The sequence below is a fragment of the Brevibacillus sp. AG genome (assembly GCF_028369215.1).
In the GTDB taxonomy this organism is placed as follows: Bacteria; Bacillota; Bacilli; order Brevibacillales; family Brevibacillaceae; genus Brevibacillus; species Brevibacillus porteri.
In genome coordinates, this window is the sequence record NZ_JAQMYO010000013.1 from 55,892 (window position 1) to 113,562 (window position 57,671).

The following is a 57,671-nucleotide window of genomic DNA, read 5'->3' on the forward strand; positions in this document are numbered from 1 at the left end:
TCCTTGCTGCGACTGATTGAACCGACCTCCGGTGAAATCACCTTTGACGGGACCAATGTCATGTCGCTTTCCACAGATGCGATGAGAAAGATGAGACGTGACATGCAAATTGTCTTTCAGGACCCGTTTGCTTCACTCAACCCTAGACATAATATTGAGAAAATTTTGGAAGAGCCCTTGATTGTACATGGTTTGGGTTCTTCGGCAGAGCGAAAAAAGCGCGTGCAGGAAATGCTGGAGATCGTTGGTCTGAGCAGCTATCATGCGAGCCGTTATCCGCATCAATTCAGCGGAGGACAGAGGCAGCGGATCGGTATTGCGAGAGCACTGATGCTCAAGCCCAAATTGATCGTTGCGGATGAGCCCGTGTCTGCACTGGACGTGTCCATTCAGTCGCAGGTGCTCAATCTCATGCAGGATTTGCAACGCGAATTCGGCCTTACATACTTGTTCATTGCCCATGATTTGAGTGTAGTGCGTCACATCAGTGATCGGGTAGGCGTGATGTACCTTGGCAGAATTGTCGAACTGACGACGAGCAGCCAATTGTATTCCAATCCGCTTCATCCCTATACGAAAGCATTGCTGTCGGCGGTACCTTCGCCAGACCCTGATGCTGTACGAGAAAGAGTCATCCTCCAGGGAGATGTGCCGAGCCCTGCAAAACCTCCAAGTGGCTGTACATTCCATACGAGGTGTCCCCATGTAACAGAGGAGTGCCGTACTGTGCGACCAGAATTTATGGACGCAGGCGACGGACACTTTGTTGCTTGTCACTTATACAAGTCCTAATCGACAAAAGGGAGTCTGCCTGCCGAATAGGAAGTCTTGTAAAGGGGGGATGCAAAGCAATAGGTATTGTATCGACCATCTACCAAAAAGGAACATGCGAACATTATTTAGAAAAAGGGGGATGTTTTCATGAAGAAGAGAGTTCTCTCCGCAACCATGACCAGCCTAGTGGCGCTGGCCATGCTGATTGCTGGATGCGCTAGCACTCCAACGACACAAGCGCCGGCAGAAAAACCAAAGACAGAAACTCCGGCACCTGCAACTGAGCCTGCAAAAACTGGACCGAAGCAATTAATCGTCGGTCGCGGTGCAGACACAAAGGGGCTTGACCCAATCACCCAAACAGATGGTGAGACCTTCAAAGTAACAGAGAACATCATGGATACTTTGATCGGTTTCGCTGACGGCTCAACAGAGCTCGCTCCATCGTTGGCTGACAAATGGGAAGTATCTCCTGATGGTCTTGTTTATACGCTGACACTGAAATCTGGCGTGAAGTTCCACGACGGTACTGATTTTAATGCAGAGGCGGTCAAATACAACTTTGAGCGCTGGAGCGACAAGAGCCATCCACAGCATTCGCCAGAGGGCTTCGAGTATTACATTAGCCAGTTTGGTGGCTACAAAGGCGATGCGAATCACATAATCAAATCCGTGGAAGCAGTAGATCCAACGACTGTAAAATTCACACTGACTCGTCCACTCGCTCCATTCCTTGCTAACCTGGCTATGTCTCCTTTTGCAATCGGTTCGCCTGAAGCATTGAAAAAAGATGTTAAAAAGTTCAATGAGCACCCAATTGGTACAGGACCATTCAAATTCGTTGAGTGGAAACGTAACGACACCATCACGCTCGAGAAAAACCCTGATTACTGGAACAAAGGGTTCCCGAAATTGGATAAATTGGTATTCAAGGTCATTCCAGAAAATACGGCGCGTCTGACTGCTTTGGCATCAGGTGAGATCGATTTGATGGATGGTCTGAACACAGATGATATCCCAGCAGTAAAAGACAACAAAGACCTGCAACTATTCCTCCGTCCTACTAATAACATTGGTTACATTGGCTTTAACGTAGAGAAGAAGCCACTCGACAATCCAAAAGTTCGTGAAGCCATTGCTTATGCAATTAACAAACCTGAAATCGTAACGGCCTTCTTCGATGGCGTTGGAGAACCAGCAGTCAACCCAATGCCAAAGACCATGTGGGGACATAACAACGATATTAAAGATCGTGAGTTCAACCTCGATAAAGCAAAACAATTGCTTGCAGAAGCAGGACATCCAAACGGTTTCAAAATCAAGTTCTGGGCAATGCCAGTACCGCGTCCATACATGCCTGAAGGTGTGAAGATTGCAGAGGCAATCCAGCAAGACCTGAAGAAAATCGGGATTGATGCTGAGATCGTGACGATGGAATGGGCAACGTATTTGGAAAAAACTCGCTTGGGTGAGCAAGAAATGTTCATGCTTGGTTGGACAGGTGACAATGGCGACCCTGACAACTTCCTGGCTGTGTTGCTCGACAAAAACAGCATCGGTAGCAACAACTATACACGCTGGGCAAACAACGAAGCTTCTGAATTGATGATGAAAGCTCAATCTACTCCAGTGCAAGCTGAGCGCGAAAAACTGTACAAACAAGTACAAGAGATCATCTTCAAGGACGTACCAATGGTTCCACTTGCACACTCTACACCAGCATTGGCAGGAAAAGCGAATATCATAGACTACAGCCCGCATCCAAAAGGGACTGAAAGTTTGGAAAAAGTAGACTTCAAGTAAGCTGATTCATCGTAAAAGGGTAAGAGGAGTGCATACCTCTTCTTACCCTTCTTTCATTATTTGGCGATTATTTTATGCAGGAAGGCGAGGAGATGGCATTGCTAGCTTACAGCATTCGAAGAATTTTAATGCTCATTCCTGTCTTAGTGGGCATGTCAATCATCGTTTTTTCCATTATTCGTGCCATCCCTGGTGATCCGGCTTTGACGATTTTGGGAGAAAAGGCAACACCACAAGCGATTGCAGACATACGAGAGGCATTGGGTTTAAATAATCCGTGGTACATACAGTATTTCGATTATATGAAAGATATTTTGAGCGGAAATCTTGGGGAATCGTTACAAACGAATGCGCCGATTTCAGATGAAATCTTGCCTTATTTGGCGGCGACGACTGAACTTACGATTGTGAGTATGCTGATTGCGGTATTTATCGGTGTAAATGCAGGAATTCTTTCTGCGTGGAAGCAAAACTCCTGGTTTGACTACTGTGCGATGTTGATCGCCTTGGTTGGTGTATCCATGCCAATTTTTTGGCTAGGTTTGATGGAGCAGTGGGTGTTTGCCCAAGAACTGAAATGGCTGCCATCAGTTGGTCGCGACGATTCGCGTAATCCCGTAGAGGCCATTACGCACTTTTATATACTGGATACGATGATCGCTGGTAGTTGGGATCAGCTGTGGGAAGTCATCAAGCATTTGATCCTGCCAGGAATCGCGTTAGGTACGATCCCGATGGCGATCATTGCGCGTATTACTCGATCGAGCATGTTGGAAGTCATGCGAGCCGACTATGTCAGAACCGCTCGTGCAAAAGGGCTGGCACAGTTTTGGGTGGTGTACAAGCATGCACTGAAAAATGCGATGATCCCTGTCTTGACGGTAATTGGTTTACAAACAGGGTTGCTGTTGGGTGGAGCTGTTTTGACAGAAACGATCTTCGGATGGCCAGGTGTCGGTCGTTATATTGTGACCGCCATTGGAAACCGTGACTATCCGGTTATCCAATCCGGTATCCTTGTGATCGCGACGATTTTTGTCCTGATCAACCTCTTAGTTGACCTTCTGTACGCCTATATCGATCCACGCATCAAATATCGCTAAGGAGGGACGAAGAGACATGGCACAACCACAATTACAACCACGAGATCAGGTAGTACCTTTAAAAGTGAAGCAAGAAGAAGTCGTCTCTCCTTGGAAGGATGCATGGAGGACGCTACGAAAAAATAAGCTGGCGTTGGTGGGCTTCGGGATTATTTTGTTTTTCATTGTTGTGGCGGTTTTAGCTCCATGGATTGCTCCGTATCCGTACGACGAGGGCAAGCTCGTGATGAAAAACAAGCCACCTTCCGAAGAGCATTGGTTTGGAACGGATTACAATGGTCGCGATGTATTTAGTCGCGTTATTTATGGGGCACAAATCTCCTTGTGGGTAGGGACGTTCTCTGTCATTGGCTCCGTTCTCGCGGGAACCTTGCTCGGTCTTTTGGCAGGATACTATGGCAGATGGATCGATACGATCATTTCGCGTCTCTTTGATATTATGCTTGCCTTTCCAAGTATTTTGTTGGCAATCGCTGTCGTTGCCATCTTGGGTCCTTCCTTGCAAAACGCCTTGATTGCGATTGCGATTATTAACATTCCGACATTTGGACGGTTAGTACGCGCCCGCGTATTGAGCTTGAAGGAAGAAGAATTCGTTATGGCCGCACGGGCAATTGGGATGAAAAATTCCCGGATTATCATGCAGCATATTTTGCCAAACAGCCTCGCACCAATCATTGTGACCGGGACGATGGGGATCGCAACAGCGATTATCGAAGCAGCTGCACTTGGCTTTCTTGGACTGGGAGCACAAGCGCCAGAACCGGAGTGGGGAAAAATGCTTGCTGATTCACGTCAGTACATTCAGAAAGCACCATGGACTGTTATTTTTCCGGGGCTCTCTATCATGCTGACAGTTCTCGGCTTTAACTTAATCGGGGACGGCTTGCGCGATGCACTCGACCCGCGTATGAAGAGCTAGTCAAAACGCAAAAAGACAGAAGGGGCTGGAGGTACCCGTCCTTCTGTCTTTTCTTTTTTTATCCTTCTTCCATGAAGGTGCGGCACAACTGATTGAAAGCAGGAGCAGCTTTCGTGATGACTTGATGCTTCACGTTAGGGATCATTTCGAGTTTTGCTTTTGGCAATTTCATGGTAAGCATCTGCGCATAATGGTGCATCCGTTGATCTTGTTTGCCATAAGCAAGTAAAATCGGAAGCTGGATGTTGCCCAGACGCTCCGTACAGTGATAACGATGTCCGGCAGCGTAAAGGTATTTCAGGCTAGTGGGATCTGTTTTGGAGGCCTGTACCGTCCATTTTTCACGCATTTCTAGGTCAGCGACATGTGAGGAAGCAATCGAACGGGCAAGAAGAGGGACTCCGTGAAGCATCGACATTGCCTGTGCCATCCAAAATCGTCCATGTAAATACAGGTCATTCACTTCGGAAAAGCCGCTCACGAGTATGGCGCCTTTTACAGCATCCGAATAGCGAAGACAATATTCAAGGGCGATAGAAACACCTTGGGAGTACCCCAAAATAAAGGGACGTTCAATGCCGAGTGACCGGACAAGCTTATGGAGCTGTTCTGCCAGTTCTCCAATGGAAAAAGGCGTCTCCGTCGGTGAACTGTCGCCATGTCCGGGCAAATCAGGGACAATGATCTGATATGTATCTGCGAGCGTTTGCTGATAAACAAAATTGATAGAGCCGATGCATGGCGCATGGATACACAATAACGGCTGGCCTTTTCCCGATATGTGAAAAGCAAACTGCTTGCCATCCTGATGGACGAGTATTTGTTCCATTTTCATTTTCACCCCACCCTTAGGTTGTCCGATATGAAGTAGATTTTTCATTTGAACTCTTCTTTTTTTGATGGGGAAGTGGTATTCTCGCAATAGAATAATTGGTGAAAGCAGGGTGAAGAAGTTGTTTCAAGAGCGCATTTCGAAGCTCCACACGTTTTTGACAGAGCAAGAGCTGAACGCGGTGTTGATTACCTCCCCTAAGCACGTTTACTATTTGACCGGATTTTTTACAGACCCGCATGAACGTTTTATGGGTCTCGTTATTCCTGCTGAGGGAAAACCTTCTTTGATTGTACCTGCTCTTGATCGTGAGGCAGCCGCAGAGGCTTCGTTCGTTCAAGATATCCATACACATACGGATATCCAAAACCCCTATGAAATCCTCAAGCAAGTGTTGCCAGCGAACTTGACGAAGCTCGGTATTGAAAAAAGTCATATGACTGTCGAGCGTTATGAAGCACTTGGACAGGTTGTTCTGGCGTCGAGCTATGTGGATGTAGAAGAGCCACTGCGTGAAATGCGTTTGATCAAATCGGCGGATGAAGTGGAGCGTTTGAAGCACGCTGTTCAGTTGGTCGAGGATTCCTTGCGGGAGACCCTGAAAAAAGTCAAGACAGGCATGACCGAGACAGAAATCGTAGCTGAGCTGGAATTCCAGATGAAGCGCTTGGGTGCCGAAGGTCCGTCCTTTACGTCCATGGTATTGGCAGGGGAGAAGTCGGCACTGCCACACGGGAAACCAGGAACGCGCCAGGTGCAAGAAGGCGACTTGCTTTTGTTTGATATCGGGGTAGCAGCCAACGGATATGTATCCGATATTACTCGTACCTTTGCTGTAGGCGAGATCAGTGCTCAGCTTCAAGAAATTTACGAGACAGTATTGGCTGCCAACGAAGCGGCCATTGCTGAGATTCGTCCGGGTGTGACTTTTGCGCATTTGGATAAAACCGCTCGCGATGTCATCACCGCAAAAGGCTACGGAGAATACTTCATGCACCGTCTTGGGCATGGACTTGGGATGGATGTACATGAATATCCATCTGTTCACAGCCAGAACCAAGAAGTGCTTCGTCCAGGGATGGTCTTTACGATCGAGCCAGGCATCTATCTGCCAGGTGTAGGCGGAGTGCGGATTGAAGACGATGTATTGGTTACGGAAACGGGCGTTGAAATTCTCACGCAGTTCCCGAAAAAACTGACTTCTATCAATGAATGAATAAATCGTAAAAATTGAATACGTATCGAATGGTGCTAGATGGCATATGCCGTCAGCTTAAAAGGGAAGTCCGGTGAGAAACCGGCGCGGTCCCGCCACTGTAACGAGGAGCAACTAGCGAATAGCCACTGTTTTTTGCGAGACAAAAAATGGGAAGGTAGCTGGGTGTGTTGATTCGTAAGCCAGGAGACCTGCCATGCGATCATATACAATCGACCCACGAGGATGGGGCAGATGTGGAAACAGTCTATGAAATGGCGCCTTTGTGCCTGCTTATAGCTATATCTACGTTTGTCATGCACCTCCCGATTGAAATGGGGGGTGCTTTTTTTGTGGAGGATTTCGTTCAACTCATCATATACATACAGAAAAGGGGATTACAGATGTTTAAGACAAACAAACCACATACAGTAATGAAAGGACTAGCTTTCGGTATCATGACAGCTGCCATGCTTTTGGTTTCGGCATGCGGCTCCACTTCGACAACACAGGCTCCAGCCAAAACCGAACAAACGGCTGCACCAGCAGCAGAGAGCAAGCCTGTAACACTAACCAATAATGGCATCGAAATGACCTATCCAACAGCACCTGAGCGTGCAGTGACTTTGAACCAACACGTTACCGAAATCATGCTGGCATTGGGCCTGGCTGATAAAATGGTCGGAACTGCATACCTAGACGATGAAATCCTTCCAGAGTTAAAAGCAGATTACGACAAGATTCCGGTACTGTCTGACAAGTATCCTACGAAAGAAGTGCTGCTGGCAGCGAACCCAGACTTCGTGTACGCCGGATGGAAAAGCGGCTTCGGCGAAAAGGGTGTAGGATCGATGCAGGATTTGGAAAAGGTCGGCATCAAATCGTATCTGCAAGCGTCTTCTAGCATGCCTGGCCCGACAATCGACGATGTGTTTGCAGACATTACGAATATTGGACGCATTTTCCGTGTGGAAGACAAAGCCAATGATTTGATTAATAAAATGAAGAGTGAATTGGATCAAACGATTAGTAAAATTGGCAAGGTGGACGAGCCACTTAAAGTGTTCGTGTACGACAACGGAGAAGATAAACCATTCACAGCAGCCAACAACTACATGACTTCCTTAATCAAGACTGCTGGCGGTAAGAACATTTTTGATGACATTCAAAAGGGTTGGGCAGAGGTCAGTTGGGAACAAGTAGTGAGTCGCAATCCTGACGTGATTATTATCGTAGACTACGGTGATAGAACCGTTGAGCAAAAACGCAATTTCCTTTTGACCAAAAAAGAACTGGCGGATATCCCGGCGATTAAAAATCAGCGACTAATGGTACTGCCATTGTCTGCGGCTTCTGAAGGCGTTCGAGCACCGATTGCGCTAAAAATTTTGGCGGAAGGACTCTACCCGGATAAATTCAAATAGAGTATACCCCTTTTAAGGGAGGGAATGGCACTGCAACAGATCAAGTTACCTTATATCATCATTACTCTACTGGTCGGACTCTTCCTCTCGATTACGTTCGCAGTTACCTTGGGATCAGTGGAAATTAAGCCGACAACAGTATGGAAAATCGCCTTATCAAAAATTCCGATGTTGACCCAATGGATTGAGGTGGATTGGTCCAAAGGGGAGCAAACGATTATTTGGGATATTCGCTTTCCACGTGTACTTTTGGGGGCGATCGTCGGAGCAGGTCTGTCTGTAGTGGGAGTAGCGATCCAGTCGTTGGTTCGCAACTCCCTGGCTGACCCGTATGTGTTAGGTGTATCTTCAGGTGCTTCGGTTGGAGCTACCTCGGTCATTATATTCGGAGCATTCAGCATGTATGGGCAGTATGCGCTATCCTTTGGCGCTTTTACAGGCTCCCTTGTGTCAATCATTCTCATTTTTACGCTATCCCGTATCGGAGGACAAAACTCGACGGTACGCCTGCTCATGGCTGGAATTGCGATATCTGCAATCTTGTCTGCCATTACCAGTCTCCTTGTCTTTTCAGCGCCGAATGAGCATGGAATTGGGACGGTCCTGTTTTGGTTAAGTGGAAGTCTGGCTGGCGGGAAATGGGAGTACCTGACGATCCCTACATTGATTGTCGTCATCTGTCTCATCGTCTTAATGGCCCAATACCGCTCGTTGAATGCGATGCTGATGGGCGAGGAGTCAGCGGGGACATTGGGGGTTAATACGGTACAATTCCGCAAGCTTCTCCTGGTGATCACGGCACTTCTCACGGGGGTAATCGTGTCCATCGCGGGATCAATCGGTTTTGTCGGATTAATGATGCCCCACATCGTCCGTGTGATGGTCGGATCAGATCACAGACGTGTTCTTCCTGTCAGCGCTTTATTTGGCGCGATATTTCTAATCTGGGTTGATGTAGTCGCCAGGCTCGCATTTGCACCGGAAGAGCTGCCAATTGGTATTTTGACAGCGCTGTGTGGAGGTCCATTCTTTATCTGGTTGATGTTGCGGAGTTCTTATTCCTTTGGAGGTAGCGGACGATGAATTTGTTGGTGGAGAATATATCGGTCGAACTGGAGAAAAAGGGAATCCTTCGCAACGTCAGTCTGGAGGTGCGCTCTGGAGAGTTTGTGGGGTTGATCGGGCCGAATGGTAGTGGGAAGTCCACATTGCTAAAAAGCATTTATCGCGTATTGAAGCCGCGTTCGGGATGGATCTCGCTTGATGGCGACGACGTGTATAAGTTAACCTCACGTCAAAACGCTCAGCGAATGGCGGCAGTACGGCAGGAGTCCTCTGTTGAATTCGATTTTTCGGTAACCGAAATCGTGAATATGGGACGTGCTCCGCATAAACGGCTGTTTCAGTCCGATAACGCAGAAGACGCTCGAATTTGTGAAGATGCGCTACAGCGGGTAGGGATGCATACATATGCCGATCGCAGCTTTTTCAGTTTATCGGGTGGGGAGAAGCAGCGGGTGCTGATTGCCAGAGCGTTGGTGCAGCAAGCTGAGTTTCTTGTCCTTGATGAACCGACGAATCATTTGGATGTTCGATACCAATTGCAGGTCATGGATCTGGTCAAAACGCTGGGAATTACGGTCTTGTCTTCATTGCATGATCTCAATATCGCAGCGATGTACTGTGATCGTCTGTACGTGATCTGTGAGGGGGAAATCGTTACATCAGGGACGCCAGAGGAAGTCTTGACACCCCAGCTGATTCGGGATGTTTTCGGCGTAGAGACAGAAGTGACGACCCATCCCATTACAGGCAAAAAACATGTGTATTTCTACTCGGAAGCGATCTGTGTGAAACCATCTATCCAGAAGGTAATGAGTGGAGCCAACGGATAGGGGCGGAGTTGAGTTTCTGTGATTTTCATAAGGGGATGCCTAGTCGGCGTCCTTTTTTGTTAAGGCTACAGTATATGGATTTGAAATAATTTTTTTATCATACAAAAAATTGTTGAAGAAGAATTTACAGAATAGTATGGTTAAAGAAAGGGATGAAATTGATGACGAGGTGATGTCCTTATGTCCAAAGTAGAGGAGCGTTTAAAAGAGTTAGGGTATGAGTTGCCTACAGTTCCTCCAACCATGGCGAACTATGTGTCATGTGTACAGACTGGCAATGTCATTTATACATCCGGTGCTGGGTGCTATGTAAATGGAAACCCGATGTATCTAGGCAGGCTCGGATTGGATGTGACGATCGAGCAGGGCTACGAGGCTGCAAAGGTCACGGTTCTTAATCTGCTAGCCATTTTGAAAAGCGAGATTGGTGATTTGGATCGAATCACACGGATTGTCAAGCTGTTCGCACTCGTCAGCAGCGCCCTTGATTTCTACGAGCAGCCGCGGGTAGTTAATGGAGCTTCTGATTTCCTCATCGAAATTTTTGGTGAAGCGGGTAAGCATGCGAGAGCGGCAGCTGGGACATCTGTTCTTCCGTTTAACAATCCGATCGAAATTGAGATGATTGTGGAAGTGAACGAGGGGTAATATGAAAAACGTACATCCGATATTAGCAAGCTACATTCCGGTAGTAGAGGGACTGGCTCGGACATTTGGCGAGCATTGTGAAGTGGTGTTACATGATCTGACAGGCGATATTTCCTCATCGATCATTGCCATTTCCAACGGCCATGTCAGTGGCAGACAGATCGGTTCGCCGGTAACGAATTTGGCACTGCAAGCTTTACGTACGGCGAAGGTCAGTGAAGAAGCTTTTGACCTCAATTACCGCAACGACACCATCAAAGGCAAACAGATCAAATCGAGCTCCATTTACATCAAGGATGAGCAAGGAGAAGTCATTGGCAGTCTGTGCATCAATCTTGATATCACTCATCTCGCAATGGCACAATCATTCATCGAATCGATGATGGTAATCCAAGACAAGCGTGAGGCAGAAAAAGCGGAAGAGAACTTCGCCCCGACTGTCGGGACTTTAATGGAGCAAATGATAGACGATTGCCTGAAACGAACAGGCAAACCAATCACCCTGATGCAAAAAGAAGAGAAGATTCAATTTATCCACCAGTTGGATGAAATGGGACTCTTTTTGATCAAAGGAGCCGTGCAATACGTCGCGGATTTGTTGGATATATCCAAATTCACGGTTTACAACTATCTCGATAAGAAAAATCCATAGAACAAGAGGGGAGATGACCCGTATGACGGAAGTAACGAGAGAACAGGCGCGCAAGTTTCATGACGGTGTTCACGTTCTAGATGGGCATTTTGATCTGCTGATGGATGTGGAGATTCAGCGTGGATACGGTCGAACCAAAATGATCGAGACAGAGTATTTGCCACGGTTCCAGCAGGGTGGCGTGCATTCCATCGTAGCAGCAGTGTTCGTAGAGGATGCTTTTGTACCGGAGATGAGTCTGCGCAAGGCGCTCAACCAGATCAGCGCTATGCATGCAGAAGCGGCAGAGTCTCCCGAGCACATCGTAATCGCCAAAAATCTGGATGATTTGCAACGGGCAAGAGCGGAGCAAAAAGTATCGTTCATTCTGTCGTTGGAAGGGGCAGAGCCACTGCATAACGACCTGAGTCTCTTGCGTGTCTTTTATGAGCTCGGAGTACGGATGATGGGGCTGGTCTGGAGTCGGCGCAACTTCGTTGGGGACGGCAGCTTTTTTGCACCGGTTCGCGAAGGGAAAAAAGGGGGCATCACCGATTTCGGTGTGCGTCTCATCGAGGAAGCGGAAAAGCTGGGCATCGTCATCGATGTGAGCCATTTGAATGACGAAGGGTTCTGGGACGTGATGGAAATCGCTGAAAAGCCCGTGATTGCATCTCATTCCAACAGCCGAACAGTCGTGCCGACGATGCGCAATCTGACAGATGAGCAAATCAAAGCGATTGCGGAAAAGGACGGACTTGTCGGGCTGAATGCGTTTAGCATGTTTGCAGCGGCTAACAGCGCTGACGCAACTATTGAGAGACTGATTGATCATGTTGACTATATGAAAAAGCTTGTTGGAGCAAGGTACATCGGTATAGGCCTAGACCTGTGCGATGATTTGACGAAATATTTGCCCTTGGACAAGATTGCCAAAACCAAAGAGATGCCATTTGATGTAGTGAAAGGCCATGCGTCACTTCCGGAAATTACGCGTGAGCTAATGAAGCGCGGGTACACGGATGCAGAAATCGAAGGAATCTTGGGTGGTAATTTCCTCAGAGTGTATCAGGAAGTGTGGAAGTAGATCAGATAACAGGAGGAATGGCGGATGGCACTGACAGAGCATAAACTAGCTTCTTTTGGCTATTATCAATCTGGCATCAAGGTAGCTGATATACGCTTTGAGGATGGGGAAGTTCGGCATCGGAGTACAGGATGGGATACGGGCAGAGCGGCGGACGGTCTATTTGCACAACTGGCTGAAGGGGAAGCAGTCTACGAATTGCCTCTCCTCACCCTGGCACAAAAGCTACCGGAATGGGAGCAAATCGACTGGGAGAGCGAACAAGTCGTGTTTCCGGAAAGCGGAGGGCACTACCAACGCCACCTATCCATCGAAGGAACAGGTCCCACAGGGCAAAAGCAAGCGTGGATCTGGGCGGTGCGCGAAGCAGCGCAGCCAATTGACTTGATCATTTGTGAGAACGAAGTCATCGCTTTTGTGCTGACAGGTCGTGGCGATAGCGTTGTATTGGCGAAAACAGGGTGGGAGGATTTGACCCCGCTTACGATGTGGCAGGACCCTCTGCTGTCTGAAGTAAACTACGGCGTACACCACTTGGGTAGGCATGATGTCGTGATGAGAGATGGCGTTCGTCTGGCGACCGAGATCTGGCTACCTGCGGGTTTGGCGGAAGACCAGCGAGTTCCAACGATTTTCATGCGCACTCCCTATGGACGAATAGATGCCATCTTTCGCCGATTACCCTTTGTAGCTCGCGGATATGCACTGGTAGTTCAGGATACGCGAGGACGTGAAGATTCCGAGGGAGAGTGGATTCCGCTCGTTCACGAGCGCAATGATGGAGACGATAGCCTCAACTGGATCGCGAGTCAGGAGTGGTCGGATGGCAACATCGGGATGCTCGGCGGCTCGTATGTGGGCTATGTGCAGTGGGCTGCGGCCGCTAGCGGCAATCCGCATCTGAAGGCGATTTTTAGCTACGTGACAGTAGGGACGCCTTACGTGGACATCCCACGAAAAGGGGGAACGATTCTTGGTGGTCTGTCATGGATTTTCATGATGGCAGATCAGCGGCGAAATGTCGCGGCTCTCTCCCGGAATGACTGGAGTGAGGTCATCAAGGTGCGCCCGATCAAGGAAATCCCGCAAAAAGTGCTGGGAAAAGAAATCCCGTTTTGGAAAAAATGGATGGAACATCAGGACGGAGACGAATTCTGGGCGATGTCAGACTGGAAGCGGCATGCGGATCAGGTAAAGGTGCCTGCTACCCTTGTATCAGGCTGGTATGACGACAACGGGATGGGGACGAGCGAATCGTGGGAGGTCATCTCCCGAAATGTGCCAGAGCATGCCAGACTCATCTTGGGGCCGTGGTATCACAAGGCGAATACGACCCGAGAAATCCACCATGTGCCATTTGGAAACAATGCCATCCGCTACGATCTGGATGTGACACAGCTCCGCTGGTTTGACCGCTATTTAAAAGGAGTGGAAAATGGCGTCGATCAAGAGCCTCGTGTTGAGTACTATATGGTGGGAGAAAACGAATGGAAGACTTCGCAGACTTGGCCGCCAGCGGAGGTGACGCTGACGAATCTGTATCTGAGCAGTGGGGGAAACGCCAATACGAGCGACGGAGATGGAACACTGACCCTTTCTATCCCAGGTGAACAGGCGGTGGATACATACAGCTATGATCCGCTAGACGCAGCTCCGTATCTGCTGGATTTGTCCGAGAATGAAAACAGCGTTCCGGAAAACTATCGGGATGTGGAAGAGCGGGCAGATGTCCTTGTCTACACATCAGAGCCATTGGAAGAGGAAGTCGTCATCGCGGGAGAAATCTCGGCTGTAATCTATGCATCCAGCTCAGCGCGTGATACAGATTGGTTAGTCCGGCTGTGTGATGTAGATGAGGAAGGCAATTCGATTCGTCTATCGGACGGGATTATTTGCGCACGCTACCGTCACTCATTCGAAGAGCCCGAGCTACTTGTTCCCGGACAAATCGAATGCTATGAGATTCGCATGACCAAGATCGCCAATGTTTTCCGAAAAGGTCACCGCATTCGCGTCTCGGTTACATCTGGCGCCGAGAACTTCTCGTTCCCCAATCCGAATACAGGCAATGATCTGGCAACGGAAACGGAGACTCTCATCGCCGTGCAACGTGTCTATCATGACAGCCGGTATCCGAGTCATATTAAGCTCCCTCTCTTGCGTTCTGGGGGAAGTAAGCAATCTTCAGGAGGTATCTAAAGCAATATGACAGTTTACAGTTGTAGAATATGCAAGTTCCGTTACGACGAGTGGTTAGGTGATACGAAAAATGGCGTACCGCCCGGGGTGCCTTTTCCTCATTTAGCAGGTTCTGTGTGTACCGACTGTGGGATGGACGAGGAAGGTCGGCACTTGCCGCTTCCTGAAACGAAGTACACGAACGTAGAAGCTACGTATTACGATCAGTTTGCGGGGAAGGCTAGCATCGCTTTTTATCGAAACTGGTTGGTGCGGGAAGCGGAGCAATCATCAGTCTCCGTACTGGAGCTGGGGGTTGGAACAGGGAGAATTGCCATTGAACTGGCACGGAATGGCTTGTCAGTCTGCGGGATAGATTGGAGCCCGGATATGCTAGAGATGGCCGCAAAAAAGAAACGGCGCATGCTAAAAGGGAAAGAAGAACTGCTGGAGCTGGTCGAACAAAATATGTGGGGGCTGGAGCTTGAACGGAAATTTACGCATGTGCTTCTTCCGGAAGGGATTTTTCAGCAGGCCACCTGTAGAGACAAACAACGTCAATTGCTTTCGGTCATCCTCGATTACATAACGGAGGACGGAACAGTGGCAATTGACTTACTCTTGCCGCCAGTAAAAAATCAATGGACAACGATGCAACGCAAATTCGTTTTCCCGGACCGCATGGTGTATCAAAAGGTGGAGGGGGAAACCTCACTCTTGGATCAAAAGTTCCGCTACACGCTTACTTATGAGACTTTTCTTGATCAGATTGAGCAACCAAGGTATCGCGTAGAGCGCGAGATGGCGTTGCTTTTGCCTACAGAGCTTGAGCTGTTATTGGAAGGATCAGGCTTTCACGTTACCTATAGCAAAGAGAATGTATTCCACAAGCAAGACTTCGAGCTGAGTCAAGCGGACGAGGGCTATGATATGGATCGTTGGCAGCATGGTGGGTATCCATTCGCTGAACCTGTCGGGACACCCGGTGGCGCTACTCGCTGGACGATTTTGGCGAAAAAAATTTCTTCCTCCACTTTGTAACAAAAAGTCTGCTACTGCATCTAACCAGTATGAATGCGAGTGAAGGAGGTCGCGCCCTTGGAAAAATTGCAGCCGACGACAGATGCTGCGTTAGAGCAAATCATGAGGGAATATGGGACCCGCGTGCTTCGACTCGTCACTTTTCTGGTCAAAGATCGCAGCTTGGCAGAAGATATTACGCAAGATGTATTTGTTAAGGTGTATTGGCATCTTCCCCGCTTTCGGCAGGAGAGCAGCGTGCACACGTGGTTGTATCGAATCGCGGTTAATGAGTGCAAAGGTTATTTACGTTCTTGGTCGTTCCGTCATATCCTTCCCCGCTCGTGGATTAGACAGGATGGGGAGCTTTCAACAGAAAGTCTTGTGCTCGATCAAGCCGAAAGGGACCAGCTCGTAGCAGAAGTATTGCATCTTCCTCCGCTCTATCGTCAAGTGATTGCCCTTCATTACTATGCGGATTTATCCATCGGAGAGGTAGCGGATGTGCTTGGGGTAACGGAAGGAACAGTCAGAACCCGGTTGCATAGGGCCAGACAGCAGCTTCGGCAGAGTATGGGAGAGGGGAGGGACTGGGAATGGACGAAAACCGATGGCTCAAGGACTTAAAGGAACGGGCAGATCAAACTATTTTTCGTGATGTACAGTTCACTGCATCGATGGAAGAGCGAGTGCGGCAGAGGGTGAGGCCTGGGACTGGGTGGATGACTGGTTGGAGGAAGCTAGCCTTGCCGGGCGTTGTGCTGACTATGGGCTTGCTATTGTGGTTCGGGCTCCCCATTCAGGAGAAGAGACAATCTGCACTGCATGAGGTGAGACCTTTACAACAAGAGACACAAGTACCCTCCTTGTTGCCAGGGGGCCAAATTGTTGAAGCGGATTTGTGGAAGCTGTCGCCTTCATTTTCTTCCACTTACAAAAATCAGTCCTTTTCTTATTTGGGAGAAAAGCCTGTCCGCATCATGACAGATCAGGACGGTTTCTACGAAGGGCAGATGCAGCGGGTGATTTGGCTGTTGAATGGGGACTACACACAAGAAGTAGAGATCGCTGCTTACAACACCGATGGGAGCCGGCTGTCATTGGGCAGCTACGAGGCTATGGACCCGTTATACGATGCGGATGGTCATTTTCCATCAGGGATCGTGTTACCTGAACCGGGAAAATGGAAGCTGGAAGTAAGAGCAGGAGGCAAACATCTCGGACAAGTTTTTGTCGAAGTGAAAAAAGGGATAGCACCTGCGAACCGTCAACTAGTTGGGCCTATCATTCATCAGTTTTTGCAGACGGAAAGCATTAAGCTGGGGTCGCTGGGAAAACACCGCGAGATTAACGTCGAGCTCCTCGGCGTAGAAGCACCAGATGCTGAAAAACGAACGGTATACGCTTGGGTGAAAATAGCGGGAAGCAATTCTTCCGCGCTCAGTGCACCAATGGTCTTTCAAATCGCCTACAATGGGAATGAGTATCGGGTAACTGACTTCCAAATGCCCGGAGATGGCAGCAACTACCAGGGCAGTCTGCAAAAACTATTTCCACCTAAAGTGCTAGAGCAAGTTCACAATCGATCAAAAACAAAGTAAGAATGACAAAACGGACCTTTGCCTAAAAGAAGGTCCGTTTTTAGCTGTTCATGATTATCCGTATATTTGAGCACCTATCGCCCAGTACGTCCCAGCCCGGCGTGGCAGGCTATCAGTATTCGCAACCATCACTGGGGGATGAGAAACCTGTATGAAGCCGTTTTGCTCCAAATAAGTGTGAAATGCTGTTTGCTCATCTGGAACGTCTATCCGCACACGTCCGGTATGATTTTGTGTCAGCTTGTACAGGATGTGTTCAGCCATGATCGCATTTTCTGCGACGATCGGTCCCGCGATAAGGTTGACCGGGCCTTGGACGGCGAAGCCATACCCGATGATTTTGCTGGAGCGATTTTTGACTACCAGACAGGTGGTGGCTTGTCTCATGCGTGTCTCGAGAAAATGAGTGCGTCTGCTACCTAGTGCTGCTTTGTCCAATTCAACCACACTCGAGAAATCGTCCAAATCCATTGGTACCATTTCAAATTCGTCAATGGCTTCGTTTTGCAGAGGTGCTTCAGGCACAAAGCGTTCAGCTATAAACTTTCGAATACGATCCACTGTCTGGAACCTGAGATTTTTGTACAATGGCTCTCCTTCTGGAGTTGCAATGAGCATGATCGTTGTATCGGTAGAAACAGACGTCATGCAAGCCTGCATGAGCTGGCGGCCAAATCCTTTGCCTTGTGACGAGGGATGGACGATCACCATACCGATGCTCGCAAGCTTGTCATCGTACGGGATGATAGCCGCACATGAAAGGAGGGTGCCACTCGCGTCTTTGTGACCGAATACGGTACCGATAGACAGAATTGTGTGAATTTCAGGTTCGTCGTAATCCCAGCCTACGGAATCAGATAAGGCAATGAGTCCGGGAATATCTGCTATCGTCAAGCAATGCAAGCAAGAGTCAACGCTGTTCAATTTGATCATTCTCCGTTTCTTTCGTTGTGTTCACGGCGGTATCGCCTAAGGAATCGTTAAATGCTTCCGCAACTTTTGTACGTGTAGCGGCCAGGCGTTTCGCAGCTCCATGCTCATGCAGCGGATCACTCCATGCTATTTACCACTTTAGCACAGGAAAAGTTTGGATACGAGAAAAAGGAGGCAAATGCCCGATTCTCTTTGGTTGCTCTTTATATCATCGGTTTGTTATAATTACTGTTAGTGTATTTTTTGTGAGGCGCAATCTGAACGTTTGAATGGATTCGCGTGGGAGGGAACGAACAACACATGGATCGTCGTGAAAGACAAAAAAGGATACGAAATTTTTCCATCATCGCCCACATTGACCATGGAAAGTCGACGCTGGCAGACCGTATTTTGGAGCTGACCGGTGCTTTGACTGCACGTGAGATGGAAGCCCAGTTTCTTGACACGATGGAGCTGGAAAAAGAGCGCGGGATTACGATTAAGCTCAATGCCGTGCGTTTGAACTATAAAGCAGATGACGGTGAGGAATACATTCTCCACCTGATTGACACCCCTGGACACGTCGACTTTACGTATGAAGTATCCCGCAGTTTGGCTGCTTGTGAAGGGGCTATTCTCGTCGTGGATGCGGCACAAGGGATCGAAGCCCAGACATTGGCAAACGTCTATTTGGCGTTGGACAGCGACCTGGAGATCATTCCGGTTATCAACAAAATCGACCTGCCGAGCGCAGAGCCTGAGCGCGTGAAGCAAGAGGTTGAAGACGTAATTGGTCTGGATGCCAGCGACGCGGTTCTGACATCTGCCAAAGCAGGTATCGGGATTAAAGAAGTGCTGGAAGCGGTTGTGCAAAAAGTACCGGCTCCAGAGGGAGATCCAGATGCACCTCTGCAAGCTTTGATTTTTGACTCCTATTTTGATGCGTATCGTGGCGTTATTGCCTCTATCCGTGTCATCAACGGGACCTTGAAAAAGGGTATGAAAATCAAGATGATGGCAACAGGCAAGTCGTTTGAGGTAACAGAAATCGGTACCTCTACACCACGCCAAACACAAGTTGAAGAGTTAACGGTTGGAGACGTAGGTTACGTAGCAGCTTCCATTAAAACGGTGGGAGACACCAGTGTGGGGGATACCATTACAGATGCGAATCGCCCTGCACCTGAACCGCTACCTGGCTACCGCAAGATTAACCCGATGGTATTCTGCGGTCTGTACCCAATCGAAACAAACGAGTACAACGATCTGCGTGATGCGTTGGAAAAGCTCCAGCTCAACGATGCGTCTCTGCAGTTTGAACCGGAGACTTCCCAAGCACTTGGCTTTGGTTTCCGTTGTGGTTTCTTGGGACTTCTGCACATGGAGATCATCCAGGAGCGGATCGAACGGGAATTCAACATTAACTTGATTACTACCGCGCCGAGCGTTATTTATCGCATTACCAAAACGAACGGCGAAGTATTCGAAATCGACAACCCGTCTAAAATGCCAGAAGCGCAAAAGATCGAAATGGTCGAGGAGCCTTACGTTACTGCGACGGTCATGGTGCCAAAAGAATACGTCGGCGATGTTATGCAGCTGTGCCAAGGTAAGCGCGGTGAGTTTCTTGACATGCAGTACTTAGGTGAGAATCGCGTGCAGCTGAAGTACGACATGCCATTGTCCGAGATCGTCTACGATTTCTTTGACATGCTGAAGTCGGGAACAAAAGGATATGCGTCCTTTGACTACGAACTGGGTGGCTACAAAGCTTCCAAGCTGGTGAAAATGGATATTCTCCTCAACAGCGAAGTGGTGGATGCTCTGTCGTTTATCGTACACAAAGATACAGCCTATGCTCGCGGTAAGGTCATCTGCGAAAAGCTGAAGGAATTGATTCCTCGCCAGCAATTCGAGGTGCCGATTCAAGCGACGATCGGGCACAAGGTTGTAGCTCGTGAAACGATCAGTGCGTTGCGTAAAAACGTTCTTGCCAAATGTTACGGTGGGGATATCTCACGTAAGCGCAAACTGCTCGAAAAGCAAAAAGAAGGAAAGAAGCGCATGAAGTCTGTCGGTTCCGTAGAGGTACCACAAGAAGCATTTATGGCTGTATTGCGCATGGATGATAAGAAGTAGCACTCCCCCCCCACCGTACTGCCACCAAATTGGCGAAATGGTGGGGGATTTATTTACCTTCATACATAATTTACCCGAAGGTTAACGGCATGAAATGGGATGTAGAATGCGACGACATACGCAGAATTTTCAAACTGCTTTTGTCGTCTTTCTTTTTGGCAGATTCTGTTCTGGTGACATGAAAACTTGACCCTGAGGAGGATCGAGTGGTCACCAAGGATGTGGTGGTTGGGGATGATTGGTTACAGGTGGTATCGCTGGTGGGTGTGGATTGATTGGGGGGAGTGGTACAGGAGTTGGGGGATGGGGATCGAGGCTGTGTGGTGGCCAAGGAGTTGGTGGATGTGGGACTTCACTCGATGGCGGAAATTCTGGATTTGGTAAGTTACAATCTGGTGGACAATTAGATTTTGCTTGGGAATCGTTATTGGTTGGTGACAATCAGAACTACCTCCTTTACTTGTTTGTAGTATCAAGTAATGGAGGAGACATTATTCAAATGGATTAGGGAAGCAAGTAATAGTAAGGGGTACCGCCAACAATATGGAGGTACCCCAAGTGGGTTCTATTTGACAAGTTCGTTCTGCGCTCGATAACTTTCGATTACATGTTGATAGCCGGGAAGGTTACTGGCTAGTAAATCACCAAAACCTTCGACGTTGTTGCGCCAATCCCGTTGTAACTCGCACGCTACACTAAACCAGTTCATGAGTTGCACGCCAGCGTGTGCCATGCGCATTAACGAGGCCTCCGCTACCTGTTTGCTGAAAGTGCCAGAAGCGTCGGTGACAACGAATGCTTCATACCCCGCATGAAGAGCGGAAAGTGCAGGGAAACTTACGCAGACATCGGTAACCACACCGGCAATGATAAGTTGCTTCTTGCCAGTTGCCTGGATTGCTTTTACAAAATCCTCATTATCCCACGCATTGATCTGTCCTGGACGAGCAATCTTGGGAGCTTCTGGAAAGAGTTCGACAAGTTCCTTGATTAATGGACCGTTTGGACCACTCTCGAAGCTTGTGGTAAGAATGACAGGCAAATTGAAAAATTTCGCGGTCTTAGCTAGAGCCATGACATTGTTCTTGAATTCATCAACCCCGTAATCACGTACAAGTCCAGAAATAAGGCCGGTTTGATGATCAATCAGAAGAACAGCAGCATCATTTTGAGAAATACGGGAATAGAGATCAGTCATTTCATAATCCTCCTCAAAAACAAGTAACAACTCTAACATGTCTATTCGAAATGAAACGTTTCATTCACGAATTTGAACAACCGGCTTTTTACGAAAATCTCTCCACTGAATAACGACTACTTTTAGGAGCATAAAAGTCATGTTTGACTCGATATAGAAAAATACACTATGATAATCAAGCTGTTACAAATGCCTGTTGTATCAATGTTTGCAGTCGATTCTTCATTTACTGTGTTACAATAAAATAACGAGGTCAATCAAAGGCGTATATGGCTGTTTTACGCATGGATGATAAGAAGTAGGCCTGACCTTGTGTCAGGTCTTTTCCATTAAAGAGGTTGTCAAAAAGTTGTCTTTTGAACAACTCAATTATAAAAGGAGGGAAAGGGACATGATGCCACAATCGGTTTACATTCACATTCCCTTTTGTACAAATAAATGCTACTACTGTGACTTCAACTCATTTGTGACGAACAATCCGCAGCTCATTTGGGATTACTTAGACGCATTGAAAAGCGAGATGGAGCTTACCTTTAGCCAGCAACCGATCGAGCAGGTGAAAACGATTTTTGTCGGCGGAGGGACGCCTACGTTTCTCGATCATGCCCAAATGCGCGCGTTTTTGGAAATCGTACAAAAGCAATTGGGCAAGTACTGGGCGGATGATATCGAGTTTTCAATGGAAGCGAATCCGGGAACGACAGACGTGGAAAAGCTGCGAATCATGCGTGAGCTGGGTGTCAATCGTCTGAGTTTTGGTGTGCAGTCCTTTGACGACGCGCTCTTAAAACGTTTGGGACGAATCCATGACCAGGAAGCCGTGTACCGCAGTATCGATAATGCGAAAAAAGTAGGCTTCGACAACTTCAGCATCGACCTGATGTTTGGATTGCCGGATCAGACACTAGACATTTTCCGCCAGACGTTGGACAAGGCGTTTGGGCTAGGTACCACCCATTTCTCCGCGTACAGTCTCAAGGTGGAGGAGAACACGCTGTTCCACACGCTCTACCAGAAGGATCAGCTGCCACTGCCATCGGAAGAGACGGAGCTTGAGATGTACATGGTATTAATAGAAGAGATGGAGCGTCACGGGTACAAGCAGTATGAAATCAGCAATTTTGCAAAACCGGGCTTCGAGAGCAAACATAATAAAACCTATTGGCTCAATCGTGAATATTATGGGGTGGGTGCAGGTGCCCACGGCTATGTGTGCGGCCATCGACACGTGAATGCTGGCCCGCTTGCGATTTACATGCAGAAGTGCACGGAAGGGCTGCCGCGTGTTGAACAATTCGAGGTGCCGCGCGAGGATGCCATGGAGGAACAGATGATTTTGGGGCTGAGGTTGAGAGAAGGAGTTGGCCTTTCGGCGTTTGCATCCCGTTTTGGTGCAACTGTTCATGATGTTTTTGGGACAATAATAGAAGAGGAGGTAGCCAAAGGAATGCTGGAAGAACAGGACGGGTTTTTGAAGCTGACGAAACAGGGGCTTCCGCTCGGAAATGAGGTATTTGCGCGCTTTCTCCGTTAAGTACAAAGGAAACTCGCGAAAAATGAGATTTTTTGTCTCCGGAACTCGCTCAAGTTCGTTGACAAATCCTTCTACTATTGATACCTTAGTATATAGATTTAGCACTCGATAAGCATGAGTGCTAACAATCCAACAGGAGGCGAGCGACATCCATGTTATCAGACCGTCAACAAATGATTTTAAACGCGATTGTCGATAATTACATTCATTCTGCCGAACCTGTTGGCTCCCGAACCATTTCCAAACGGGACGACATCGGATTCTCTTCGGCAACGATACGCAACGAGATGTCTGACTTGGAAGAGCTGGGATACCTAGAACAGCCCCACACATCGGCGGGACGTGTGCCTTCTACAAAAGGATACCGCTTCTACGTCGATAACTTGATTCAGCCTCATCTTTTGGAGGAAGCTGAATTGGGTAAACTAAAGCAGTTGTTTGCCGAACGTATTCTCCATTCTGAACAAGTGGTAGAGTACACTGCCCAGATTCTCTCTCAACTGACAAACTACACGGCGATTGTCTTGGGTCCAGAGATTTTTGAGCATCGGTTAAAACATATTCAAATCGTTCCTCTGAATGAAACACAGGCTGTGGCGATTGTGGTGACGCATACCGGACGAGTGGAGAACAAGCTGATCGATCTTCCAGAAGGCATTGGTGCCGGGGAAATCGAGAGACTCGTCAATCTGTTGAATGGAAAGCTGACCGATGTACCACTATGGCAGCTGCGGCAACGTCTTTATCAAGAGATTTCCGGTGAAATGCAACGTCATACGGAGCAGTATGAAGAAATTCTTCAGTTCCTCAACAACTCGCTGACACAAGAAGAAGAACGAGTATACTTACGCGGTGCGACCAAGATCTTGAACCAGCCGGAATTCCGAGACGTGGATAAAGTCAAGGATATTCTGGAGCTATTGGAGCAGCACGATCAATTGCTGAATGTGATCGGCATGCAGGGTGATGGTTTAACGGTACGCATCGGACAGGAAAACCAGCTAGACGCGATTAAGCAATGCAGTATTATTACCACTTCTTATTCGCTTGGAGGCAAGCCGGTAGGAATGGTGGGGATACTTGGTCCGACGCGAATGGAATACGGCAAGGTCATTACGGTGCTCAACCATTTAGCGGAAGGCCTATCGCGCATGCTGACTTCGCAGTTTGAGAAATAAATGGAGTGAATGGCTAAACAGTCTTTTGACTGGGAAAGGCCGTCAGGAGGTAGTGAAGTTGAGCGAGGAAAAAGTAGCGCAAGACCCGATTCTCGAAGAAGAACAAGTAGCAGAGGATGCAGACCAAACGACTGCAACCGAAATGAACGGGGAGCAGGATGCTGCTCACTGGAAGGCTCAGGCCGAAGAGCATCAAAACCGCATGCTGCGTGCCATGGCCGATATGGATAACCTTCGCCGCCGTGTTCGCAAAGAGCAGGAAGATCTGGCTAAATACGCTTCTCTTAAAATCGTGGAAGAGCTTCTGCCAGTTCTCGATAACTTCGAGCGAGCACTTGCCGCTGACAAGGATTCCATGACGGTAGACTCCCTCTTGGAGGGCGTAAACATGGTATATCGCCAGATGGTCCAAGTTTTCGATAAAGAAGGCTTGGCCGCAATCGAGGCTCAAGGAAAACCATTTGACCCTCACATCCACCAGGCGGTTATGCAAACACAAGACCCTGAGTTTGAATCAGGTGTTGTGGTAGCCGAGCTGCAAAAAGGATATATGTTCAAAGACCGCGTCGTTCGTCCGGCGATGGTACAAGTGAACGAGTAATCTCAAAAAACGTAAATTCACTAGAAGCATAGTGTTAGGAGGACATTTTGTATGAGTCGCGTAATCGGAATTGACTTGGGAACAACCAACTCTTGTGTAGCAGTAATGGAAGGCGGAGAGCCTGTCGTTATTGCCAATGCGGAAGGTAACCGCACTACACCATCCGTGGTAGCATTCAAAAACGGCGAGCGCATCGTTGGGGAAGCGGCAAAACGCCAAGCGATCACGAATCCAGACAATACCGTAATCTCCATCAAGCGCCACATGGGTACTGCTCATAAAGAAACGCTTGAAGGTAATGCATACTCCCCTGAGCAGATTTCTGCTATGATTCTGCAAAAGCTGAAAGCAGACGCGGAAAGCTACCTTGGTCAACCTGTGACGCAGGCAGTGATTACGGTTCCAGCATACTTCAATGACAGCCAACGCCAAGCAACAAAAGATGCTGGTAAAATTGCTGGCTTGGAAGTACTGCGTATCGTGAACGAACCAACCGCAGCTGCACTTGCATACGGTATGGAGAAAACAGAAGATCAAACCGTTCTCGTATTCGACTTGGGTGGCGGTACCTTTGACGTATCCATTCTCGAATTGTCCGACGGCTTCTTCGAAGTAAAAGCGACCTCCGGTGATAACAAGCTGGGTGGAGACGACTTCGACGATGTAGTGATGAACTACCTGGTGAGCGAATTCAAAAAGGAACATGGCATCGACTTGTCCAAGGATCGTATGGCACAACAACGTTTGAAAGACGCTGCTGAAAAAGCGAAGAAAGATCTGTCCGGTGTTTTGACTACGACTATTTCTCTGCCGTTCATTACAGCAGATGCAACAGGTCCAAAACACTTGGAGATGAACCTGACTCGCGCAAAATTCGAAGAGATCTCCGCTGATTTGGTAGAGCGTACGATGGGCCCAACTCGTCAAGCGCTAAAAGATGCTGGTCTGACTCCAAGCGAACTGGATCGCGTTATCCTGGTTGGTGGTTCTACTCGTATCCCAGCGGTACAAGAAGCAATCAAGAAATTTACAGGAAAAGAACCACATAAAGGTGTAAACCCAGACGAAGTAGTAGCACTGGGAGCGGCTGTTCAAGCGGGCGTACTGACTGGTGACGTGAAAGACGTCGTTCTTCTCGACGTAACTCCACTGTCCCTCGGTATCGAAACATTGGGTGGCGTATTCACCAAGTTGATCGATCGTAACACGACGATCCCAACAAGCAAATCCCAAGTGTTCTCTACAGCTGCTGACAACCAAACATCTGTAGAAATCCACGTTCTCCAAGGGGAGCGTCAAATGGCGAACGACAATAAATCTCTCGGTCGCTTCAACCTGTCTGATATCCCGCCAGCGCCACGCGGCATCCCGCAAATCGAAGTTTCCTTCGATATTGACGCGAACGGTATCGTAAATGTACGTGCAAAAGACCTGGGTACAGGAAAAGAGCAACGTATCACGATTACTTCCAACTCCGGCCTGTCCGACGATGATATCGATCGCATGGTAAAAGATGCCGAGTTGAATGCAGAAGCGGACAAACAACGCAAAGAGCAAGTGGAAGTTCGCAACGAAGCTGATCAGCTTGTATTCACGACTGAGAAAACACTGAAAGAAGTAGAAGGCAAGATCGATCAAGCTGAAATCGACCGCGCTAACGCTGCAAAAGATAAAGTGAAAGCTGCTCTGGAAGGCGGCAACATCGAAGAGATCAAGACAGCGAAAGATGAACTGTCCGAGATCATCCAACAAATTTCTGTGAAGCTCTACGAGCAGGCTGCTCAAGCGCAAGCAGCACAAGGCGGCGCTGAAGGTCAAGAGCCGAAGAAAGACAATGTTGTTGATGCTGACTACGAAGTGGTAGACGATAAAAAGTAACACGCTGGAACTGTGAGGGGAGAGATTTCTTCCCTCACTTCCCACGATGTGACCCATGAAAGTCAAAGTCACGGAATGCTGACTTTGACTTTTTTTCAAGTCTGTCACATGCTATGATAACAGTTGACTGTCATGGGAGTGATGTAGGAGATGAAACGTGATTTATACGAGGTTCTAGGCGTTGCCAAGGACGCGGACGCTGATGAAATTAAAAAAGCGTATCGCAAGCTGGCTCGCCAGTACCATCCGGATGTAAATAAAGAGGCTGACGCGGAAGAAAAGTTCAAAGAAGTAAAGGATGCGTACGACATCCTGTCCGAGCCACAAAAGCGTGCGCAGTATGACCGTTTTGGTCACCAAGACCCGAATCAGGGCTTCGGTGGCGGAGGTTTTGATGGATCAGGCATGGGCGGCTTCGGAGATATTTTTGATATGTTCTTCGGTGGTGGCGGCAGACGTTCGAATCCAAATGCACCACGCAAAGGATCTGATCTGCAATTTGGCCTCAGCATTGACTTTATCGACGCGATTTTTGGAAAAGAAACCGACGTGGAAATTCCAAAAGAAGCAGAATGCGATACATGCCTTGGTTCTGGCGCGAAGCCTGGTTCCGGTGTAGATACATGTAAGACTTGTAGCGGAACTGGACAACAAGAAGTGGTGGCGAACACGCCATTTGGCCGAATCGTCAATCGCCGTGTTTGCTCGACTTGCGAAGGAAAAGGGAAAGTCGTCAAAGAAAAATGTTCAACTTGCCGTGGCAATGGACGTGTCAAGGTACGCCGCAAAATTCATCTCAACATCCCAGCAGGTGTGGACGATGGTGCACAATTGCGCGTAACAGGCGAGGGAGAACCGGGCGCAAACGGTGGACCTCCTGGAGATTTGTACGTCGTATTGCGTGTGAAGAGTCATGAGTTTTTTGAGCGTGAAGGAAATGATATTTACTGTGAGGTTCCGCTTACTTACGCACAGGCAGCACTTGGAGATGAGATCGAAGTGCCGACTGTCGATGGTCGCGTGAAGTTGAAGATCCCGGCGGGTACCCAAACAGAAACATTCTTCCGCTTGCGTGGTAAAGGTGTTCCGCATTTGCGTGGAAACGGCCGAGGTGATCAGCATGTGAAAGTGCGCGTCATTACACCGACCAAGCTAAGCGATAAACAAAAGGAATTGTTGCGTGAGCTCGCCGAACTGTCTGGAGAAAAGCCAGGGCAGCATGGGGGAGAAGACGAAAGCTTTTTCGAAAAAATGAAACGGGCATTCCGCGGCGAGTAATCCGTCGCGGTTTTGTCCGCTTTCTGCCTAAAGTTTCATGTAGCGAAGTCGATTAAATGAAAAGCCCGATTGGGAGCTTATGTGGGGAGTGGTAGATTCGTGAAATGGTCAGAAATCAGTATCCATACTACAGCGGAGGCTACGGAGGCGGTGTCAAGCCTCTTGTATGAATTGGGTGCCAATGGTGTCGTAATTGAAGACCCGGAGGTGCTTTATCGTGAGTGGGATACCCCCTTTGGCGAAATCTACCAGCTTTCTCCTGATGATTTTCCAGCCGAGGGCGTATTCGTTAAAGCATACCTGCCGGTTGACAGCAGCGAGCTGCTTGATGTAGTTGAAGAGCTGAAAGAGCAATTGGCGCAGTTGATCGAGTACGGTCTGGATATCGGCAAGGCATCGATTGCTGTAAACGATGTCCACGAAGATGAATGGGCCCACGCCTGGAAAAAATATTACAAACCGGTTCATGTGTCTGATCGCATGACCATCAAGCCAGTATGGGAAGAGTACGAACCGAAGAATTCCGATGAGATTATTATCGAGATGGACCCAGGCATGGCATTTGGAACAGGTACACATCCGACGACCATCCTTTGTCTGCGTGCACTCGAGAAGTACATGGCAAAAGGCGATCAGGTGTATGATGTTGGGACAGGCACAGCTATTTTGAGTATTGCTGCTATCAAGCTCGGAGCAAAAGATGTGCTGGCGATGGACTTGGATGAAGTAGCCGTACGCTCTGCACAGGCCAATACCGAACTGAATGGTGTGCATGAGCATATCAACGTGAGACAAAACAACTTGCTCGACGGCATCGAGGAGCAGGTGGAAGTGGTCGTGGCTAACATTTTGGCAGAAGTCATCGTGCGTTTCACCGACGATGTATTCCGCGTGTTGAAGCCAGGTGGTACCTTTATCTCTTCTGGTATTATTGCTGCACGTGAAGCGGATGTAAAAGCGGCGTTGGCGGCTTCAGGTCTTGAGGTCGTGGAAACCATTTTCATCGATGACTGGGTAGCAATTGTAGCAAAAAAACGATAGAATAGTGGGGTTGGCGAGATGCAACGATATTTTGTCGAGCCACATTCCTTTAGTGAGAATGAGCTAACGATTGTCGGAGACGATGTACACCATATCGTAAATGTAATGCGTGCTCGGGAAGGCGAAGAAATCATCGTTTCTAATGGAGCGGGCAGGTCTGCACGGGCCAAGCTTGTCTACCTTTCTGCCAAGGAAGTGCGGGCAGAAGTAATGGAAATGCTTCAAGAAGAACGAGAACTGCCGATCCGGATCACAATTGGTCAGGGGCTTCCAAAAGGCGAGAAGCTCGAGTGGATTTTGCAAAAGGGGACGGAACTTGGGGCGTACTCTTTTTTCCCGTTTTCTTCTGAGCGAACCATCGTAAAGCTGGATGCCAAAAAAGAAGCAAAAAAACTGGAGCGTTGGCGCAAGATTGTCAAAGAGGCTGCTGAACAGTCTCATCGCACTGTTTTGCCAGAGCTTTTATCTCCTGTTTCATTTCGTGAGATACTTCAAGCTGGCCAGTCTTATACGCATTGCGCCATTGCCTATGAAAAAGAAGGCAGTACGACGATTCATCAAGTGCTAGAAGAGATGACTGTGGACGATTCACTTCTCGTCCTCGTTGGACCGGAGGGAGGCTTCTCTCCTGAGGAAGTGGCACAAGCAGAGAGCAAAGGGTTCCTGACAGTTTCTCTCGGCCCGCGCATTTTGCGCACGGAAACGGCAAGCCAGTACGTTTTGGCCTGCGCTTCCTATCAGTTTGAACGAAAGGCTTCATCACTTCGCAAAGGATGAGCAGGAATCAAACGGTTATGACCGTTTGGTTGACCGCAAGCGGTCACATCCACTTTTATGAAAAACATCGAGACGTTTTTCACGGAAAAGGAGGAATGGCAATGTCTACCGTTGCTTTTCATACATTGGGCTGCAAAGTAAACAGCTATGAAACAGAGGCCATCTGGCAATTGTTCAAGGCAGACGGCTACGAGAGAGTCGACTTTGAACAAGATGATGCAGATGTTTACGTCATTAATACTTGTACCGTGACGAACACGGGAGATAAGAAGAGTCGCCAAGTGATTCGTCGTGCGATTCGTCGTAATCCTGAGGCGATCGTAGCCGTAACTGGCTGCTATGCGCAAACCTCTCCAAGTGAGATTGCGCAAATTCCCGGTGTGGATATCGTAGTAGGTACACAAGGGCGCGAGAAGCTGATCGAGTACGTGGATCAAATTCGTACAGAGCGCCAGCCGATCAATGCAGTTGGCAACATCATGAAAGCGCGCGAATTCGAAGAGCTGGATGTTCCTAACTTTACGGATCGCACACGTGCTTCCCTCAAGATTCAAGAGGGTTGCAACAACTTTTGTACGTTTTGTATTATTCCTTGGGCGCGCGGTCTGATGCGTTCCCGCAAACCGGAAAGCGTCGTCGAACAGGCCCAAAAGCTGGTGGAAGCGGGCTATCTGGAAATCGTTTTGACTGGGATTCATACGGGTGGATACGGCGAGGATTTGGAAGACTACAATTTGGCCAAGCTGTTGCTTGACCTTCATCAAGTAGAAGGCCTCAAGCGCATCCGTATCAGTTCGATCGAGGCGAGCCAAATCACCGATGAAGTGATCGAGGTCATCAACAACTCCGATCGTGTCGTGCGCCATCTGCATGTACCGCTGCAAGCGGGCGATGACGAAGTGTTGAAACGCATGCGCCGCAAGTATACGACGGCTGAGTTTTACGAAAGAATGGTCAAAGTACGCGAAGCATTGCCAGGAGCAGCGATTACAACAGACGTCATCGTAGGCTTCCCGGGTGAGTCCGAAGAGCAATTCTGGAACGGATACGAGTTTATGAAGAAAATCGGTTTTGCCGAGATGCATGTATTCCCGTACTCCATGCGTACAGGTACACCAGCAGCGCGTATGACGGATCAAATTCCTGAAGAGGAAAAGAACGAGCGCGTAGCGAAGCTTCTAGAGCTTAATCAGGAATTGACCTTGGCATACTCCAAGAAATTCGTAGGGGATGTACTGGAAGTTATTCCGGAGCGTCCATTTAAAGAAGCACCTGATAGTGGTCTTCTGATGGGCTATTCGGACAACTACCTGAACGTCGTCTTCCCTGGCGATGAGAGCATGATCGGCAAGATTTGCAAGGTCAGACTGGATGAACCAGGCTCGGAATACTGCAAAGGGACTTTTGTCCGCGTAGTGGAAACAGAGGCGCTGCCTTACCTGAAGGAGCGAGCTATATGAGGGAGATATCGGCAGGAGGCGTTGTATACCAGAAGCAAGACACAGAGTACATGCTCCTATTGATTGAAGACCGCTATGGCAAAGTAACACTCGCAAAAGGGAAGCAGGAGATGGGCGAGACCATCGAAGAAACGGCTCTGCGCGAAGTTTTGGAAGAAACAGGCGTAGCAGGACGATTGGGGTCCAAGCTCGACATGATCACCTACGTGTATACGCATCCGGTGACGGGCGAATCCATCGACAAAGAAGTCCATTATTATTTAGTAGAAGCTTACAACACAGAAATCACCGTACAGCTAGAAGAAATCAATGATGTTCATTGGCATTCAGCTAAGGAAGCTTGGGATTTGCAACTGCAACGAGGATACCGTAACAATGACAGCATTTTTCGCCTTGCATTCGAACAATTAGGGATAGAGGTGTAGTTCTATGAACATGAACAAATATATCGACCACACGCTGTTGAAGCCTGATGCTACACAAGAGATGATTGACAAGCTGTGCCAAGAAGCAAGAGAGCACGATTTCATGTCTGTATGCGTAAACCCTTACTGGGTAAAACGCTCTGCTGAACTCCTGGCAGGTTCTGATGTAAAAGTGTGCACGGTTATCGGATTCCCTCTGGGAGCGAGCACGATCGAGTCCAAAGCAGCCGAAACCCGCGATGCGATTGCAAACGGAGCGACTGAGGTAGATATGGTACTGAACGTAGGTGCCCTGAAATCCGGCGACCTGGAAACTGTCAAAAAAGACATCGTTGCTGTGAAGCAAGCTGCTGGCGATATTCTCTTGAAAGTGATTCTGGAGACTTGCCTCTTGACCGAAGAAGAAAAAGTAGTTGCGTGCAAGCTCTCCGTAGAGGCTGGTGCTGATTACGTAAAAACCTCCACAGGATTTTCAACAGGTGGAGCAACGGTTGAAGATATCGCCCTGATGCGTAAAACCGTAGGACCAAATGTAGGTGTAAAAGCGTCTGGTGGCGTTCGTGACGGCGAAGCAGCGGTTGCGATGATCGAAGCAGGCGCGAGTCGTGTCGGTACAAGCTCCGGTGTTTCCATTGTAACTGGAGCAAAAACAACAGGCAGCGGATACTAATACGAAAGAAAAGCCTGGCCGAGGAAAGGCCGGGCTTTTTCCGTCCTGCATGCTGATGTTCCTATAGAGAGAGGATAGGGAGCGGGGAGGAGATTAGCAAAATGAAATTTGTTAAAGGAATCGTCATCCTGTTGGCTTTTTATGGAGTAGGCGTAGCTGCGAGCAAATGGCTGCATATTCCCCTGCCCGGTAACTTGGTGGGAATGCTGCTGTTAACTCTGGGACTTTGTATGGGATGGATACGAATGGATTGGGTGGAACAAGCGGGTACTTTTCTAATCCGACACATGTTGCTCTTTTTCGTACCGATCATCGTCGGAGTTGCTTCCTATTTAAACGTATTCACGCAAAATCCATTGCCAATTATACTATCGATGGTACTCGGTCCATTGTTAGTCATGCTTGTGACGGGTGTGGTCGTGCAATGGTATTTGAAGCATCATAAACAAAAATCAGAATCGTCCTCGCAGCAAGAGAGGAGGACTCTGGATGCTTAGTCAATTTTTCGCCATTTTGGTATCGATAGCAGGGTACAAAGGTGCAACAATGATCAACGCCCGATTCCAACGATTGCAGCCTCTCCTGGTGGCTGTGATCTTGGTCTGGACCATGTGGTGGGCGTTTAGCGGCGATTGGGAGGCGTTTGCAGCTGGAGGCCAGTGGATTTCCTTTTGGCTAGGCCCTGCAACAGTTGCACTCGCTATTCCGCTGGCTAAACAGATCAAGGAGTTTGCTCATATTTGGCGTGGTGTATTGCTTGGTGTATGTGCAGGCTGTGCAGTTGCAATCATCGTCGTTATGGCGGTTCATTGGTGTCTGGGATCAGATGAGCTCGTATACAAAAGCATGCTGAGCAAATCCGTGACCACCCCGATTGCGTTGGAGCTGAGTCGTTCCATAGGTGGGGAACCTGCGCTTGCAGCCTTTTTTACCGCGCTGACAGGGATGGTCGGTGTAATGATTGCCCGTCCTGTTCTCAAATGGGGAAAAATCACCGATGATTGGGCAATCGGTATCGCCATTGGTACGAGTGCACACGCCATTGGTACGGCTAGCTTGAACCGCGTTTCTCCCGTTCAAACGGCAGCGTCCAGTGTCGCAATGATCGTGGCAGGCGTCATTACTTCCATCTACTTGATACCATTTTCTTTCTGAAGGTGAGGTCAGTAGGACGACGCCTATCAGGGATCAGCCATTGAATAAACCGGGCTATCTGCGGCACGAATGGCAGCGCGACCAGCGAGCAGACGAGATTGAAGATCGTCTGTGAATGGGCGATCTGCATAGAAGGACTATCCGTTAAAAATGCACTGACGAGGGCAAGCTGGGAAAGAAACGGTAAAAAAACAATCGCGCCTGCGACGTTGAAGAGCGTATGGCACCATGCGACCTGTTTGGATGCCGTATTCGTGCCAATGGCAGCGATGACAGCGGTAAAGCAAGTTCCGACGTTCGCGCCCAATACGATGGCGAGTGCCGTTTCCATCGAAAGAATTTGATGACTGAGCAGGCCCATCGTGATCACGGTCGTAGCGGAACCGCTATGAATGAGAGCGGTGAAAATGATCCCGGTGATCAAACCGATCCAGATGGAATGGCTGCTCTCCAGAAAAAGGGAACGAAACGTCTCAGACTGCTCCAAAGGCTTCGCCATGACTTTCAATGTATCGATTCCGAGGAAGATCAGTCCGAAGCCGGCGACGACGAGACCAATGCAACGAATGTTTCGGCGCGGCATCAGCCACAGAGCGACTCCGATGAGAAGCATGGGAATGGCAAAGGACTCGAGCTTGAGCGCTACCAGCTCCGTTGTCACTGTCGTGCCCAGATTGGTTCCCAAAATGATGCCGACGGTTTGTGTGAACTGGATGATGCCTGCGTTCGTCAGCCCAATTGTCAGGACGGTTACCGCACTTGAGCTTTGCAAGACAAAAGTAGCGAAGAGACCAATCCAGAAGCTATGGAGCGGGGTACGTGTAAAGCGCCCCATCCATTCTTCCATTTTTTTGCCGGCGAGGTTTTGAAAGCCGGAGCGCATGGCGTACATACCGAAAAGAAAAAAAGTGAGCCCAAAGGTAAAAGGGGCGAGGATGGAGACTATCACAAGATACGTTCCTCCCTGTCCATTTTTAGCAAGTTACTATAACGCTATGCCTGTACAAGGGCAAGCATGACAAGAGGAGGAATAGCTGCATGGCACGTGTGCTATTGAATCAACATCGGAAAAAGCGGCTAGAAGTAGGACATCCGTGGGTTTTTCAATCGGAGGTATTAGAAATTCAAGGGGATGTAGAACCAGGTGAAATCGTCGAGGTCACCAATCACAAAGGGTATTTTTTGGCAAAGGGCTACATTAACCCAGCTTCCCAAATGATCGTGCGCATTATGAGTTATGACCAAAAGGAAGAGATCGACTATGACTTTTTCTTGCGCAAAATCAAACAGGCGGCAGAATTCCGGACGAGATTTGTGGACAATCCGCGGGCTTGCCGTGTCATTTACGGGGAAGCTGACTTTTTGCCAGGACTCATCGTCGACCGCTACGAAGACACATTGGTTGTCCAAGTCCTCTCATTGGGGATGGAGAAGCGCATCGATTGGATTCGGGATGCACTCGTAGAGGTATTTGCACCGACCGGTATTTATTTGCGCAATGATGTACATGTCCGTGAACTGGAAGGACTGTCACAGGGCAAAGAAGTCCTGTATGGAGAGTGCCCACGTGAGGTATTGATCGAAGAAAACGGATTGAAATACTATGTGGATATCGTAGAGGGGCAAAAGACCGGCTTTTTCTATGATCAGAGGGAAAATCGTGCTTCCATCGCGCCTTTGATGAAAGGCTGGGGCGAAAAGCACGGTATTACCCTGACGAGCATGGAAGTAGACGGCGAGACAAAGCAGGTGCCTGTAGACAAGCGAGGTAAAGTGGTCAAAAATCCGTTTTGGGATGGCGCTGAGGTATTGGAATGCTTTACACACACTGGTTCCTTCACCCTGAATGCTTGCAAGCACGGTGCGAAAAAGGTGACAGCCCTCGATATTTCCGATCACGCCATCGAAACAGCGAAGCGAAACATTACACTCAATGGCTTCTTGCATCGCGTAGATTTTGTTGTGGCTAATGCGTTTGATTACTTGCGTGAAAATGTAGAGGCAGGTAAGAACTGGGATGTGGTCATTCTTGATCCACCAGCATTCGCAAAATCGCGTGGAGCAGTGAAAGGCGCTTGTCGCGGTTACAAAGACATTAACTTAAACGGGATGAAGCTCGTTCGTCCAGGCGGATTTCTCGTTACCGCGTCTTGCTCGTACCATATGTCACCTGAGCTGTTCCTGCAAACGATTCAAGAGGCAGCGGTCGATGCGAAAAAGATATTGCGCCTGATTGAATGGCGAGGCGCGGGCAAGGATCATCCGCAAATTAGTGGGGCTGATGAGGCTCATTACTTGAAATTTGCCATCTTTGAAGTAAGAGATCGTCGATAGAAAAAAAGAAAAACAGCGTCCGCTTTCATACGGCGCTGTTTTTCTATTCGGTTTCAGTTTGATTTAAGACTTTGGTTTTTCAAAAATCAATTCGAAGTATTTGGCCATACCATCGCCCCCGATGCTTGGAGCAAAGATTTGCACCAAACGCCAGCCTTCCTTGGCTTGCTCGTGGACAACGGTCTGATAATCTTCTTTTGGTTGGCGTCGAAAAGAGGACAGCTCAACTCGGACGAATTTGTATTCAAACATGTTCTTTCCCCCCGCTTGTATCATCGTCTCTCTTTTTATACGCGCGATGAGCGGAAAGAGTTGCAAAAGAATGTGAATCATTTCGAATAAAGAAATAAGTGCTCATGACAATTGCTTGTCATTTTTTACACGCCTGACGAGATCGAGAGCCTGCTTGAACCCCAGCTCCTTGCCTAAAAAGACTTGTCCTTCGGCGGGGGTAGAAGCGCGGGCCTGGCTTAAGTTCTGAAGCTCGTGGTTCAAGAGATGCTCGACCAAATACAGCTGTACCTGACCAATTTCCCGTTCGCTTTTCCGATCACGCTCCTTGAACTTAGCCCGCTGCTGACTTTCCTCCACGTACTTGTCGATATCATCCTCCAAAAAATGGGAGGAGTTGCAGATGATATGGCGGTAGTCATCCGTCTTAGAGGGAATGGTACGGATGGTATGACCGAGATGGGCGAGGAGAAATTTGTTCAAGACGATTGCGTCTCGGGTGTAGTTGTTATGCAGCAGGGAGTATTCCCCCAAGAAAGACCCGCTTTCCTTATCATAGCTGTGCAATAAAGTGTAAGAAGAGCAATATGTGCAGTACAACAAATAATCTCTCATGGAAATCCCTCCAGAAAAATAGCTCCATGACAGGAATTTTATTTATATGTATGAGAAAAAACGTGAGCTGGTGATACTTGCTTCTCTTGTTTTTGGCGTTTGGTTTGTGTATGCTAAATGACGGGCTCGGCCCGGTAAATAGAGCAGATGTTGGGCTTTTGCATAGCATAGGAGAGAGTAGAAACTGGGTAGACTCTCCGGTTTTCATACGGAGGGGAAAGGAGCATGACACAGATGGGAAATCAAAAGATCCGACTGGGCATTATTTATGGAGGAAAATCCTCAGAGCACGAAGTTTCATTGCGTACGGCTATGTCCATTATGCAGGCCGTAAATGCAAATAAATATGAGGTAACCCCTGTGTACGTTCAATTGGATGGCTCTTGGGTGACTGGAGAAACACTGGCAGGTCAACTGCCGGAGACGATCGAAGCGTTGCGCTTATCGGCAAAAACGCCAGCCATTACTGAGGCAACAGAGACAGGGAAAGAGCTGGCGGTTGCAAGCCAACCAGGGCCGCTGTTTGCTATGAATGAGCAATTGGATGTTGTTTTCCCTGTGGTTCACGGACCATTTGGCGAAGATGGGACGATCCAGGGATTGTTGGAATTGGCGAATATCCCGTACGTGGGAACCGGAGTAATGGCTTCCGCTATCGGAATGGATAAATGGATGATGAAGACTGTCTTTGCACAGGCTGGACTTCCGCAAGTGAAATATGTAGGCTTTCTGCGCTCGCAATGGGAAAAAGGCCAGGACGATGTCATGGATCGGATCGAGCGTGAACTTGGCTATCCGTGTTTCGTCAAACCAGCGAATATGGGTTCCAGTGTAGGGATTAACAAAGCGAAAAATCGTGAGGAGCTCAAGCACGCATTAGAGGTAGCTGCCAAATTTGACCGCAGATTGATTGTGGAAGAGTTCGTTCAAGTACGTGAGTTGGAGATTGGCGTTTTGGGGAATGAAGAGCTGATGACATCTGTCGTTGGGGAAGTCATTGCTGCTAAAGAATTTTACGATTACGAAGCCAAGTACAAAGGGGCGGGAACAGAGCTCTCCATTCCTGCGATCGTTCCCGAGCATGTATCCGAACAAATCGCGGATATAGCCAAGCAGGCCTTCCAAGCACTCGATGGCTCTGGCCTTTCCCGCATAGACTTTTTCTGGGATGAGAAAAACGACAAGCTCTATATCAACGAAGTGAATACGATGCCAGGCTTTACGCCGTTTAGTATGTATCCTATGCTTTTCCAAGCTGCGGGTGTGAGCTACGGCGAGCTGATCGATCGTCTGGTGCAACTCGGTATCGAGCGACATGCGGATAAAGGTCGCAATGTCGTAGATGCGGAAGAGCTGGACTAAATCATGAGAAAAAAGATGCTGATGAATCGGCATCTTTTTTCTTTTTTGTATAAAATTTGGTAACCAAATGGTAATGGGGCACGTCTGAGTATTGATAACTGATTAGGAGGACCTTAATGAAAAAACAGTTCTTGCTCTCATGTTTGCTAGCTACACTGTTAAGTTCCTTTTTTCCTGGACAGACGGGTGCAGCCATTCCTACATCACAGGACCCGCGAAAACCTGACATGGTGACGATTTATCATGCGACCCCGGATGGAAAGACGAAAAAAATCCAAACCAACATGCCCTTGATTCATCGCGCAAGCATTTCACCCTCAGGGAGATTTGTGTACGGAGAACGAATCGGGTATGGTAAGGAAGATCCGACAATCCCTTTCCTGTACGACATTCAGACGAAAAAGCTGATGCAATTGTCGGGCATTGCCAAGTGGTCAAACAAGCAGGACGTACTGTACATCCGTGAAAATGACGGAATCGTTAGGCTGACAACGACAGACGGTAAAAAGACCGTGCTCGTTCCGGGCATTGTCCAGTATCCAGTGCTCGATTTTGCGATTTCACCGGATGAACAGTACTTGGCTTTTACCCGCAAGGATGAAAAAGCCGCTGATTCAAAAGGAAGTGCTCATCTCTACATTCAACATCTGCCAACGCTTCAAATCAAAAAGCATGATCAATATGAGTGGAGACAAGACAAAGCTGAACTAGAAGAGAAGTATTATTGGATGCCAAATTCCAAAAAGCTGTTTTACTTAACGAAAGAAGCTTCCAAAGAATTGGACATGTCCACAGGGATGAAAACGGATCACAAAACGACCGCTCTTCCCTCTTACTCCAGCGATATGAAGTATCAGTATATCAAGACAGAACAAGAAGAATATGTGCTGGATTTGCAAACGGGGAAAAAGAACTTTTTAAAGGTCGTAGAGGAGTACACAGCAGCCCTGCGAAGAATCCTATGGTCGCCAATTGGCCATCAGTTTGCTGCTGAACAACTTTTGAGCTGGTCCAGTTCCCAGGATAATTACATGTTGATGTTCGTCTTCAATGAACCGAACAAATACGGAAATCCTTTCGGCAATCATGTAAATCCCGGGCTGTTGAGCACCTACATGCAGGATAAGGACAATTATCAACTGATTGGGTGGGCAGGTGATGGTAAATCGTTTTATTTTGCTGATCTTGCTTCTATTCATATTTACGATTTTGGTCCGGGCAAGCTTAACTGGGAAACGTATGAATTTTATGAAAAACGTTAGCTTGTAAGCACGCCGGGAGATAGTCTTTGTCTATGCAGAACAGATGGACGAATCATGAGAAAAAAGATGCTGATAAATGAGCATCTTTTTTCTTTTTATGTAGGAAGGAGGAACTAATGTTTCTGTCAGCTCATCTCTCCTAACTGTACAAGATGAATATTATCGCTTGAAATGAGAATGATAATCGTTTACATTATTTATGGGACGTTTTACCAGTTATGTAAGTCACAATGCTTGAATAAAAAATTGGATCAAGCAAGAGGAGAGGTAACATGTTCGTAGTCAAGCATATCGCAGAGCATGCAACGATGCAGAGCTTTCTCAATTGTTATCTCCGAGAAACAGGTAGGGGCGAGTGGATCGATCGGAAAGACGAGATTACGAAGCAGCTAACGAAAATCATACAGCCGAGTACAACAGGTACGTACCTTCATTGCGAACTCCCGCATCAGGGGATTTCCCTCTATGTCGGTGTGAAATATCATTCGGTGACTGGCAGGCATTTGTTTCATTATCCAGCTTGCTACCGAAGTGGTGACTGTACGCGTTTCGTTCAGGCGGACTATTTGACATTAGCGGTTCTTTTGATTAAAGAACTAACGCTTCAGCATGGGGAAAATGCCGTTCCAGATGAATTAGTCTTGCGCATGATTCAAAGCTGCCAAAGCATTGAGAAATTTGTTCGGACTCGCCAAAGTAATGGGGAGATTTTATACGGAGTGGAACAAAGCTTCATCGAAGCAGAGCAGGCGCTTTTGTTCGGTCACTTGTTCCATCCAACACCGAAGAGTCAGCAAGGAATTCCTGAGGCCAAGCAAGCGTTGTATGCACCGGAGTGTTGCGGGAAGTTTCAACTCCACTTGTTTGCTGCCCATCCGTCAATTGTTCACGAAAAATCTGGGCTAACAGAATCCGCTACGCAATTACTGAAGGGTGAGTTTCCTTCGATATCTGATGTCGATCCATCATTTTCAATCGTCCCGATTCATCCGCTTCAAGCAGAATGGTTGCTTGAACAGGTAGCCGTTCAATCCTTGATCGAGAAAGGGTTACTTCTTTACATAGGACCAGCAGGTGAGGAGTATATGGCAACATCTTCTCTCAGAACGGTTTATCATCCTGAAAAGAAATACATGCTCAAGCTGTCCGTCCCTATCAAAGTTACGAATTCTTTACGGATCAATAAGTTAAGTGAAATGGAGATTGGTTTAGAGGCGAAACAACTTCTTGAAACAGGGATTGGTGAGGTAAGTCGCAAGTATCCAGGCTTTGGTTTTATCTCTGATCCGGCTTACATTACGATCACGTTGGATCAGGCGGAAGAAACGGGATTTGAAGTAATCCTGCGTGATAATCCCTTTATGGGGAGTCATGCTCGTCAGGTCACCCAAATCGCTGCACTCGTACAAGATCCACTTCCTGGGTACAAGAGTAGGTTGGCAACGCTCATTCACCATCTGGCACAAAAAGAAGGGAAGGCACTGGAAGTAGTTAGTTTGGAATGGTTTAAGCGCTATGTAGATATTTCTTTGAAGCCAATGGTATGGCTCTATCTAAAATACGGAATCGGCTTGGAAGCCCATCAACAGAATAGTGTTGTCACTCTGAAAGACGGATACCCCGCTCAGTTCTTTTATCGTGATAATCAAGGCTATTATTTCTCAGAATCAATGCAAGAAGTATTAGAGACAGAATTGCCTGGGATTGGCAAGGCGAGTAAAAACATCTACAAAGATCATCTTGTAGACGAGCGAATCACCTATTACATGGTTTTTAACCATATGTTTGGACTCATCAATGGATTTGGAACGGAAGGATTAATTGATGAAAAAATCTTATTGGCAGAGATGCATGAGGTTTTGACGGAATTTTTACCTATGAATCGAGAGGCGTCGAAGTTTCTGGAGAATCTACTTACTCGTGAACAGCTTCCGTGTAAGGCGAATCTGCTCACGCGCTTCTATGATCTGGATGAATTAACCCAACCGGAAGAGCGATCATCTGTTTTTGTTTACATAGATAATCCTTTAGCAAAAGTAAAGCAGACCGAAAAGGCAGGGCTGCATGCTTTTGGATAGCTTACTAGCGTCTAGCTTGAAGAGATTTGGAGGATAAGGTATGGAGTTAACTTTACAGGATTTCTCGATTGAAGAGGCACTTCACTCGACACAGTACGTGCAGGTGAGAAGAAGGGTGTTTCGACAATGCATAGAGTCTTTGTTATATGAGGGAATTGTGATTCCTGAGACCCTGCAAGAAGGTGACGAGACGATTTACACCCTACATGGACTTGATGAGGGTGACCTGCCTGTTCGCTATCGTTGCCGAGGGCGGAGGATTGCTAGTTTTGGGCTTGTTCGTTTAGGGAACGACCCTGTTACTCGTATTGTTTACGATCAAAGCGGAGTTGCCCAGCAAGAATTTGAAGCGATATCCCTCACGCGTTTTTTAGTGGAAGTCTTCCGAATGAATACGGTAGATGAACAAAGACTGAAGCTATTTGCCAATGATTTGGAACAAACGTTGTTAAAGGATACATTGTCCCAATACTATCGGGTACAAAATGATATTCGGATGCAGGGCAAATCGTACGATGAGCTCGAAGGTGATCTGATGGACGGTCACCCTTACCACCCTAGCTATAAATCACGTGTTGGATTTACCTACATAGATCATTTTGCTTATGGTCCTGAATTTAAGCAGGAAGTTCGTTTTCTTTGGTTAGCGATAAAAAAACAATATTCTCAAGTGTCCATTGATCAAGGGAGAAATTTCGATGACCTTCTTTTGGAGGAAATAGGACGGGAACAAAAAGAAGTCTTTCAGCAAATCATCGTCAATCATGGATGCGATCCTGAGCAGTATGCCTTCGTGCCTGTCCATCCTTGGCAGTGGCGTAACCATGTCGTGCCAGGATTCCTGGACGATATCCATCGCAAAGAGATTATTGTGTTAGGAGTAGGGGCTGATGGTCATCGTCCACAACAATCCATCCGGACCTTTGCTAACAAAAGTAATCCGCATAAACCGTATCTGAAACTCTCGATCAACGTGGTGAATACATCAGCGCCACGTCATCTCACTCCCCATTCACTGGCAAGTGCCCCCATTGTTTCGAGGTGGCTCAAGGGGATTACGGACGCAGATTCGTATTTACGAGACGAACAAAAGGTGATCATGCTCCAAGAGTTTGCGGCAGTGGCATACGATCCTCCACCTGCTTCTGATCTGGTGGAAATGGTTACATTCGGAGTAATTGGGTGCATGTGGAGAGAAAGTCTCATCCCTCATCTCGAAGCGGGAGAAGATGCGGTACCTTATAACGCATTAGCGGCAGTAGAGGTGGATGGGGTGCCATTCATTGATCGTTGGATTCGTGAGCAAGGGCTAGAGAATTGGCTTGCGCGATTATTGGAAAACAGTGTAGTGCCGGTCGTTCATATATTGGTGAAACACGGGATTGCGATGGAATCCCACGGGCAGAATATGGTCTTGGTGCATCGGGATGGTGTCCCTACTCGAGTGGCATTAAAGGATTTTCATGAAGATTTGATTTTTTGCCAACCGTTCTTGAGTGAGCCAGACAAATGCCCGAACTTCGCGGACGTGCATGAATATTACGCAACGAAGCCAGATGATGTAATGTTCCACATGAATGAAACATCAACAGTCAGAGATTTGACGTTAGAGACTTTATTTCTGATCAATCTGGGGCAACTCGCACGGGTGTTAGAGGAGCATTACGGATATGCCGAAGAGCAATTCTGGGAGATGGCCGTAAAGGTATTGGAGGGTCACCAACAACGATTCCCGGAATTGGCGGAGCGATTTAAGCGATTTGATCTGTTTGTTCCAAGCGTGCAGGTAGAGAAATTGACCAAGAAAAAGCTATATACAACAAACGAGAACTATCATTTACATGAAGTTCCCAATCCTTTGTTCGAGGCAAGGAAAAAGCTTCATTCCATGGCTGGAGGTTACTAGCATGATCATTGTGAATCAAAATGAGATTTCTGTGCATGAAATGGAGAGACATAAGCAAGGGTTCGAAAGCATGGATCATTTCCGACAGCCGGAAGGACAGAGGTACGCAGTCTGCATAGCTGACCCACTTGACGTGATTAGTCTTGTTCAATATTTACGTGAGCATAACGCTTCGGTGCTATTAATTCATGGGGAAACCCCAATGGAAACCGCTTATCAAATGGCGGTGAAGGCAAGATGTTATGGGCTTGTTTATCAGGAGACGAAACACTTCTTGTCCATCGCGGATAAACAACAGAGCGAAAAACCATCGCTCTATCAATATAGTTCAGGTACTACGGGGGACGCGAAGCTAATCGGGAGAAGCTGGGATGATATCCAAACAGAAATTCAAGCCTACAACGAGTTGTTTCGGGGAGAGGAAGCGTTAACCCCGATCGTGCTGGCCTCGGTGACACATTCGTATGGATTGATATGTGGCGTTTTGGCAGCACTGGAACGGGGAAGTAAGCCTTCGATTGTGACGCACAAAAATCCGAAGTTTGCTCTGCAAGTGATTCAAGATATTCCCCAGCATATTGTTTATGGTCTGCCAGTCTTTTATCACATCTTATCAAGCTTTACGCGAGAGCAGGTACGCTTTCACCGGTTAATGACATCTGGCGCTCCAATGCCAGAAGGCTTGTTTCAAAAGCTGCAAGGCATGAGCGACATCTTGATGCAACAATATGGATGCTCCGAGGCGGGGTGCGTCAGTATGAGTAAACAGATGCGGACGCATACAGATCTGGGTGTCCCCCTTTCCCACGTGACAATGACAGCAGGTGAGAATGAAGAACAACCTGCGGAAATAGTCATTCGAATTGGACAGAACGAAATAGCGACGCAGGATTTAGGTTTCTGGACGGGAGAAGGCCATATTCAATTTGTGTCGAGGATGGATGATGTGATTAACGTCTCTGGCTTAAAGGTATTTCCTTTAGAGGTTGAGGACGTCATCTTGAAAATGAATGGGACAAAAGAAGTGGTTGTGTATCGCGGACGTCATCCGGTCATGGGAGAGATTGTGAAGGCGCAGGTTATTACAGAGGGAGGAACTACTCCTGAACAAATCAGGGAATGGTGCCAAGATCGTTTGCCAGGCTATAAAGTCCCATTCGAAATCCAATGTGTGACGAGCATTCCTAAGACAGCCACAGGAAAAATCAGCCGTCGATTATTAGAAATGGAGACGATCAGCAAATGATTCGAACAGAAAGAATGAAGCAAATCCATACGATCATGACCGAAAAATTAAAATTATCGCATATCCTCACGCTGGAGGAGTCCATGCGATTGAATGAGGATCTACATATTGATTCAATTATGCTGTTACAACTGATTGTTTATATCGAGGAAGATTTGAAATTGGTAGTACCTGCTCATGAGTTAGATCCACGAATCTTCCAAACGGTTGGATCACTCCTTACTTTTGTTGAACAGCTGGCACCGCAGCATGTGTCGAATTAGCAACTATACAAACATCGAGTGGGGGATACAGAATGGTTAAGGTTCATTGCATTATTTCATGCCTATGCGAAGTGATTAAGCGTCGCACAAAAATTGATTATCGTCCCTATTACTTTGGCATATGGGATGCCGAGTACTCCATAACGGATCAAGGTGTGGTTACGTACTACATTGATAACCATGAGGAGATTATCAAGGGATATGAACGACTTTTTCGAGCGAACGTAACGGAATGGTATGATCATTCCAAAGATAAAGCCTCCAATCTGGACATGTTCTTAGAGCTAATTGATAAGCGTACCGAGGATCAGTTTGTCCTTGTTCAGATAGACATGTCGCTGGTTCCAGAGCGAGATAATAAATTTGCGTTGAAGCCATTCCCGCATTTTTTGATGATTTCAAAAACGGAGAATGAAGATGAGTGGTTTATGTTTGACCCGGATTTTCGTTGGGAAGGCAATGTGAAGAAGGAGACAGTGATCAAAGCCTTCTTAGAAAATCCGTTTGGTGGCGGCTTTATGGTGGATGCGAGTGAAATTAAGGAACCAACCTATGAAATGATCCACGACTACTTCTACGCAGCACTCAAACGTGATCATAATCCGTTTACGGTTGAATTGAAGCAATTGATTACGGACATGGCAGAAGGGCGCAATGGATACAACTTGGACATGTTACTCCCAGCAGTGACTCAGGTTAAAGTGATTGCGATCCGTAAATACAGCTATGAGTATGCATTTCTATATCTGCAAGATTACCTGCAATACCATCGTGATGAGTTTTTGCGCATTGCCTATAAAGTGGAGGACATCTACCAAGGGTTTACGACAGCGCAGTACTTGTCTGTCAAAATGGCGATGACCAAGAATATGGCGTTGTTACCTCCGATTATCGAGGCGTTAGAAGAGATTGATCTGATTGAACTTGAAGTGAAAAAAGAGTTGGAACGTCAGTTTGTTCTGTGGACCCAAATGGATAAAAGTCTCGTCACTGTAGACGAAAAAGGGTGGAGGTAAAGGTCAAATGAAACTCTCATTGTGCACAATCACTTTTCGCCACCAGTTGATTTCGTTTGCGGAAATTGTTCGGTTTGCTCATCGTCATCATTTTGATGGAATGGAGTTGTGGGGAATTCACGCTCAAGATCTGTACGATCATGATCGAATAGAGATGGAGGAACAGCTAGGAATACTCAGGGATCAAGGCATGTGTATCTCTATGCTGAGCGATTATCTAGATATTACGACCTCATCTGGATTTCATCGTACACTGGAAAAAGCAAAAAGACTCATTTCATTGGCGAAATGGCTAAATGTAAAGCAAATTAGGACGTTCGCTGGACAGAAGGCGAGTAAGGAAGTTGGGCCAGAAGAGCGGGCGTGTTATGTACATCATTTGTACATCTTATGTCAGATGTGTCAGGAGCACGGAATTCAGCTCTTGGTCGAAACACATCCGAATACGCTCACGGATTCTATGAGCTCGACGCTTGCTCTGTTGCAGGAAGTCAATCATCCTGCACTAAAAGTTAATCTTGATTTTCTTCATGTCTGGGAATCAGGTGCTGATCCAATCGACGCATACAACCAATTGAAGCCGTGGGTGGCTCATTATCATTTGAAAAATATCTCTTCATCGAATCATCTGTCGGTATTCGCTCCGCATAATGTATATGCCCCTAACGGGGATCGTGAGGGAATGGTACCACTCGGTGAGGGAGCTGTAGATTATGGACCTATTTTAGAGAAGATTGCAGATACCGATTATTTTGGTTCTATCGAATGGTTTGGTCAGAATCCAAAGCTTGTGTTAGCTGAAGAGGTAGAATGGCTGCGGAAGGGTATGCTGTTAGTCCGTAAGTGACAGAAAGGTCGGGAGCGAGGGGATTGCTTCCGATCTTTTTTAATTCCAAAAGAAACCAAATGCCTTCAGTGAACGTCTTCGTATTGATCACTTATTTAGGAGGACACTAGATGAAAAAACGCATATTGCTCTCATGCTTGCTGATTTCCTTGCTGGGCATCCTTGTCCCTGGGCAAATCAATGCCTCTGCTCCTGCGAAGGCAGACCCTCGCAAGCCAGAGCCGGTCGTCATCTATAAAGTAACGGTAGATGGAAAAGTGACAAAAACCGTTACGAACATGCCTTTGATCCACCGGGCGAGCATGTCGCCATCGAGCAGGTTTGTATACGGGGAGAGAATCGGATACGGGAAGGCAGACCCAACCATACCGTACTTGTACGATATGCAAACAAAAAAGATGACGCAGCTATCCGGTTTTGGCAAATGGTCACAGAAGCAGGACGCGCTCTACGTTCGTGAAAATGGCGGAATCGTGAAGCTCAGTCTGCCAGACGGCAAAAAAACGGTACTCGTCCCGGCAGAAGCTCAGTATCCCGTCCTTGATTTTTCCGTTTCACCGGATGAACAGTACATGGTCTTTACCCGTATGGACATGCTTTCATCCAATACCAAGGTAAGCGCCCACCTGATCTTGCAGCATCTGCCTACACTCAAAATGAAAAAGAATGACCAGTATGAGTGGCGGAGTGGAACAGACGAAGAAATGTATTACTGGGTGCCGAATTCGAAAAAGCTGTTTTACAGAACGCAAACCGCATATAAGGAGTTAGACTTACCGACTGGCCTGAAATACGATCACAACATGACCACATTTCCTTCTTACTCCAACGATATGAAGTACCGTTATATCCGAACAATGACAGAAGAATACATGCTGGATTTGCAGACAGGGAAAAAGAACAATTTGAAGGATCCAGTGTTCACTGAGAGACACTTGGACAAAATTGTTTGGTCGCCATCAGGAAGTCAGATGGCAGTAGAACAGCACTCTCGTACTTCTAATTCTCAGGATTCGTATATGTATATTCAATCATGCAAACAAGTCACAAAGTGCAGCTATCCATTCGGTTCTCCTGACAAGGGAATGCCTGGTTATTATAGTTCAAGTGACAATCATCGCATCATCGGCTGGGCGAAGGACGGGAAGTTATACTATGTAGCTGATCTCGCATCGATCCACTATACCGATTTTCCGCTTGAAAAATTGGGTCCTTCCAACAATATCATTGAACTACGATGATAAAAAAGAAGCCGTCTCCCGTATATACGAGAGGCGGCTGTTCTTTATCTATTATTCGTGACCTTCCAAATCAGTGATAAGCGTCCATAATGACATACCTTTGGAGGCTTTAAACAGGAAAGCGTGTTTGTCATCGCGTAGCGGCAGTAATGCACGCAGTGCCTCTGCTTTTGTGGCGAAATGCAGCTTGTTCCCCGTGTAAGCATCATGGAGATGGCGAGTATTCTCACCAACTGTCACGAGCAGCTCGAAGCGCTCAGCGATGTCTTGAAGCGAGGCTCCGACGCCCGCATGCATAGCCGCACTGTCTGGCCCGAGCTCATACATATCCCCTAAGACAACGACTCTCCCGCGATCAGGGTACAAGTCAGCAAATGTGCGGACGGCAGCTTCCATGGAAACAGGGCTGGCATTGTACGCGTCACTGATGTACACCGTACCGTACTTGGATGTGATCTGCTCAAATCGCATGGCTGAGAGCTGGACGGTAGACAAGGCGTGCACAATTTGCTCCGTATCCATCCCGAGCCTTTTGGCAATCGCAACAGCAGGCAGAGCATTCAGGACACTATGCCGACCGTGCAGAGGCAGGAATGCCTCGAAATGCTCCCCGGAGGCAAAGTTCACTTTGAAGCGGGTTCCACCTTCAACCGATTCGATTTGCTCCGCCCAAATATCCGCCTTCTCATGAACAGAGTAGTACATGACCTCACCCGGATACAGATGGGCTACCAATCGCAGATATTCGGAATCTTTGTTGAGCAGTACGAGCCCGTCAAGAGCGGTATGTGGAAGCAGCTCTGCCTTTGCGAGAGCAATTTTTTCACGCGTGCCAAAATGTTCAATATGGGACTCACCGATAAATGTAATCACGCTAATATCTGGCTGGACCAGCGAAGCGAGCAGATCGATTTCCCCGGCGTGGTTCATCCCGAGCTCCAGTACAGCAGCTTGATGTTTTTCTTCCATCTGTAAGAGCGACAAAGGCACACCGATGTGGTTGTTGAAGTTTTTATACGTCTTGTATACGGGCGAACGGCTCGCAAGTACGTGTGCCACGATGTCCTTCACGGTTGTTTTCCCGATACTTCCTGTAATGGCGATGCGAGGGAACGAAAAGCTTTTCCGATAAGCCGCAGCCAGCTTTTGAAAGCCACGCAGTGTATCATTGACGAGAATTAACCCAAAATCGTTTGGCAAGTTCGCAGGAATCTTCTCCTGATTCGAAACGAGTGCAGCTACAGCTCCTTGTTCAGCTGCTTGTAACAAAAAATCATGTCCATCCCGTGCGCCGCCTGTCAGCGCTACAAACAAAGATCCCGCAGTCAACTCGCGGGTATCAAAGTGAACGGATGACAAGGCAAGCCCTGGGGAACCAGTGAGCAAAATCCCTTCTGCGTTGATTGCTGCCTGATCCAGTGCAATTGGTTTCATCTGCACGAACTCCTTTTGTAATCCAGTTTCAACCTCGAAGTCATGCTACCATGCGTTAGGTAGCGCCGCAAGACAAAAGTGAGGGAATATGATACGATCAATTCTTACATACATAACGATCCACATACAGAGGAAGAAAGGAGTCTCCCATGGAAAAAAGTATTTTTACCAAAATCATGGACGGTGAAATTCCTGCTCGTATCGAGTATGAGGATGAGCACGTCATTGTCATCCACGATATTGCACCAAAAGCACGCGTTCACTTGTTGATTATCCCGCGTAAGCCAATTCCCACGCTCATGGATGTAAGCGCCGAGGACCTGCCCTTGATCGGGCATATCCATCATGTCGCACAACTCTTGGCGAAAAAGCTGGAGTTGCCAGGTTTTCGCCTGATTAACAACTGCGGCAAAGAGGGTGGACAAGAGGTTTTTCACATTCATTATCATCTTTTGTCCGGTTTTTACGAATAAAATTGAACTAAAGGTTGACCTTCTTTAGTCATCTATCCTATAATGAAGTGTGACAGTCTGTTCGTACGTTCGACTCAGGCGTCCCACGGTTTTAGCGGAGGGAGGGAAGACAAATGGCAGAAATTCGAGTCAAGAAAAACGAGTCTTTGGATAGCGCACTTCGCCGCTTCAAGCGTGAAAGCGCAAAATCCGGGGTGATGGCGGAACTGCGTAAACGTCGCCACTTTGAGAAGCCTAGCATTAAGCGCAAGAAGAAATCCGAAGCAGCTCGCAAGCGCAAGTTTTAATTGACGGAGGGCTCATCATGAGTGTAATGGAGCGACTCGATCAAGATATGAAGCAAGCAATGAAGGACAGAGCTGCTCTAAAACTCTCTGTTATTCGCATGGTGAAAGCCGCATTAAAGAACGAAGAGATTAACAAGGGCAGACTTTTGTCTGAAGACGAAGTGCTGACCATCTTGACTCGTGAGTTAAAACAACGCCGTGAATCCCTCCACGAATTTGAGAAGGCAGGCCGCGTGGAACTTGCCTCGAAAACGCGCGAAGAGATCGACGTGCTCTCCGCTTACTTACCCGCTCAGCTTAGCGAAGACGAAATTCGTGATATCGTTCGGGAAGGTATCGCAGCTACCAATGCCTCCTCCAAAAAGGAGATGGGCAAAGTGATGGGTGCGATCATGCCGAAAGTGAAAGGCAGAGCAGACGGAAACCTCGTGCAAAAGATTGTATCTGAGGAACTACCATCGTAGACGAGAGTAACACCTCATATAGATACGAACAGAAAAACTCAACCTGTAAAGGTTGGGTTTTTCTTTTTTTCCCCAGATGTGAAATAAATATGAAACAATTGCCTCACTCTTTCGTATACCTTATTGCACATACGTTGAAGCTGATAGATGGAAAGGAGGTACATGCAATGAGTGCAACAAGGCTAGTAAAAAGCCGCGTGCGATTGCTTTTTTCACTTCTTTGCCTGATTATGGGAATGACGATGCTTCTTGCTCCCGCATCCACAACAGCGCAGACCTATCAAAAAGCTGTCTGGATTCCAGTAGATAGCACGATCGAGCGAGGGTTGGAGAGCTTTTTAGAAAGAGCATTTGCTGACGCACAGGACCAGCAGGCAGATCTTGTAATCCTGCATATCAATACGCCAGGTGGAGAAGTGAATGCTGCCGACCAGATTGGTCAGTTGATCCGTCAGGCTCCCATGCATGTGATAGCCTATATTGATAACCAGGCTTTTTCAGCGGGAACGTACATCGCCCTGAATGCAAATGAAATTATTATGACTCCAGGTAGTAGCATGGGGGCAGCCGCACCGATTGACTTGGCAGGGAATGCAGCAGATATCAAGTTCATTTCCGGTTGGAGCAATAAAATGAAGGCGGCAGCGGAGTTGAACAATCGCAATCCTGACGTTGCTCGCGCGATGGTGGAAATTGATACAGAATTCCCAGGATTAAAGCCAAAAGGCACGGTGCTTTCTCTCGATGCCCAACAAGCGAAGAAGTTGGGTTATGCAGATGATGTGGTGTCCAATAAGGAAGCGCTGCTCAAAAAGCTCGGCATTCAGTCGGATTCCCTTCAGGCGATTGAGCCAACAGGTGGAGAGCTAGTCGCTAGATGGGTGACGAGTCCCATTGTGATGAGTCTGCTGCTCGTCATTGGACTTGGAGGAATTGTAGTAGAACTGTTTGCCCCTGGCTTTGGTGTTGCGGGGACGATTTCGCTCGTCGCGTTCAGTTTGTATTTCTTCGGGCATTATGTAGCGGGATTTGCCAACTGGTTGCACATCGGACTGTTTGCCATCGGAATCTTACTGATGCTTATGGAAATTTTTCTTCCGGGCGGCATTGTCGGAGCGATTGGCTTCGTGAGCATTGTGACAGGCCTTGTTATGGCAGCCTATGACACACAGCAAGGGCTCGCATCGCTGGGTGTAGCTGCATTGATCACGGCAATTGTAACGTTCCTGTTAGTGAAGAAATACGGGGTCAAAGGTCTATTCAACAAGTTTGTCTTGGATGACACGCAGCGCAATGAAGAAGGCTACGTAGCACCGCGCGATCAGCGTGAGCTGGAAGGAAAATCAGGCATCGCCCTTACAACGTTGCGCCCGGCAGGGGTCGTCAAGGTGGAAGGAAAACGTGTGGATGCAGTATCGGTTGGTGGTTTCATTGAAGCGGGTACTGCCATCACCGTTGTGCAAGTAGAAGGCACGCGTATCGTCGTTGCCGAACTAGAACAAAAGGAGTGAGTTCTTCATGTTTGAAGGCGGTTTGATTCCCCTTATTTTTATGGTGGCAGTAGCCATCGTTGTACTTTCTATTTTCTTCTCGTTCGTACCAGTTATGCTCTGGATTTCTGCACTGGCTTCCGGTGTGAATATCGGGATTATTACCCTCGTCGCTATGCGCTTGCGTCGCGTTGTACCATCTCGTATTGTGAATCCTTTGATTAAAGCGCGTAAAGCCGGCTTGCAGTTGGATACAAACCAATTGGAGAGCCATTATCTCGCAGGCGGTAACGTAGACCGTGTAGTAGATGCGCTCGTAGCAGCACAACGCGCAGATATTCCACTTGGCTTCGAACGAGCAGCAGCCATTGATCTGGCTGGTCGTGATGTATTGGAAGCGGTACAAATGAGCGTTAACCCGAAAGTGATTGAAACACCTGTGGTAGCAGCAATGGCTAAGGACGGTATCGAGCTGCGCACTCGTGCAAAAGTAACGGTTCGTGCCAACATCGATCGATTGGTCGGTGGTGCTGGTGAAGAAACGATTATCGCCCGCGTAGGTGAGGGGATCGTATCGACAATTGGTTCGTCAAAAGGACATAAGGACGTATTGGAAAATCCGGATTTGATCTCTAAAACGGTATTGAACAAAGGTCTGGATGCCGGAACTGCTTTTGAAATTCTCTCGATTGATATTGCGGACGTGGATGTAGGGAAAAACATCGGGGCACAATTGCAAACCGACCAAGCAGAAGCAGATAAACGTATTGCCCAAGCGAAAGCGGAAGAGCGTCGCGCCATGGCGGTAGCCCAAGAGCAGGAAATGATTGCGCGCGTACAAGAAATGAAGGCAAAAGTAGTAGAAGCCGAAGCGCAAGTACCACTCGCTTTGTCCGAAGCATTGAAAAGTGGCAAAATGGGCGTAATGGATTATTACAACATGCAAAACATTGCTGCTGATACACAAATGCGTCAATCCTTCGGGCATGCAGGTGACAAACAAGATCCTGCTATGCCAGACGAGAAAGAATAAGGGCGATTGCCATGGAAGATCTCATGGATCTCGTCGTAGATTTACTGGGTTTAGTCGAGTGGATCATCCCGCTCATCGGCAAGTTCTGGTTTGTCATCCTTGGTTACTTAGGATACAAAGCTCTTGGCAAAGCCGGAAAGAAAAAGATGTCTCAAGGCAAAAAAATGCCTCCGCTTACCCCGGCCACAACGTCGGATATCCCTAGGAAAACGGAGGATTACGGTAGAGAGACGGTGCGGGCATCCTCCAAATACGAGCCACTTCAGCAAGAATCGATGGAAGGGATTGGAGTCGAGCAGGAATGGGCATTCTCCAGTACAGCTCGTGCTTCAACGGGTCCAACTATCACAGTGAAGCAATCGGAAACGATGAAGGTCGCTGATTCGGAACGAGCGGGAACACTCTCATCGAAACACGGCAACCCGCGTGATGGGATGAAGTGGGCGCTCATTTTTGGAGAGCCGCGCTCAAAAGCTCCGTACGCCCAGCAGGTTCGGCAAAGAAAAATGATATAATAGCAGCTAGTTAAACAGGTGAACCTCGGTTCACCTGTTTTTTTATGGAAACCAATGTTTTCGTGTCGAAATATATCGAATAACTTGTCTTGTTTCTCGTATCCCTGTTGACTATCCTGAATGTAAAGAAAATTCTTCCAATAGAAGAAGGGGTAGAGGTCAAGCGATGAATCAACAAATTTTTGAACAAATGGGGCGGTTTCGTCAAAAAGTGATTCGGCTTGCCATCTTCGAAAACAAATCGATATATGAAACGGCGATCGCGTGCGGTTGTTCAGCTGAAAAAGTAAAACGAGTCATGAAAAAATGGAAGGCGCTTACAAAAGGAAAAGAGCTGGTTTCTCCTGCAAAAGAAAGCAAATAATCAATGGGGTTTGTTGAAGTATTCCAAAGTCTGAGTTCTCAAGTGCTTGCGAAATTGCGAGCGACGAGAGCTCTTTTTTTGTGACTGTTTTTGATGAATGCCTCTTTATGCTCCCGCATACGCATAGATAAGAATGGTTTTGCACCTGCAAACAGATGAGATCGTCATATTCGCCAATATATAGAACGAGAAGGGGGGCTAATCCATGAAGCGTTGGAGCCGCCGTCTGCGCCAGTTGGCCGGAGGGGTGTTGGATCTGCCGCAAGATGTAGTCCTGGAAGTCCCGCGCATCACGATGATCGGTCATTTGCAAATGTATATAGAGAATCATCGAGGAGTCTTGCATTTTAGCGAAAAAGAGCTTCGCCTGCTGTTGACGAACGGTCAAATGATTGTTTCAGGTGAACAGCTCGTCATCCGAGCGATTTTGCCTGAGGAGGTTTTGTTAGAAGGCAGAATTGGTGGCGTGAAATTTTTGGAGACGGGACCACAGAGCTCGTAATCTTTGTTAGAGGGAGGGGGCGGCACGTATGCGGAATGGAATCAAGGAGTGGGTGGATGGACATGTAACCATTACCGTTCGGGGAAAACGATTTGAGCGGATGCTGAATATGGCCGTACGGGATGGAATTCGAATCTGGAATATTCGCAGGGTAGGAGAAGAGGTGACTCGCTGTGATATTTTGATTCGTGATTATTTTCGTTTACGGCCGCTTTTAAAAGAGACAGGCTGTCGTAGTCACGTTGAGGCAAGAGACGGGCTGCCTTTTTGGCTGCTGCGGTTACGCAGACGAACTGGATTGGCGATTGGGGCTGCTCTTTTTTTCATCGGATTGTACATGCTCTCCTCTTTTGTCTGGAGTGTCGAGGTAAGTGGGACAAAAATGGTCGATCCACGACGGGTGATTCAAGCTGCCGAACAAGTGGGGATTAAAGAAGGGGCATGGAAGGTCAAACTAAAAGAACCGTTGGTTTTGCAAAAAGAGCTGTTGAGTCTGTTGCCTGAAGCGTCCTGGGTTGGAATCGAGATTCAAGGAACCACGGTCATGCTTCAAGTGGTTGAGAAAGAGGCTCCCGTTAAGCCGCTTGCAACAGGTCCCCGTCATCTTGTAGCCAAAAAGAGGGCTGTCGTCCATAAAATTCTCCCAGAGGTTGGTCGTAGTCAGGTTGTGAGCAATCAATTGGTGGAAAAAGGCCAAGTGCTCATTTCTGGGATCATTGGCAATGACGCCCGTCAACAAGCTGTATCAGCGCGAGGCAAGGTGCAAGGGGAAGTGTGGTATATGAGCAACACATCGGTCCCGCTAAAACAAACGATGCACCGTCTGACGGGGGAAAAGCTGGAGCAGCAATACCTGCTTGTTGGCCCCTATGCGATATACGTGTGGCCATTTGAAAAACAGTCCTTTGCACAAGCTGAAATGGCAGAACAACGGTTTTTGCCCTCGTATGCGGGATATACCTCACCACTTGGCTGGAAGACAGTAACGTACGCGCAAACAGAACCCGTTCAAACAGAAATGAGCGTGGAGGAAGCGACGGAACTGGCTAAAAAATTCGCCAGGGAGGATATCTTGCAAAAAGCTGGAAAAGATGCGTTCATTCAGGACGAAAAAGTTTTGCACGTCACAACAGAGAATGGTAAAGTTTACGTAAGCATTCATTTTTCCGTCATTGAAGATATTGCCATTGAACAGCCTTTCGTGGGGCAGTGAGGGATGGCAAGCAAATGACGCATTGCTGATTACCGTTGCAAGGAGATGGAAGCCTGTTGCACGTACAAGATGAGGTAAGAATCCCGTTTTCAGACGCATCTGAGGCCTTGCTGTTGTTCGGACCACATGACGCGTACCTAACACTGATCGAGCAAAGAAGTTCCGCTAAAATTATGACCCGAGAAGGCGAACTGGTTATTAGCGGGGATAAGCCGGAAGTGGACAAACTGACAGAGTTGATTGAAATTCTGCTACAGTTGATTCGCAGAGGGATTGCCCTGTCCGAACGAGACATCTCTTATGCGATGTCGTTGATTGAACGGGGAGAAGGTGCCCAACTGCTCGATGTGTATGATGAAGAAGTCGCTCGTACCCAACGTGGCAAAGTAATCAGGGCAAAGACATTGGGTCAGCGTCATTACTTGTCTGCGATCAAGAAGCATGACATTGTGTTTGGAATTGGACCAGCTGGTACCGGCAAAACGTATTTGGCTGTTGTCACAGCAGTAAATGCGTTGAAAAATGCGCGTGTCAAACGGATCGTTCTTACCAGACCGGCCGTAGAAGCGGGGGAGAGCCTTGGATTTTTGCCAGGAGATTTGCAGGAAAAAGTAGACCCTTATCTGCGTCCGCTCTATGATGCCTTGTACGACATGCTGGGCAATGAACAAGTCGCCAAAATGATGGAACGTGGACTCATTGAGGTTGCACCTTTGGCGTACATGCGTGGTCGTACGCTCGAAGATTCCTTTGTCATTTTGGATGAAGCCCAGAACACAACTCCCGAGCAAATGAAAATGTTTTTGACCAGGCTTGGATTTGGTTCCAAAATGGTCATTACGGGTGATGTGACGCAGGTGGATTTGCCAAAAGGCAAGAAATCCGGATTGCGCGAAGCACAGCGCATCTTAAGTCCGATTTCCGATGTAGCCTTTATTCATTTCCAAGAGGGAGACGTCGTTCGTCACAGTCTGGTACAAAAAATTATCGCTGCCTATGCCAAGGAAGAAGTAGATCACGGCTATTAATAAATGGCGTCACAAAAAGGAGATCGTTTATCTGTGTTATCTGTAGAAATCCTTCATGAAGAAATCGAGCCGATCGATGAGAATTTGCAAAACCTGCTTGTCCGTTGCCTGGAAGCAGCGGCTAAGCTGGAAGACGTACAAGGAGAAGTCGTTGTCACGCTGGTGAACAACGAGCGCATCCACGAGTTGAATCGCGACTATCGAGGCGTTGATAGGCCTACGGATGTTCTGTCCTTTGCGATGAACGAGCCGGGTGAAGGGGAAATGGAAATCTTCATCGATGAGGATGAGGCCAGCGAGTTTCCGAATATGCTTGGAGATATCATCATCTCCGTGTCAAAAGCACAAGAGCAGGCCGAAGACTATGGCCATTCATTTGAACGCGAACTCGGATTTCTCACGGTTCATGGTTTTCTTCACCTTCTTGGCTACGATCATGGGACGCCAGAAGAAGAGAAGGAAATGTTTTCACGTCAAGAAAAGGTGCTGGAAGAAATCGGCTTGACGAGGTAGGAGATTACATTGAAGGAATGGCGACGATTGACTCGCAGCTTCGCCTATGCTCTACAAGGAATTTCCTATACCGTACGGACACAGCGAAACATGCAAATCCACGTAGCCGCAGCCATTGTAGTGCTGGCGGCAGCGTGGTGGCTGCAGATACCACGCAGCGATGTTTTGCTGGTCCTTTTTTCTATCGGTTTGGTCTTCTCCCTTGAGCTGGTAAATACCGCGATTGAAGCAGTCGTTGATTTAGCTTCCCCAGAATGGCACGCCAAGGCGAAGATTGCCAAAGATGTGGGAGCAGGAGCTGTGCTTGTGGCAGCGATCCTGTCCCTTCTCATTGGAGTCCTTGTATTTGGACAGCCACTGTTGCAAAAAGTATGGGGATAGTTTTTACTAGTAGAGAAGAAGAAATTTTTTCATAGCCAAATGAGGTACCGGACGGGTCATTCTAGTTGACCTTTCAGTCTGGTTTCTTCGTGTCTCATTGGACACATTCTGTTGTGAAATGATGTTAAAGATCAATCATATGAGGAATGATGAGAATGGATAAACAAGCATTATTAGCACAAGCAATCGAAGCTAGAAAGCTCGCTTATGTACC

The 57,671-nt window shown here is 47.7% G+C and carries 59 protein-coding genes and 1 riboswitch (2 of these 60 running past the window's edge); of the genes, 52 read left to right on the forward strand and 7 right to left on the reverse strand.

The features are described from left to right. From POF51_RS26885 to POF51_RS26900, 4 genes are all read left to right on the forward strand, one after another. On the forward strand, positions 1-792 hold the 3' portion of the coding sequence (locus POF51_RS26885; protein ID WP_069850335.1) for an ABC transporter ATP-binding protein. Its footprint begins 180 nt before the window's first position; 792 of the gene's 972 nt are visible here — the last part of the coding sequence; the start codon falls outside the window, past its left edge; its stop codon occupies positions 790-792. A 129-nt stretch (positions 793-921) separates the two neighbouring features. Continuing rightward, positions 922-2,577, forward strand: a complete 1,656-nt coding sequence (locus tag POF51_RS26890) for an ABC transporter substrate-binding protein (RefSeq protein ID WP_069850333.1) — start codon at positions 922-924, stop codon at positions 2,575-2,577. A gap of 92 nt (positions 2,578-2,669) precedes the next feature. Further along, the gene (locus POF51_RS26895; RefSeq protein WP_017247688.1) at positions 2,670-3,680 is read left to right on the forward strand and encodes an ABC transporter permease; all 1,011 of its coding nucleotides are present in this window, start codon (positions 2,670-2,672) and stop codon (positions 3,678-3,680) included. Positions 3,681-3,696: 16 nt separating this feature from the next. Next, a complete protein-coding gene (locus POF51_RS26900; RefSeq protein WP_069850331.1) occupies positions 3,697-4,602 on the forward strand; it encodes an ABC transporter permease in 906 nt (301 codons plus the stop codon). Positions 4,603-4,660: 58 nt separating this feature from the next. Here the strand turns inward: POF51_RS26900 and POF51_RS26905 are convergent, their stop codons facing one another. Continuing rightward, on the reverse strand, positions 4,661-5,437 hold the full coding sequence (locus tag POF51_RS26905) for an alpha/beta fold hydrolase (RefSeq protein ID WP_442869618.1): 777 nt from the start codon (positions 5,435-5,437) through the stop codon (positions 4,661-4,663). Positions 5,438-5,555: 118 nt separating this feature from the next. Here POF51_RS26905 and POF51_RS26910 point away from each other — a divergent pair, with 118 nt between their 5' ends. The 11 genes from POF51_RS26910 to POF51_RS26960 all read left to right on the forward strand — a co-directional run bounded on the left by POF51_RS26910 (position 5,556) and on the right by POF51_RS26960 (position 17,113). Then, positions 5,556-6,650, forward strand: coding sequence for a M24 family metallopeptidase (locus tag POF51_RS26910; RefSeq protein ID WP_244521806.1), 1,095 nt, complete (start codon positions 5,556-5,558; stop codon positions 6,648-6,650). A 13-nt stretch (positions 6,651-6,663) separates the two neighbouring features. Next, positions 6,664-6,863, forward strand: a riboswitch (cobalamin riboswitch). A gap of 170 nt (positions 6,864-7,033) precedes the next feature. Beyond that, positions 7,034-8,053, forward strand: a complete 1,020-nt coding sequence (locus POF51_RS26915; protein WP_271756477.1) for an ABC transporter substrate-binding protein — start codon at positions 7,034-7,036, stop codon at positions 8,051-8,053. A gap of 24 nt (positions 8,054-8,077) precedes the next feature. Continuing rightward, positions 8,078-9,136, forward strand: a complete 1,059-nt coding sequence (locus tag POF51_RS26920) for a FecCD family ABC transporter permease (RefSeq protein ID WP_069850329.1) — start codon at positions 8,078-8,080, stop codon at positions 9,134-9,136. Continuing rightward, positions 9,133-9,948: a heme ABC transporter ATP-binding protein gene (locus tag POF51_RS26925; RefSeq protein WP_106835060.1), complete on the forward strand. Its 816-nt coding sequence runs from the start codon at positions 9,133-9,135 to the stop codon at positions 9,946-9,948. The genes POF51_RS26920 and POF51_RS26925 overlap by 4 nt, the downstream gene beginning before the upstream one ends. Before the next feature lie 180 nt (positions 9,949-10,128). Beyond that, positions 10,129-10,596 carry a RidA family protein gene (locus tag POF51_RS26930; RefSeq protein ID WP_271756478.1) on the forward strand — a complete coding sequence of 156 codons (468 nt, stop codon included), beginning with the start codon at positions 10,129-10,131 and terminating at the stop codon, positions 10,594-10,596. Position 10,597: 1 nt separating this feature from the next. Further along, complete coding sequence (locus POF51_RS26935; protein ID WP_271756479.1) at positions 10,598-11,248, forward strand: helix-turn-helix transcriptional regulator; 651 nt, start codon at positions 10,598-10,600, stop codon at positions 11,246-11,248. Positions 11,249-11,270: 22 nt separating this feature from the next. Then, positions 11,271-12,314 carry a dipeptidase gene (locus POF51_RS26940; protein ID WP_017247697.1) on the forward strand — a complete coding sequence of 348 codons (1,044 nt, stop codon included), beginning with the start codon at positions 11,271-11,273 and terminating at the stop codon, positions 12,312-12,314. Between the two features lie 24 nt (positions 12,315-12,338). Further along, positions 12,339-14,513 (forward strand): CocE/NonD family hydrolase, encoded by a 2,175-nt coding sequence (locus POF51_RS26945; RefSeq protein WP_271756480.1) that lies wholly within the window; start codon positions 12,339-12,341, stop codon positions 14,511-14,513. Positions 14,514-14,519: 6 nt separating this feature from the next. Beyond that, on the forward strand, positions 14,520-15,533 hold the full coding sequence (locus tag POF51_RS26950; RefSeq protein ID WP_271756481.1) for a methyltransferase domain-containing protein: 1,014 nt from the start codon (positions 14,520-14,522) through the stop codon (positions 15,531-15,533). A 57-nt stretch (positions 15,534-15,590) separates the two neighbouring features. Next, a complete protein-coding gene (locus POF51_RS26955) occupies positions 15,591-16,139 on the forward strand; it encodes a sigma-70 family RNA polymerase sigma factor (RefSeq protein ID WP_271756482.1) in 549 nt (182 codons plus the stop codon). Next, on the forward strand, positions 16,109-17,113 hold the full coding sequence (locus POF51_RS26960; RefSeq protein ID WP_069850311.1) for a hypothetical protein: 1,005 nt from the start codon (positions 16,109-16,111) through the stop codon (positions 17,111-17,113). The genes POF51_RS26955 and POF51_RS26960 overlap by 31 nt, the downstream gene beginning before the upstream one ends. A gap of 54 nt (positions 17,114-17,167) precedes the next feature. Here POF51_RS26960 and POF51_RS26965 read toward each other — a convergent pair whose 3' ends face one another. Continuing rightward, a complete protein-coding gene (locus tag POF51_RS26965; protein WP_069850309.1) occupies positions 17,168-18,046 on the reverse strand; it encodes a GNAT family N-acetyltransferase in 879 nt (292 codons plus the stop codon). 300 nt (positions 18,047-18,346) lie between these two features. Between POF51_RS26965 and lepA the strand changes: the two genes are divergently transcribed. Both lepA and POF51_RS26975 read left to right on the forward strand, forming a co-directional pair. Continuing rightward, positions 18,347-20,164, forward strand: coding sequence for a translation elongation factor 4 (lepA, locus tag POF51_RS26970; protein WP_017247703.1), 1,818 nt, complete (start codon positions 18,347-18,349; stop codon positions 20,162-20,164). A 275-nt stretch (positions 20,165-20,439) separates the two neighbouring features. Next, positions 20,440-20,571, forward strand: a complete 132-nt coding sequence (locus tag POF51_RS26975) for a hypothetical protein (protein ID WP_271756483.1) — start codon at positions 20,440-20,442, stop codon at positions 20,569-20,571. Positions 20,572-20,729: 158 nt separating this feature from the next. On the opposite strand, the gene ycaC is transcribed toward POF51_RS26975, so the two are convergent. Then, entirely contained in the window at positions 20,730-21,362 is a 633-nt protein-coding gene (ycaC, locus tag POF51_RS26980; protein WP_069850307.1) for an isochorismate family cysteine hydrolase YcaC, read from the reverse strand. 391 nt (positions 21,363-21,753) lie between these two features. On the opposite strand from ycaC, the gene hemW reads away from it, so the two are divergent. From hemW to POF51_RS27040, 12 genes are all read left to right on the forward strand, one after another. After that, positions 21,754-22,896: a radical SAM family heme chaperone HemW gene (gene hemW / locus POF51_RS26985; RefSeq protein ID WP_069850304.1), complete on the forward strand. Its 1,143-nt coding sequence runs from the start codon at positions 21,754-21,756 to the stop codon at positions 22,894-22,896. Positions 22,897-23,048: 152 nt separating this feature from the next. After that, complete coding sequence (gene hrcA, locus POF51_RS26990; protein WP_069850302.1) at positions 23,049-24,074, forward strand: heat-inducible transcriptional repressor HrcA; 1,026 nt, start codon at positions 23,049-23,051, stop codon at positions 24,072-24,074. Between the two features lie 58 nt (positions 24,075-24,132). Next, positions 24,133-24,675 (forward strand): nucleotide exchange factor GrpE, encoded by a 543-nt coding sequence (gene grpE / locus POF51_RS26995; RefSeq protein ID WP_069850300.1) that lies wholly within the window; start codon positions 24,133-24,135, stop codon positions 24,673-24,675. Between the two features lie 51 nt (positions 24,676-24,726). Continuing rightward, positions 24,727-26,553, forward strand: coding sequence for a molecular chaperone DnaK (dnaK, locus tag POF51_RS27000; RefSeq protein ID WP_017247716.1), 1,827 nt, complete (start codon positions 24,727-24,729; stop codon positions 26,551-26,553). Positions 26,554-26,703: 150 nt separating this feature from the next. Beyond that, a complete protein-coding gene (dnaJ, locus tag POF51_RS27005; protein WP_017247717.1) occupies positions 26,704-27,831 on the forward strand; it encodes a molecular chaperone DnaJ in 1,128 nt (375 codons plus the stop codon). A gap of 99 nt (positions 27,832-27,930) precedes the next feature. Continuing rightward, positions 27,931-28,872 (forward strand): 50S ribosomal protein L11 methyltransferase, encoded by a 942-nt coding sequence (gene prmA, locus POF51_RS27010; RefSeq protein ID WP_069850298.1) that lies wholly within the window; start codon positions 27,931-27,933, stop codon positions 28,870-28,872. An 18-nt stretch (positions 28,873-28,890) separates the two neighbouring features. After that, complete coding sequence (locus POF51_RS27015) at positions 28,891-29,649, forward strand: 16S rRNA (uracil(1498)-N(3))-methyltransferase (RefSeq protein WP_069850295.1); 759 nt, start codon at positions 28,891-28,893, stop codon at positions 29,647-29,649. Positions 29,650-29,750: 101 nt separating this feature from the next. After that, entirely contained in the window at positions 29,751-31,109 is a 1,359-nt protein-coding gene (gene mtaB / locus POF51_RS27020; protein ID WP_017247720.1) for a tRNA (N(6)-L-threonylcarbamoyladenosine(37)-C(2))-methylthiotransferase MtaB, read from the forward strand. Continuing rightward, positions 31,106-31,534, forward strand: a complete 429-nt coding sequence (locus POF51_RS27025; RefSeq protein ID WP_017247721.1) for an NUDIX hydrolase — start codon at positions 31,106-31,108, stop codon at positions 31,532-31,534. Before mtaB ends, POF51_RS27025 begins: the two co-directional genes overlap by 4 nt. A 4-nt stretch (positions 31,535-31,538) precedes the next feature. Beyond that, the gene (gene deoC / locus POF51_RS27030; RefSeq protein WP_069850293.1) at positions 31,539-32,204 is read left to right on the forward strand and encodes a deoxyribose-phosphate aldolase; all 666 of its coding nucleotides are present in this window, start codon (positions 31,539-31,541) and stop codon (positions 32,202-32,204) included. A gap of 101 nt (positions 32,205-32,305) precedes the next feature. Then, entirely contained in the window at positions 32,306-32,701 is a 396-nt protein-coding gene (locus POF51_RS27035) for a CidA/LrgA family protein (RefSeq protein ID WP_017247723.1), read from the forward strand. Next, complete coding sequence (locus POF51_RS27040) at positions 32,694-33,359, forward strand: LrgB family protein (RefSeq protein WP_017247724.1); 666 nt, start codon at positions 32,694-32,696, stop codon at positions 33,357-33,359. The genes POF51_RS27035 and POF51_RS27040 overlap by 8 nt, the downstream gene beginning before the upstream one ends. Here the strand turns inward: POF51_RS27040 and POF51_RS27045 are convergent. Next, complete coding sequence (locus tag POF51_RS27045; RefSeq protein ID WP_017247725.1) at positions 33,325-34,308, reverse strand: Na/Pi cotransporter family protein; 984 nt, start codon at positions 34,306-34,308, stop codon at positions 33,325-33,327. The two genes, POF51_RS27040 and POF51_RS27045, sit on opposite strands and share 35 nt — an antisense overlap. Before the next feature lie 89 nt (positions 34,309-34,397). Here POF51_RS27045 and POF51_RS27050 point away from each other — a divergent pair, with 89 nt between their 5' ends. Continuing rightward, positions 34,398-35,693 (forward strand): class I SAM-dependent rRNA methyltransferase, encoded by a 1,296-nt coding sequence (locus tag POF51_RS27050; protein WP_271756484.1) that lies wholly within the window; start codon positions 34,398-34,400, stop codon positions 35,691-35,693. 63 nt (positions 35,694-35,756) lie between these two features. On the opposite strand, the gene POF51_RS27055 is transcribed toward POF51_RS27050, so the two are convergent. Together POF51_RS27055 and POF51_RS27060 are read right to left on the reverse strand one after the other, a co-directional pair. Beyond that, positions 35,757-35,945 carry a DUF4177 domain-containing protein gene (locus POF51_RS27055; protein WP_069850289.1) on the reverse strand — a complete coding sequence of 63 codons (189 nt, stop codon included), beginning with the start codon at positions 35,943-35,945 and terminating at the stop codon, positions 35,757-35,759. A gap of 102 nt (positions 35,946-36,047) precedes the next feature. Continuing rightward, positions 36,048-36,539, reverse strand: coding sequence for a hypothetical protein (locus POF51_RS27060; RefSeq protein WP_271756485.1), 492 nt, complete (start codon positions 36,537-36,539; stop codon positions 36,048-36,050). Between the two features lie 234 nt (positions 36,540-36,773). On the opposite strand from POF51_RS27060, the gene POF51_RS27065 reads away from it, so the two are divergent. The 9 genes from POF51_RS27065 to POF51_RS27105 all read left to right on the forward strand — a co-directional run bounded on the left by POF51_RS27065 (position 36,774) and on the right by POF51_RS27105 (position 47,760). Then, a complete protein-coding gene (locus POF51_RS27065) occupies positions 36,774-37,901 on the forward strand; it encodes a D-alanine--D-alanine ligase (RefSeq protein WP_069850726.1) in 1,128 nt (375 codons plus the stop codon). Between the two features lie 116 nt (positions 37,902-38,017). Then, complete coding sequence (locus POF51_RS27070; protein WP_069850282.1) at positions 38,018-39,163, forward strand: hypothetical protein; 1,146 nt, start codon at positions 38,018-38,020, stop codon at positions 39,161-39,163. Between the two features lie 272 nt (positions 39,164-39,435). Next, positions 39,436-41,241: an IucA/IucC family protein gene (locus POF51_RS27075; protein WP_069850281.1), complete on the forward strand. Its 1,806-nt coding sequence runs from the start codon at positions 39,436-39,438 to the stop codon at positions 41,239-41,241. Between the two features lie 40 nt (positions 41,242-41,281). Further along, positions 41,282-43,147, forward strand: coding sequence for an IucA/IucC family protein (locus POF51_RS27080; RefSeq protein ID WP_069850279.1), 1,866 nt, complete (start codon positions 41,282-41,284; stop codon positions 43,145-43,147). Between the two features lies 1 nt (position 43,148). After that, positions 43,149-44,393: an AMP-binding protein gene (locus tag POF51_RS27085; RefSeq protein WP_069850276.1), complete on the forward strand. Its 1,245-nt coding sequence runs from the start codon at positions 43,149-43,151 to the stop codon at positions 44,391-44,393. Then, positions 44,390-44,656, forward strand: coding sequence for a petrobactin biosynthesis protein AsbD (asbD, locus tag POF51_RS27090; protein WP_069850274.1), 267 nt, complete (start codon positions 44,390-44,392; stop codon positions 44,654-44,656). Before POF51_RS27085 ends, asbD begins: the two co-directional genes overlap by 4 nt. A gap of 32 nt (positions 44,657-44,688) precedes the next feature. Further along, complete coding sequence (locus tag POF51_RS27095) at positions 44,689-45,672, forward strand: DUF6005 family protein (protein ID WP_069850273.1); 984 nt, start codon at positions 44,689-44,691, stop codon at positions 45,670-45,672. Positions 45,673-45,679: 7 nt separating this feature from the next. Further along, positions 45,680-46,519, forward strand: coding sequence for a sugar phosphate isomerase/epimerase family protein (locus tag POF51_RS27100; protein WP_069850271.1), 840 nt, complete (start codon positions 45,680-45,682; stop codon positions 46,517-46,519). 110 nt (positions 46,520-46,629) lie between these two features. Continuing rightward, positions 46,630-47,760 carry a hypothetical protein gene (locus tag POF51_RS27105; RefSeq protein ID WP_069850269.1) on the forward strand — a complete coding sequence of 377 codons (1,131 nt, stop codon included), beginning with the start codon at positions 46,630-46,632 and terminating at the stop codon, positions 47,758-47,760. 51 nt (positions 47,761-47,811) lie between these two features. Here the strand turns inward: POF51_RS27105 and POF51_RS27110 are convergent, their stop codons facing one another. Next, entirely contained in the window at positions 47,812-49,194 is a 1,383-nt protein-coding gene (locus POF51_RS27110) for a UDP-N-acetylmuramoyl-tripeptide--D-alanyl-D-alanine ligase (RefSeq protein WP_069850267.1), read from the reverse strand. 149 nt (positions 49,195-49,343) lie between these two features. Here POF51_RS27110 and POF51_RS27115 point away from each other — a divergent pair, with 149 nt between their 5' ends. From POF51_RS27115 to cdd, 13 genes are all read left to right on the forward strand, one after another. Further along, positions 49,344-49,667: a histidine triad nucleotide-binding protein gene (locus POF51_RS27115; RefSeq protein WP_012685763.1), complete on the forward strand. Its 324-nt coding sequence runs from the start codon at positions 49,344-49,346 to the stop codon at positions 49,665-49,667. Between the two features lie 113 nt (positions 49,668-49,780). Continuing rightward, positions 49,781-49,954, forward strand: coding sequence for a 30S ribosomal protein S21 (gene rpsU / locus POF51_RS27120; protein ID WP_007727630.1), 174 nt, complete (start codon positions 49,781-49,783; stop codon positions 49,952-49,954). A gap of 17 nt (positions 49,955-49,971) precedes the next feature. Then, on the forward strand, positions 49,972-50,418 hold the full coding sequence (locus POF51_RS27125; RefSeq protein ID WP_007727628.1) for a GatB/YqeY domain-containing protein: 447 nt from the start codon (positions 49,972-49,974) through the stop codon (positions 50,416-50,418). A 167-nt stretch (positions 50,419-50,585) separates the two neighbouring features. Continuing rightward, positions 50,586-51,929, forward strand: a complete 1,344-nt coding sequence (locus tag POF51_RS27130; protein ID WP_069850265.1) for an NfeD family protein — start codon at positions 50,586-50,588, stop codon at positions 51,927-51,929. Positions 51,930-51,936: 7 nt separating this feature from the next. Continuing rightward, positions 51,937-52,941, forward strand: coding sequence for a flotillin-like protein FloA (gene floA, locus POF51_RS27135; protein ID WP_017247740.1), 1,005 nt, complete (start codon positions 51,937-51,939; stop codon positions 52,939-52,941). A gap of 11 nt (positions 52,942-52,952) precedes the next feature. Further along, the gene (locus POF51_RS27140; RefSeq protein WP_069850263.1) at positions 52,953-53,456 is read left to right on the forward strand and encodes a hypothetical protein; all 504 of its coding nucleotides are present in this window, start codon (positions 52,953-52,955) and stop codon (positions 53,454-53,456) included. Positions 53,457-53,622: 166 nt separating this feature from the next. Next, complete coding sequence (locus POF51_RS27145) at positions 53,623-53,820, forward strand: hypothetical protein (protein ID WP_069850261.1); 198 nt, start codon at positions 53,623-53,625, stop codon at positions 53,818-53,820. A 205-nt stretch (positions 53,821-54,025) separates the two neighbouring features. Then, complete coding sequence (yqfC, locus tag POF51_RS27150; protein WP_007727617.1) at positions 54,026-54,322, forward strand: sporulation protein YqfC; 297 nt, start codon at positions 54,026-54,028, stop codon at positions 54,320-54,322. Between the two features lie 28 nt (positions 54,323-54,350). Next, positions 54,351-55,535 (forward strand): sporulation protein YqfD, encoded by a 1,185-nt coding sequence (gene yqfD / locus POF51_RS27155; RefSeq protein WP_271756486.1) that lies wholly within the window; start codon positions 54,351-54,353, stop codon positions 55,533-55,535. A 56-nt stretch (positions 55,536-55,591) separates the two neighbouring features. Continuing rightward, positions 55,592-56,563 carry a PhoH family protein gene (locus POF51_RS27160; protein WP_069850256.1) on the forward strand — a complete coding sequence of 324 codons (972 nt, stop codon included), beginning with the start codon at positions 55,592-55,594 and terminating at the stop codon, positions 56,561-56,563. 3 nt (positions 56,564-56,566) lie between these two features. After that, positions 56,567-57,076 (forward strand): rRNA maturation RNase YbeY, encoded by a 510-nt coding sequence (ybeY, locus tag POF51_RS27165; RefSeq protein ID WP_170831619.1) that lies wholly within the window; start codon positions 56,567-56,569, stop codon positions 57,074-57,076. Positions 57,077-57,085: 9 nt separating this feature from the next. Continuing rightward, complete coding sequence (locus POF51_RS27170) at positions 57,086-57,457, forward strand: diacylglycerol kinase family protein (protein WP_106835087.1); 372 nt, start codon at positions 57,086-57,088, stop codon at positions 57,455-57,457. A gap of 155 nt (positions 57,458-57,612) precedes the next feature. Beyond that, a protein-coding gene (gene cdd, locus POF51_RS27175; protein WP_069850250.1) for a cytidine deaminase crosses the window boundary here: on the forward strand, positions 57,613-57,671 show its start. Its footprint extends 340 nt past the window's final position; the window shows 59 of its 399 coding nt (coding positions 1-59); the start codon lies at positions 57,613-57,615; its stop codon lies off the right edge, out of view.

Excerpts from the sequence above, each read along its gene's own strand:
- mtaB (WP_017247720.1), top strand. The coding sequence starts at position 29,751 with ATGTCTACCGTTGCTTTTCATACATTGGGCTGCAAAGTAAACAGCTAT.
- hrcA (WP_069850302.1), top strand. The coding sequence starts at position 23,049 with ATGTTATCAGACCGTCAACAAATGATTTTAAACGCGATTGTCGATAAT.
- dnaK (WP_017247716.1), top strand. The coding sequence starts at position 24,727 with ATGAGTCGCGTAATCGGAATTGACTTGGGAACAACCAACTCTTGTGTA.
- POF51_RS26965 (WP_069850309.1), bottom strand. The coding sequence starts at position 18,046 with ATGATCAAATTGAACAGCGTTGACTCTTGCTTGCATTGCTTGACGATA.
- POF51_RS27140 (WP_069850263.1), top strand. The coding sequence starts at position 52,953 with ATGGAAGATCTCATGGATCTCGTCGTAGATTTACTGGGTTTAGTCGAG.
- POF51_RS27035 (WP_017247723.1), top strand. The coding sequence starts at position 32,306 with ATGAAATTTGTTAAAGGAATCGTCATCCTGTTGGCTTTTTATGGAGTA.
- POF51_RS26905 (WP_442869618.1), bottom strand. The coding sequence starts at position 5,437 with ATGAAAATGGAACAAATACTCGTCCATCAGGATGGCAAGCAGTTTGCT.
- lepA (WP_017247703.1), top strand. The coding sequence starts at position 18,347 with ATGGATCGTCGTGAAAGACAAAAAAGGATACGAAATTTTTCCATCATC.
- POF51_RS27145 (WP_069850261.1), top strand. The coding sequence starts at position 53,623 with ATGAATCAACAAATTTTTGAACAAATGGGGCGGTTTCGTCAAAAAGTG.
- POF51_RS27110 (WP_069850267.1), bottom strand. The coding sequence starts at position 49,194 with ATGAAACCAATTGCACTGGATCAGGCAGCAATCAACGCAGAAGGGATT.
- yqfC (WP_007727617.1), top strand. The coding sequence starts at position 54,026 with ATGAAGCGTTGGAGCCGCCGTCTGCGCCAGTTGGCCGGAGGGGTGTTG.
- yqfD (WP_271756486.1), top strand. The coding sequence starts at position 54,351 with ATGCGGAATGGAATCAAGGAGTGGGTGGATGGACATGTAACCATTACC.
- POF51_RS27025 (WP_017247721.1), top strand. The coding sequence starts at position 31,106 with ATGAGGGAGATATCGGCAGGAGGCGTTGTATACCAGAAGCAAGACACA.
- POF51_RS27015 (WP_069850295.1), top strand. The coding sequence starts at position 28,891 with ATGCAACGATATTTTGTCGAGCCACATTCCTTTAGTGAGAATGAGCTA.
- POF51_RS27095 (WP_069850273.1), top strand. The coding sequence starts at position 44,689 with ATGGTTAAGGTTCATTGCATTATTTCATGCCTATGCGAAGTGATTAAG.
- POF51_RS26940 (WP_017247697.1), top strand. The coding sequence starts at position 11,271 with ATGACGGAAGTAACGAGAGAACAGGCGCGCAAGTTTCATGACGGTGTT.
- deoC (WP_069850293.1), top strand. The coding sequence starts at position 31,539 with ATGAACATGAACAAATATATCGACCACACGCTGTTGAAGCCTGATGCT.
- POF51_RS27130 (WP_069850265.1), top strand. The coding sequence starts at position 50,586 with ATGAGTGCAACAAGGCTAGTAAAAAGCCGCGTGCGATTGCTTTTTTCA.
- POF51_RS27060 (WP_271756485.1), bottom strand. The coding sequence starts at position 36,539 with ATGAGAGATTATTTGTTGTACTGCACATATTGCTCTTCTTACACTTTA.
- hemW (WP_069850304.1), top strand. The coding sequence starts at position 21,754 with ATGATGCCACAATCGGTTTACATTCACATTCCCTTTTGTACAAATAAA.
- ycaC (WP_069850307.1), bottom strand. The coding sequence starts at position 21,362 with ATGACTGATCTCTATTCCCGTATTTCTCAAAATGATGCTGCTGTTCTT.
- POF51_RS26900 (WP_069850331.1), top strand. The coding sequence starts at position 3,697 with ATGGCACAACCACAATTACAACCACGAGATCAGGTAGTACCTTTAAAA.
- POF51_RS26960 (WP_069850311.1), top strand. The coding sequence starts at position 16,109 with ATGGACGAAAACCGATGGCTCAAGGACTTAAAGGAACGGGCAGATCAA.
- POF51_RS27070 (WP_069850282.1), top strand. The coding sequence starts at position 38,018 with ATGAAAAAACAGTTCTTGCTCTCATGTTTGCTAGCTACACTGTTAAGT.
- POF51_RS26895 (WP_017247688.1), top strand. The coding sequence starts at position 2,670 with ATGGCATTGCTAGCTTACAGCATTCGAAGAATTTTAATGCTCATTCCT.
- POF51_RS27080 (WP_069850279.1), top strand. The coding sequence starts at position 41,282 with ATGGAGTTAACTTTACAGGATTTCTCGATTGAAGAGGCACTTCACTCG.
- POF51_RS27040 (WP_017247724.1), top strand. The coding sequence starts at position 32,694 with ATGCTTAGTCAATTTTTCGCCATTTTGGTATCGATAGCAGGGTACAAA.
- dnaJ (WP_017247717.1), top strand. The coding sequence starts at position 26,704 with ATGAAACGTGATTTATACGAGGTTCTAGGCGTTGCCAAGGACGCGGAC.
- POF51_RS27100 (WP_069850271.1), top strand. The coding sequence starts at position 45,680 with ATGAAACTCTCATTGTGCACAATCACTTTTCGCCACCAGTTGATTTCG.
- asbD (WP_069850274.1), top strand. The coding sequence starts at position 44,390 with ATGATTCGAACAGAAAGAATGAAGCAAATCCATACGATCATGACCGAA.
- POF51_RS27115 (WP_012685763.1), top strand. The coding sequence starts at position 49,344 with ATGGAAAAAAGTATTTTTACCAAAATCATGGACGGTGAAATTCCTGCT.
- POF51_RS26920 (WP_069850329.1), top strand. The coding sequence starts at position 8,078 with ATGGCACTGCAACAGATCAAGTTACCTTATATCATCATTACTCTACTG.
- floA (WP_017247740.1), top strand. The coding sequence starts at position 51,937 with ATGTTTGAAGGCGGTTTGATTCCCCTTATTTTTATGGTGGCAGTAGCC.
- POF51_RS26915 (WP_271756477.1), top strand. The coding sequence starts at position 7,034 with ATGTTTAAGACAAACAAACCACATACAGTAATGAAAGGACTAGCTTTC.
- POF51_RS26950 (WP_271756481.1), top strand. The coding sequence starts at position 14,520 with ATGACAGTTTACAGTTGTAGAATATGCAAGTTCCGTTACGACGAGTGG.
- POF51_RS27050 (WP_271756484.1), top strand. The coding sequence starts at position 34,398 with ATGGCACGTGTGCTATTGAATCAACATCGGAAAAAGCGGCTAGAAGTA.
- rpsU (WP_007727630.1), top strand. The coding sequence starts at position 49,781 with ATGGCAGAAATTCGAGTCAAGAAAAACGAGTCTTTGGATAGCGCACTT.
- ybeY (WP_170831619.1), top strand. The coding sequence starts at position 56,567 with ATGGCGTCACAAAAAGGAGATCGTTTATCTGTGTTATCTGTAGAAATC.
- POF51_RS26930 (WP_271756478.1), top strand. The coding sequence starts at position 10,129 with ATGTCCAAAGTAGAGGAGCGTTTAAAAGAGTTAGGGTATGAGTTGCCT.
- POF51_RS26890 (WP_069850333.1), top strand. The coding sequence starts at position 922 with ATGAAGAAGAGAGTTCTCTCCGCAACCATGACCAGCCTAGTGGCGCTG.
- POF51_RS27065 (WP_069850726.1), top strand. The coding sequence starts at position 36,774 with ATGGGAAATCAAAAGATCCGACTGGGCATTATTTATGGAGGAAAATCC.
- POF51_RS26945 (WP_271756480.1), top strand. The coding sequence starts at position 12,339 with ATGGCACTGACAGAGCATAAACTAGCTTCTTTTGGCTATTATCAATCT.
- POF51_RS27085 (WP_069850276.1), top strand. The coding sequence starts at position 43,149 with ATGATCATTGTGAATCAAAATGAGATTTCTGTGCATGAAATGGAGAGA.
- POF51_RS27075 (WP_069850281.1), top strand. The coding sequence starts at position 39,436 with ATGTTCGTAGTCAAGCATATCGCAGAGCATGCAACGATGCAGAGCTTT.
- POF51_RS26925 (WP_106835060.1), top strand. The coding sequence starts at position 9,133 with ATGAATTTGTTGGTGGAGAATATATCGGTCGAACTGGAGAAAAAGGGA.
- POF51_RS26935 (WP_271756479.1), top strand. The coding sequence starts at position 10,598 with ATGAAAAACGTACATCCGATATTAGCAAGCTACATTCCGGTAGTAGAG.
- POF51_RS27055 (WP_069850289.1), bottom strand. The coding sequence starts at position 35,945 with ATGTTTGAATACAAATTCGTCCGAGTTGAGCTGTCCTCTTTTCGACGC.
- POF51_RS27125 (WP_007727628.1), top strand. The coding sequence starts at position 49,972 with ATGAGTGTAATGGAGCGACTCGATCAAGATATGAAGCAAGCAATGAAG.
- POF51_RS27105 (WP_069850269.1), top strand. The coding sequence starts at position 46,630 with ATGAAAAAACGCATATTGCTCTCATGCTTGCTGATTTCCTTGCTGGGC.